51 protein-coding genes, 2 tRNA genes and 1 other annotated feature (1 of these 54 running past the window's edge) are annotated in these 57,671 nt (G+C 38.2%); of the genes, 48 read left to right on the top strand and 5 right to left on the bottom strand.

Annotation, left to right across the window (positions count from 1 at the left end; genetic code table 11):
• The 9 genes from polX to uvrC form a co-directional block, all read left to right on the top strand.
• Positions 1–1,007: the 3' portion of a DNA polymerase/3'-5' exonuclease PolX gene (gene polX, locus P9E47_RS08860; RefSeq protein ID WP_003331019.1), read on the top strand. Its footprint begins 715 nt before the window's first position; only the last 1,007 of its 1,722 coding nucleotides appear in the window; the start codon falls outside the window, past its left edge; its stop codon occupies positions 1,005–1,007.
• 25 nt (positions 1,008–1,032) lie between these two features.
• Positions 1,033–3,390: an endonuclease MutS2 gene (locus tag P9E47_RS08855; protein ID WP_326163185.1), complete on the top strand. Its 2,358-nt coding sequence runs from the start codon at positions 1,033–1,035 to the stop codon at positions 3,388–3,390.
• 52 nt (positions 3,391–3,442) lie between these two features.
• A complete protein-coding gene (locus P9E47_RS08850; RefSeq protein WP_003331017.1) occupies positions 3,443–3,853 on the top strand; it encodes a DUF350 domain-containing protein in 411 nt (136 codons plus the stop codon).
• Positions 3,854–4,081: 228 nt separating this feature from the next.
• A complete protein-coding gene (locus P9E47_RS08845) occupies positions 4,082–5,773 on the top strand; it encodes an AMP-binding protein (RefSeq protein ID WP_326163183.1) in 1,692 nt (563 codons plus the stop codon).
• A 142-nt stretch (positions 5,774–5,915) separates the two neighbouring features.
• Positions 5,916–6,689, top strand: coding sequence for an enoyl-CoA hydratase (locus tag P9E47_RS08840; RefSeq protein WP_326163180.1), 774 nt, complete (start codon positions 5,916–5,918; stop codon positions 6,687–6,689).
• A gap of 78 nt (positions 6,690–6,767) precedes the next feature.
• Positions 6,768–7,541: an electron transfer flavoprotein subunit beta/FixA family protein gene (locus P9E47_RS08835; protein WP_003331013.1), complete on the top strand. Its 774-nt coding sequence runs from the start codon at positions 6,768–6,770 to the stop codon at positions 7,539–7,541.
• Positions 7,542–7,557: 16 nt separating this feature from the next.
• Positions 7,558–8,535, top strand: a complete 978-nt coding sequence (locus P9E47_RS08830) for an electron transfer flavoprotein subunit alpha/FixB family protein (RefSeq protein WP_035194187.1) — start codon at positions 7,558–7,560, stop codon at positions 8,533–8,535.
• A 108-nt stretch (positions 8,536–8,643) separates the two neighbouring features.
• On the top strand, positions 8,644–8,958 hold the full coding sequence (gene trxA / locus P9E47_RS08825) for a thioredoxin (protein WP_003331011.1): 315 nt from the start codon (positions 8,644–8,646) through the stop codon (positions 8,956–8,958).
• A 64-nt stretch (positions 8,959–9,022) separates the two neighbouring features.
• On the top strand, positions 9,023–10,822 hold the full coding sequence (gene uvrC / locus P9E47_RS08820) for an excinuclease ABC subunit UvrC (RefSeq protein WP_326163179.1): 1,800 nt from the start codon (positions 9,023–9,025) through the stop codon (positions 10,820–10,822).
• Positions 10,823–10,860: 38 nt separating this feature from the next.
• Here the strand turns inward: uvrC and P9E47_RS08815 are convergent, their stop codons facing one another.
• Positions 10,861–11,298 carry a YslB family protein gene (locus P9E47_RS08815; protein ID WP_003331009.1) on the bottom strand — a complete coding sequence of 146 codons (438 nt, stop codon included), beginning with the start codon at positions 11,296–11,298 and terminating at the stop codon, positions 10,861–10,863.
• A gap of 355 nt (positions 11,299–11,653) precedes the next feature.
• Between P9E47_RS08815 and P9E47_RS08810 the strand changes: the two genes are divergently transcribed.
• From P9E47_RS08810 to sdhB, 3 genes are all read left to right on the top strand, one after another.
• Positions 11,654–12,283, top strand: coding sequence for a succinate dehydrogenase cytochrome b558 subunit (locus tag P9E47_RS08810; protein ID WP_003331008.1), 630 nt, complete (start codon positions 11,654–11,656; stop codon positions 12,281–12,283).
• A gap of 293 nt (positions 12,284–12,576) precedes the next feature.
• On the top strand, positions 12,577–14,319 hold the full coding sequence (gene sdhA / locus P9E47_RS08805; protein ID WP_051015793.1) for a succinate dehydrogenase flavoprotein subunit: 1,743 nt from the start codon (positions 12,577–12,579) through the stop codon (positions 14,317–14,319).
• Between the two features lie 2 nt (positions 14,320–14,321).
• Positions 14,322–15,077, top strand: coding sequence for a succinate dehydrogenase iron-sulfur subunit (gene sdhB, locus P9E47_RS08800; RefSeq protein ID WP_003331006.1), 756 nt, complete (start codon positions 14,322–14,324; stop codon positions 15,075–15,077).
• Between the two features lie 64 nt (positions 15,078–15,141).
• Here sdhB and P9E47_RS08795 read toward each other — a convergent pair whose 3' ends face one another.
• Positions 15,142–15,810 carry an acetate uptake transporter gene (locus P9E47_RS08795; protein ID WP_003331005.1) on the bottom strand — a complete coding sequence of 223 codons (669 nt, stop codon included), beginning with the start codon at positions 15,808–15,810 and terminating at the stop codon, positions 15,142–15,144.
• 241 nt (positions 15,811–16,051) lie between these two features.
• On the bottom strand, positions 16,052–17,251 hold the full coding sequence (locus P9E47_RS08790) for a helix-turn-helix domain-containing protein (protein ID WP_003331004.1): 1,200 nt from the start codon (positions 17,249–17,251) through the stop codon (positions 16,052–16,054).
• A gap of 360 nt (positions 17,252–17,611) precedes the next feature.
• Between P9E47_RS08790 and P9E47_RS08785 the strand changes: the two genes are divergently transcribed.
• From P9E47_RS08785 to P9E47_RS08750, 8 genes are all read left to right on the top strand, one after another.
• A complete protein-coding gene (locus tag P9E47_RS08785) occupies positions 17,612–17,836 on the top strand; it encodes a helix-turn-helix domain-containing protein (protein ID WP_003331003.1) in 225 nt (74 codons plus the stop codon).
• 450 nt (positions 17,837–18,286) lie between these two features.
• Positions 18,287–19,087: a glutamate racemase gene (gene racE, locus P9E47_RS08780; RefSeq protein ID WP_035194178.1), complete on the top strand. Its 801-nt coding sequence runs from the start codon at positions 18,287–18,289 to the stop codon at positions 19,085–19,087.
• Between the two features lie 106 nt (positions 19,088–19,193).
• The gene (locus P9E47_RS08775; protein WP_326163178.1) at positions 19,194–20,273 is read left to right on the top strand and encodes a GerMN domain-containing protein; all 1,080 of its coding nucleotides are present in this window, start codon (positions 19,194–19,196) and stop codon (positions 20,271–20,273) included.
• A gap of 141 nt (positions 20,274–20,414) precedes the next feature.
• Positions 20,415–21,170, top strand: coding sequence for a ribonuclease PH (rph, locus tag P9E47_RS08770; protein WP_003331000.1), 756 nt, complete (start codon positions 20,415–20,417; stop codon positions 21,168–21,170).
• Between the two features lie 13 nt (positions 21,171–21,183).
• Entirely contained in the window at positions 21,184–21,777 is a 594-nt protein-coding gene (locus tag P9E47_RS08765; protein WP_003330999.1) for an XTP/dITP diphosphatase, read from the top strand.
• A 16-nt stretch (positions 21,778–21,793) separates the two neighbouring features.
• Positions 21,794–22,315 carry a metallophosphoesterase family protein gene (locus P9E47_RS08760; protein WP_003330998.1) on the top strand — a complete coding sequence of 174 codons (522 nt, stop codon included), beginning with the start codon at positions 21,794–21,796 and terminating at the stop codon, positions 22,313–22,315.
• A 109-nt stretch (positions 22,316–22,424) separates the two neighbouring features.
• Positions 22,425–22,498: transfer RNA gene (locus P9E47_RS08755), tRNA-Gly, on the top strand.
• Positions 22,499–22,517: 19 nt separating this feature from the next.
• Positions 22,518–22,591, top strand: a tRNA-Arg gene (locus P9E47_RS08750).
• A gap of 255 nt (positions 22,592–22,846) precedes the next feature.
• Here P9E47_RS08750 and P9E47_RS08745 read toward each other — a convergent pair.
• Positions 22,847–23,158: a hypothetical protein gene (locus P9E47_RS08745; RefSeq protein ID WP_003329280.1), complete on the bottom strand. Its 312-nt coding sequence runs from the start codon at positions 23,156–23,158 to the stop codon at positions 22,847–22,849.
• A 374-nt stretch (positions 23,159–23,532) separates the two neighbouring features.
• Positions 23,533–23,812, top strand: a binding site (T-box leader).
• Between the two features lie 100 nt (positions 23,813–23,912).
• Here P9E47_RS08745 and ilvB point away from each other — a divergent pair.
• The 24 genes from ilvB (at position 23,913) to P9E47_RS08625 (ending at position 53,307) form a co-directional block, all read left to right on the top strand.
• Entirely contained in the window at positions 23,913–25,631 is a 1,719-nt protein-coding gene (gene ilvB, locus P9E47_RS08740; protein WP_003329281.1) for an acetolactate synthase large subunit, read from the top strand.
• Positions 25,628–26,152, top strand: coding sequence for an acetolactate synthase small subunit (gene ilvN, locus P9E47_RS08735; protein ID WP_003329282.1), 525 nt, complete (start codon positions 25,628–25,630; stop codon positions 26,150–26,152). Before ilvB ends, ilvN begins: the two co-directional genes overlap by 4 nt.
• A 65-nt stretch (positions 26,153–26,217) precedes the next feature.
• On the top strand, positions 26,218–27,243 hold the full coding sequence (gene ilvC / locus P9E47_RS08730; RefSeq protein ID WP_003329283.1) for a ketol-acid reductoisomerase: 1,026 nt from the start codon (positions 26,218–26,220) through the stop codon (positions 27,241–27,243).
• On the top strand, positions 27,230–28,774 hold the full coding sequence (locus P9E47_RS08725) for a 2-isopropylmalate synthase (protein WP_003329284.1): 1,545 nt from the start codon (positions 27,230–27,232) through the stop codon (positions 28,772–28,774). Before ilvC ends, P9E47_RS08725 begins: the two co-directional genes overlap by 14 nt.
• Before the next feature lie 77 nt (positions 28,775–28,851).
• Entirely contained in the window at positions 28,852–29,961 is a 1,110-nt protein-coding gene (gene leuB / locus P9E47_RS08720) for a 3-isopropylmalate dehydrogenase (RefSeq protein ID WP_003329286.1), read from the top strand.
• Positions 29,962–30,021: 60 nt separating this feature from the next.
• Entirely contained in the window at positions 30,022–31,440 is a 1,419-nt protein-coding gene (leuC, locus tag P9E47_RS08715; protein WP_035194160.1) for a 3-isopropylmalate dehydratase large subunit, read from the top strand.
• Between the two features lie 22 nt (positions 31,441–31,462).
• Positions 31,463–32,038, top strand: a complete 576-nt coding sequence (gene leuD, locus P9E47_RS08710; protein ID WP_326163176.1) for a 3-isopropylmalate dehydratase small subunit — start codon at positions 31,463–31,465, stop codon at positions 32,036–32,038.
• 10 nt (positions 32,039–32,048) lie between these two features.
• Positions 32,049–33,176: a tetratricopeptide repeat protein gene (locus tag P9E47_RS08705; RefSeq protein ID WP_326163175.1), complete on the top strand. Its 1,128-nt coding sequence runs from the start codon at positions 32,049–32,051 to the stop codon at positions 33,174–33,176.
• A 132-nt stretch (positions 33,177–33,308) separates the two neighbouring features.
• On the top strand, positions 33,309–34,595 hold the full coding sequence (tig, locus tag P9E47_RS08700; RefSeq protein ID WP_326163173.1) for a trigger factor: 1,287 nt from the start codon (positions 33,309–33,311) through the stop codon (positions 34,593–34,595).
• A gap of 360 nt (positions 34,596–34,955) precedes the next feature.
• Positions 34,956–36,236 carry an ATP-dependent protease ATP-binding subunit ClpX gene (gene clpX, locus P9E47_RS08695; protein WP_326163171.1) on the top strand — a complete coding sequence of 427 codons (1,281 nt, stop codon included), beginning with the start codon at positions 34,956–34,958 and terminating at the stop codon, positions 36,234–36,236.
• Positions 36,237–36,392: 156 nt separating this feature from the next.
• Positions 36,393–38,081 (top strand): ATP-dependent protease LonB, encoded by a 1,689-nt coding sequence (gene lonB / locus P9E47_RS08690; RefSeq protein ID WP_003329292.1) that lies wholly within the window; start codon positions 36,393–36,395, stop codon positions 38,079–38,081.
• Between the two features lie 426 nt (positions 38,082–38,507).
• On the top strand, positions 38,508–40,832 hold the full coding sequence (gene lon / locus P9E47_RS08685; protein WP_035194149.1) for an endopeptidase La: 2,325 nt from the start codon (positions 38,508–38,510) through the stop codon (positions 40,830–40,832).
• Positions 40,829–41,410 carry a ribosome biogenesis GTP-binding protein YihA/YsxC gene (gene yihA, locus P9E47_RS08680; protein ID WP_003329294.1) on the top strand — a complete coding sequence of 194 codons (582 nt, stop codon included), beginning with the start codon at positions 40,829–40,831 and terminating at the stop codon, positions 41,408–41,410. The genes lon and yihA overlap by 4 nt, the downstream gene beginning before the upstream one ends.
• A 317-nt stretch (positions 41,411–41,727) precedes the next feature.
• Complete coding sequence (gene hemA, locus P9E47_RS08675) at positions 41,728–43,089, top strand: glutamyl-tRNA reductase (protein WP_003329295.1); 1,362 nt, start codon at positions 41,728–41,730, stop codon at positions 43,087–43,089.
• A 15-nt stretch (positions 43,090–43,104) separates the two neighbouring features.
• Entirely contained in the window at positions 43,105–43,938 is an 834-nt protein-coding gene (locus P9E47_RS08670; protein ID WP_003329296.1) for a cytochrome c biogenesis protein, read from the top strand.
• A gap of 48 nt (positions 43,939–43,986) precedes the next feature.
• The gene (gene hemC / locus P9E47_RS08665) at positions 43,987–44,925 is read left to right on the top strand and encodes a hydroxymethylbilane synthase (RefSeq protein WP_326163170.1); all 939 of its coding nucleotides are present in this window, start codon (positions 43,987–43,989) and stop codon (positions 44,923–44,925) included.
• A complete protein-coding gene (locus P9E47_RS08660) occupies positions 44,925–45,722 on the top strand; it encodes a uroporphyrinogen-III synthase (RefSeq protein ID WP_003329299.1) in 798 nt (265 codons plus the stop codon). The genes hemC and P9E47_RS08660 overlap by 1 nt, the downstream gene beginning before the upstream one ends.
• A gap of 1 nt (position 45,723) precedes the next feature.
• The gene (gene hemB, locus P9E47_RS08655) at positions 45,724–46,707 is read left to right on the top strand and encodes a porphobilinogen synthase (RefSeq protein ID WP_003329300.1); all 984 of its coding nucleotides are present in this window, start codon (positions 45,724–45,726) and stop codon (positions 46,705–46,707) included.
• Between the two features lie 10 nt (positions 46,708–46,717).
• Complete coding sequence (gene hemL, locus P9E47_RS08650; protein ID WP_003329301.1) at positions 46,718–48,004, top strand: glutamate-1-semialdehyde 2,1-aminomutase; 1,287 nt, start codon at positions 46,718–46,720, stop codon at positions 48,002–48,004.
• A 154-nt stretch (positions 48,005–48,158) separates the two neighbouring features.
• Positions 48,159–48,920, top strand: coding sequence for an IclR family transcriptional regulator (locus P9E47_RS08645; RefSeq protein WP_326163168.1), 762 nt, complete (start codon positions 48,159–48,161; stop codon positions 48,918–48,920).
• Between the two features lie 93 nt (positions 48,921–49,013).
• Entirely contained in the window at positions 49,014–49,913 is a 900-nt protein-coding gene (locus tag P9E47_RS08640) for a fumarylacetoacetate hydrolase family protein (protein WP_003329304.1), read from the top strand.
• 36 nt (positions 49,914–49,949) lie between these two features.
• Positions 49,950–51,419 (top strand): alpha-ketoglutaric semialdehyde dehydrogenase GucD, encoded by a 1,470-nt coding sequence (gene gucD / locus P9E47_RS08635; RefSeq protein ID WP_326163166.1) that lies wholly within the window; start codon positions 49,950–49,952, stop codon positions 51,417–51,419.
• 143 nt (positions 51,420–51,562) lie between these two features.
• Positions 51,563–52,333 (top strand): SDR family NAD(P)-dependent oxidoreductase, encoded by a 771-nt coding sequence (locus P9E47_RS08630; protein ID WP_003329306.1) that lies wholly within the window; start codon positions 51,563–51,565, stop codon positions 52,331–52,333.
• Positions 52,334–52,404: 71 nt separating this feature from the next.
• Positions 52,405–53,307, top strand: a complete 903-nt coding sequence (locus P9E47_RS08625) for a fumarylacetoacetate hydrolase family protein (protein WP_003329307.1) — start codon at positions 52,405–52,407, stop codon at positions 53,305–53,307.
• Between the two features lie 49 nt (positions 53,308–53,356).
• Here P9E47_RS08625 and P9E47_RS08620 read toward each other — a convergent pair whose 3' ends face one another.
• Complete coding sequence (locus tag P9E47_RS08620; protein ID WP_003329308.1) at positions 53,357–54,055, bottom strand: FadR/GntR family transcriptional regulator; 699 nt, start codon at positions 54,053–54,055, stop codon at positions 53,357–53,359.
• A gap of 442 nt (positions 54,056–54,497) precedes the next feature.
• On the opposite strand from P9E47_RS08620, the gene P9E47_RS08615 reads away from it, so the two are divergent.
• The 4 genes from P9E47_RS08615 to P9E47_RS08600 all read left to right on the top strand — a co-directional run.
• On the top strand, positions 54,498–54,809 hold the full coding sequence (locus P9E47_RS08615) for a UxaA family hydrolase (RefSeq protein ID WP_326163163.1): 312 nt from the start codon (positions 54,498–54,500) through the stop codon (positions 54,807–54,809).
• The gene (locus P9E47_RS08610; RefSeq protein WP_003329310.1) at positions 54,796–55,971 is read left to right on the top strand and encodes a UxaA family hydrolase; all 1,176 of its coding nucleotides are present in this window, start codon (positions 54,796–54,798) and stop codon (positions 55,969–55,971) included. The genes P9E47_RS08615 and P9E47_RS08610 overlap by 14 nt, the downstream gene beginning before the upstream one ends.
• Before the next feature lie 78 nt (positions 55,972–56,049).
• Positions 56,050–57,096, top strand: coding sequence for a C4-dicarboxylate TRAP transporter substrate-binding protein (locus P9E47_RS08605; protein ID WP_003329311.1), 1,047 nt, complete (start codon positions 56,050–56,052; stop codon positions 57,094–57,096).
• Positions 57,097–57,207: 111 nt separating this feature from the next.
• Positions 57,208–57,671, top strand: a 464-nt coding sequence (locus P9E47_RS08600) for a TRAP transporter small permease (RefSeq protein WP_326163162.1), incomplete at its 3' end; no start/stop codon positions are given.

Raw genomic sequence — 57,671 nt, 5'->3', positions numbered from 1 at the left:
TATCGGTTGACTTTAGGATGGTGGAGCCTAAAAGCTTTGCAACAACACTACATCATTTCACCGGCTCCAAAGAGCATAATGTAAAAATGCGACAGCTCGCCAAAGAGCGCGGTGAGAAAATTAGCGAATATGGTGTTGAAGTGGTTGAAACAGGCGAGTTACAGACGTTTGATTCAGAGGAAGAATTTTTTCACCATTTTGGGCTACAATTTATTCCTCCGGAAATGAGAGAGGACCAGGGGGAAGTTGAAGCTGCTAGGGAAGGAAAGATTGCTCCGCTTACGGTTCGTGACATTAAAGGCGATCTCCATATGCATACAACGTGGAGTGACGGAGCCTATTCGATTCAAGAAATGGTGGAGGCAGCAAGAAAAAAAGGATATTCTTATATAGCAATAACCGATCACTCTCAATATTTAAAGGTAGCCAATGGCTTAACACCGGAGCGCTTGCGCGAACAACGAAAAGAAATTAACAGATTAAATGAATTATATGATGATATCACAATTCTTGCGGGTGTTGAAATGGATATATTACCGGATGCAACTCTTGATTATGATGATGAAGTATTAAAAGAAATGGATATCGTGATTGGGGCTATTCATTCGAGTTTTTCGCAGGACCGTGAAAAAATCATGAAGCGCCTCATTCAAGCGTTGGAAAGTCATCATGTTGATATCATCGCCCATCCAACCGGAAGATTAATTGGAAAAAGACAAGGCTATGACGTTGATTTAGAGATGTTAATTGAAATAGCGAAAAAGACGAATACCGCACTTGAATGCAACGCAAACCCATATCGGTTGGATTTATCAGCTGAATGGTTGAAAAAAGCACAAGATGCAGGAGTAAAGGTGGTAATCAATACAGATGCCCACCAAATCGACATGTTGGAGCATATGGAAATAGGAGTGGCTACGGCTAGACGTGGCTGGATCAAGAAAGAGAACATTCTAAATGCTTGGTCGATCGGGGAACTTAAGGAATTTTTAAACCGCAATCATTAAGTTGGTTGTACAGGAGGAAAGATTAGTGAATAAGCGTGTACTTCGCATATTAGAGTTTGAAAAAATTAGAGAAGCATTAATGAAACATGCCGCTTCATCATTGGGAAAAGAGAAGGCAGAAACTATATTGCCCTCCTTTGACTTTGAAGAAGTTGTTAAATGGCAAGAAGAAACCGACGAGGCAGCCAAAGTATTACGACTTAAAGGACAGGTCCCGCTAGGCGGCATTTTTGATGTTCGCCCCAGTTTAAAAAGAGCCCAAATTGGCGGTGATTTAAGTGCCAGTGAATTATTGGATATCGCGAGTACGATCTATGGCGGACGGCAAATCAAGAACTTTATAGAAGCAATGGTCGAAGATGGAGTCGAACTGCCAATTCTAAGCAGCTATATCGAGCAACTTATCACTTTAACGGATTTAGAGCGAAAAATAAAAAATTGTATTGATGACCATGGACATGTGATGGACGGTGCCAGTGATAAATTACGAAGCATCCGCCAAACATTGCGCTCAGCTGAATCAAGAATACGTGAAAAGTTAGAAAATATGACAAGATCGTCCAACGCACAAAAAATGCTGTCAGATGCGATTATTACCATTCGTAATGACCGATTTGTAATCCCGGTCAAGCAAGAATACCGCAGTGCATACGGAGGAATTGTCCATGATCAGTCTGCATCGGGTGCTACGCTTTTTATAGAACCGCAAGCTGTCGTTGAATTAAATAACACACTTCAGGAAGCACGGGCCAAAGAAAAACAAGAGGTAGAAAGAATCTTGCATGAACTTACACTATTTGTTGCTGAAGATGCAGAGTCCATGCTTCATAACGTTAAGATTCTAACAGAAATTGATTTTATGTTTGCAAAAGCATCCTATGGCCAAAAAATAAAAGCCTCTATGCCGAAGATGAATAGGGAAGGCAGGATCAGATTATTTAAAGCACGCCATCCATTGATAGACATTAAACAGGTTGTACCTAATGATATAATTCTCGGAGAAGATTATTCAGCCATCGTGATTACCGGTCCTAATACAGGTGGTAAAACTGTTACTTTAAAGACGCTAGGCTTATTAACTTTAATGGCTCAAGCAGGATTACAGATCCCTGCTCTAGATGGGTCTGAAATGACAGTCTTTTCTTCCGTATTTGCCGATATTGGTGATGAACAATCGATTGAACAAAGTTTAAGTACGTTCTCCTCCCATATGACAAATATTGTTGAAATACTAAAACAGGTTGATGCAAACAGCCTTGTTTTGTTTGACGAATTAGGGGCAGGAACAGACCCTCAGGAAGGGGCAGCGTTAGCTATCGCCATTTTAGATGATGTCTATAACCGCGGTGCCAAAGTCGTTGCAACCACACACTATCCGGAACTAAAAGCCTATGGCTATAACCGTTCTGGTGTGATCAATGCAAGTGTTGAATTTGACGTTGAGACATTAAGTCCTACTTACCGCTTGCTGTTAGGGGTTCCCGGCCGAAGCAATGCCTTTGAAATCTCTAAACGATTAGGACTTTCACAGCATGTTATTGAAAATGCAAAAGGATATGTAAGTCAGGAAACAAACAAGGTTGAAAACATGATTGCATCGCTTGAAGAATCGAAGAAACAAGCAGAAGAAGAATGGTCTGAAGCGGAAGATATTCGGAAAGATGCCGAGCATCTTCACCAAGAATTGCAAAAACAAATCATTGCCTTCTACGAAGAACGCGATAAGATTTTAGAAAAGGCTGAAGAAGACGCAAAAGAAGCGATCGAGAAAGCTAAGGGTGATGCTGAAGCAATCATTAGGGATTTACGAAAAATGAAGTTTAATGCAGCCCAAGCTGTGAAAGAACATGAGTTAATTGAAGCTCGTAAAAGATTAGAAGAAGCTGTGCCAACCCTGCAAAAAAATAAAAAAATCGTCCAAAAGCAAAAGGCGAAACAAAAGCTTTTGCCTGGCGATGAAGTTAAAGTTGTAAGCTTAGATCAAAGAGGACATATTGTTGAACAGGTTAGTGAAGGTGAGTTTCAAGTCCAAATCGGTATACTAAAAATGAAGGTGAAAGAAAAAGATCTTGAATATATTAGCCGACCGACACCTGTTGCAACCAAGCCGCTGGCAACGATTAGGGGCTCAGAACATCATGTCAAACCTGAATTGGATCTTCGTGGTGAACGTTATGAGGATGCCGTCCTAATGGTTGAAAAATATATTGATGATGCACTACTTGCTGGTTATCCGAGTGTATCGATTATCCATGGTAAAGGAACCGGTGCCCTTCGTAAAGGGGTACATGACTTCTTGAAAAATCATCGACACGTAAAAGCCTATCGCCTTGGTGGCATGGCGGAAGGCGGCAGCGGAATGACTTATGTAGAATTAAAATAAGCGGAACAATAACCTTAATCCATTGATAAGGTTTCTAAGGGAGAGGTTGTTCATGAATAGTTTTTGGGAAAATAATTATGTGCTGACGGCAGCTAATTATAGTGTGGTTGTTTTATCGATCATTGTCTTCCTTTCTATTTTTGAGCTTGTAACTAAATATAAAAATATGGACGAAATCAAAAATGGAAACCTTGCTGTTGCAATGGCAACGGGAGGGAAAATATTTGGCATTGCCAATATATTTCGCTTTTCCATTCTGCATAATGATTCCTTGGTTACGATGCTTTTATGGGGATTATATGGATTTATTTTATTGTTAGTTGGTTATTTTATTTTTGAATTTTTAACTCCGAAATTTAATATTGATGAGGAAATTGAAAAAGGAAACCACGCTGTTGGATTTATTGCCATGATCATATCGATCGGATTATCGTATGTAATTGGTGCTGGTATCATGGCCTGATCGAAAAGAGGAGATGAGAAGGGTTGTTGGAGAGACTTGCTAAAATACTAATGATAGTATGTGCGCTATTTTTCATAATCGGATTATTTTATTGGATTTTTAATGCTTAAAAGACAAGAGGGGTGCCAGTTTAGGGCTGCTCCTCTTTTTTTAAAATTCGATAAATAATACTGATGTAGGAACAATATATTTTATAATAGAATCTGTAGAAAAAAGGGGGTTATTTAAATGGACGTGTTGCTTGAAAAACCATGGCTCGCTAAATACCCTACAGAAATTCCGCACCATATTAATTATGAAGAAAAGCCATTATTCGCTTTTCTCGAAGAAGCAGCAATGAACGCACCTGAAAAAGTTGCCGTACATTTCCTAGGAAAAGAATTAACGTATAAAGAGCTTTATCTGTCATCCTTAAAACTTGCTAATTATATTAAAGGGTTAGGTGTCCGAAAAGGTGATCGTGTATCAATTATGCTGCCAAATTGCCCGCAAGCTGTAATTAGCTACTACGGAGCACTGCTTTCAGGTGCGATTGTAGTCCAAACGAACCCGATGTATACTGAGAGGGAATTGCAGTTTCAGCTCGTTGATTCCGGTTCAAAATGGATTATTTGTTTAGATCTCCTATATCCAAAAGTAGTAAAAGTGAAAGCATCTACAGAAATTGACCATATCATTGTGACGAGTATCAGTGATTATTTACCATTCCCCAAAAATTTAATCTACCCATTCATTCAGAAAAAGCAGCACGGGATCAAAGTACAAGTTACCCATGGTGCAAAAACGCATTTATTTCAACAGGCCTTAAAAAACAGCAGTACAGAAAAAATCCCACTCGAAATTAATCCAAAACAAGACCTTGCTCTTTTGCAATATACCGGTGGTACGACAGGCCAGGCGAAAGGTGTCATGCTTACCCATTATAATCTCGTCGCCAATACGACGATGTGTATCAATTGGATGTACAAAATGAAAAAAGGGGAAGAGCGAATATTAGGTATTCTCCCATTCTTTCATGTATTCGGGATGACAGTAGTTATGAATTTAGCCATCATGCATGAATCAAAGATGATATTACTACCACGATTTGATGTAGAAGATACTCTTAAAACGATAGAAAACCAAAAGCCCACTATATTTCCGGGGGCTCCAACGATTTTTATCGCCCTCTTGAATCACCCTGATATCGTAGATTACGACCTTTCTTCCATTGATTCCTGTATTAGTGGATCTGCCCCGTTGCCGATTGAGGTCCAAGAGAGCTTTGAAGAAATTACGGGAGGGAAACTGGTTGAGGGCTATGGTCTAACAGAAGCGTCCCCGGTTACACATGCGAACTTTTTATGGGACATCCGGCCTAGAGTCAAAGGAAGTATTGGTGTGCCGTGGCCGGATACTGAAGCATTTATTCTTTCTTTAGAAAAAAACGGACCGGCAGAACCAAATGAAATTGGGGAAATCGTCATTAGAGGACCGCAAGTCATGAAAGGCTATTGGAACCAAGACGATGAAACTGCAGCCAGTTTCTTTGAAGGGGAGTGGCTATTAACCGGTGACCTTGGCTATATGGATGAACAAGGCTATTTTTACATTGTTGACCGCAAAAAAGATATGATTATTGCTGGAGGCTTTAATATTTATCCACGTGAAATAGAAGAAGTCCTATATGAACATGAATCGATTAAAGAAACAGTAGTCGTTGGTATTCCTGATCCTTACCGTGGTGAAACTGTTAAAGCGTATGTTGTTTTAAAAGACAATGAGTCAGTAACGGAGGAGCAGTTAGAAAGACATTGCCGAGAATATCTTGCGGCCTATAAAGTACCAAAGATTTTTGAATTTCGAAAGGAGCTGCCTAAAACAGCTGTTGGAAAAATAGTAAGACGTGTATTAGTGGAAGAAGCTAAAAAACAAACCTGAACAACTAAGTTGTTCAGGTCCATTCCGAATTGTTGGAATATTGACAGTTTTACGACACTACATTAAAATTGAGTATGAGTGATGAGATTTAATCATTAAATGTAAATAGTAGAAACTCTAGGGATGGGGAGGAATTACATTAATGGGCTTTTTTACTGTACAAATTGAAGAGAAGGTTGCTACAATTACTTTAAACAGACCTCCTGCAAACGCTTTAGCAACACAGGTTTTGAAAGAGCTTTCAGTTGTATTGGATGAAATGGAAGCAAACGAAGATGTTAGAGTCCTCTTAATGAAAGGTGAGGGCAAATTCTTCTCAGCAGGTGCTGATATTAAGGAGTTTACAGAAATTGAAACAGCGCAGGACTTCCAAGAGTTGGCACAAAGGGGTCAACAAATTTTTGATCGCGTTGAGAACTTTTCCAAGCCTGTTATTGCAGTAATCCATGGTGCTGCTCTTGGCGGTGGATTAGAGCTTGCGATGTGCTGTCATATTCGCTTAGTAGGTGAAAATGCGAAGCTTGGTCTGCCAGAACTACAGTTGGGCTTAGTTCCAGGGTTTGCTGGGACACAACGATTGCCTCGTCTAGTTGGCATGCCGAAAGCAGCGGAGATGATGTTTACAAGTGAGCCAATTTCGGGAAGACAAGCTGCCGAACTCGGACTTGTAAATCATGCTTATCCTGAAGAAAGTTTATTTGATGAAGCAAATAAACTAGCGAAGAAGATTGCAGTTAAAAGTCCAATTTCTTTGAAAGCAGCGATTGAATTACTCCAGTATGCAAAAGGTAGTTTATTCGAAAAAGGTGTAGAAAAGGAAGCAACACTGTTTGGGGAAGTATTTGTTTCAGAAGACGCAAAAGAGGGAATTAATGCATTCCTTGAAAAACGTAAACCAGAGTTTAAAGGACGCTAGATTTGGGTTGCTATCGACAAAAAATGAGCGATCGCTCAGGCGATGTGACAGGATATACACTATAGGGAGGGAAATTTGATGAATATTTATGTATTAATGAAAAGAACATTCGACACAGAAGAAAAAATTACAATCAACAATGGCAAGATCAGTGAAGATGGTGCTGAATTTATTATTAACCCATATGATGAATATGCACTTGAAGAAGCTATTCAACTAAAGGATAAACATGGCGGAGAAGTTACCGTTATTACGATTGGAAATGAAGATTCTGAAAAAGAACTACGAACGGCACTAGCGATGGGAGCTGACAAAGCCGTATTAATCAATATTGAAGATGATGTGGAAAATGGGGATCAATATACAACAGCTGCAGTCCTCACTGAATTTTTCAAGGATAAGGAATATGACATCATCCTTGGAGGAAACGTTGCAATCGATGGTGGATCTGGACAAGTTGGTCCTCGTCTCGCTGATGCTTTAAATATTAACTACGTTACGACAATAACAAAACTTGATATTGATGGAAATAAAGCAACAATTGTACGTGATGTGGAAGGAGATAGCGAAGTAGTAGAAACTACTTTACCGCTTCTTGTAACGGCTCAGCAAGGATTAAATGAGCCGCGCTATCCATCATTACCGGGTATTATGAAAGCAAAGAAAAAGCCTTTAGAAGAGCTTGAATTAGATGACTTGGACATTGACGAAGATGATATAGAAGCTAAAACTAAAACTCTTGAAATTTATTTGCCACCAACTAAAGGAACAGGAAAAATCCTTGCAGGCGAATTAAGCGACCAAGCGAAAGAATTAGTAAAATTACTACAAACTGAAGCGAAAGTAATATAGGTGGGGGGAGAAAGTTATGGCTAGAAAAGTATTAGTTTTAGGGGAAGTTCGTGAAGGCAATTTACGCAATGTATCATATGAAGCGGTTGCTGCAGGAAAGCTAATTGCTGAAGGCGGAGAAGTCGTAGCAGTATTAATTGGTGAAACAGTTGCGAGCTTAGGTGCCGCAATGATCCAATATGGGGCGGATCGTGTTGTAACGGTTGAAAATGAACAGTTAAAAAATTATACACCTGATGGCTATGCTCAAGCATTACTTGCTGTAGTAAATGCAGAGAATCCGGAAGGAATTGTGTTGGGGCATACGGCTCTAGGAAAAGATTTATCACCAAAAATTGCTTCTAAATTAGGCTCCGGACTAGTATCTGACTGTGTTAATGTAGAGGTAACTGGGGGAAATATCGTATTTACACGCCCGATTTATTCAGGTAAGGCATTTGAAAAGAAAATCGTCACAGACGGTGTTATTTTTGCGACGATCCGTCCAAACAATATTCCACCGCTTGAAAAAGATGAATCACGTACGGGTGATGTTGCATCACTTGCAGTTGATATTAAAGACTTACGTTCTATTATTAAAGATGTAGTCACGAAAGCATCAGAAGGTGTTGACCTGTCTGAGGCGAAAGTAATCGTAGCAGGCGGCCGCGGTGTAAAAAGTGCAGAAGGATTTAATGCACTGAAGGAATTAGCGAATTTATTAGGCGGAGCTGTTGGAGCTTCACGTGGTGCATGCGATGCTGATTACTGCGATTATTCCTTGCAAATTGGTCAAACAGGAAAGGTTGTAACGCCTGACTTGTATATTGCATGCGGTATTTCCGGTGCAATCCAGCATCTTGCAGGGATGTCAAACTCCAAGGTCATTGTTGCCATCAATAAGGATCCTGAAGCAAACATCTTTAATGTGGCGGATTATGGTATTGTCGGTGATCTTTTTGATGTTGTTCCCCTGTTAATTGAGGAATTTAAGAAAGTAAAAGTGAATGCTTAAGAAAAATTAAGGGAATATTGAAGGAGAGCAAAAGATTCGCATCGAAATACTTATAGTGATATACTCTTTTTATTAAATGTATTAACCGCAGGTTAAGGAGGTATTATTATGGCAATTGTAAATGCAACAGATCAAAACTTTGAAACTGAAACTAGTCAAGGTACAGTATTAGTAGATTTTTGGGCACCTTGGTGTGGACCTTGTAAGATGATTGCTCCTGTATTAGAAGAGATTTCTGGCGAATTAGGCGATAAATTAAAAATCGTTAAATTAGATGTTGATGAAAATCCTGATACAGCAGCTAAGTTTGGAGTTATGAGTATTCCTACACTATTAGTATTTAAAGATGGAACAAAGGTAGATCAGTTCGTTGGTTTCCAACCAAAGGATGCACTTTTAGCTAAATTAGAAAGCCATATTTAAATAAAAAGTAAAAAAATAAGCCAGAAATTTGGCTTATTTTTTTACTGTTATGGAGGTGATTTTCATGAACAATCATCTTAAGGAAAAACTCGCTCTCTTACCTGATCAACCAGGCTGTTACTTAATGAAAGATCGACAAGAGACGATTATCTATGTCGGCAAGGCGAAAATATTAAAAAATCGTGTCCGCTCCTATTTTACAGGTTCGCATGACGGTAAGACGGCACGATTAGTGTCTGAAATAGAGGATTTCGAATTTATTGTAACCTCCTCAGAATTGGAAGCTTTAATATTAGAAATGAATTTGATTAAAAAGCATGACCCTAAGTATAACGTCATGCTAAAAGATGATAAAAGCTATCCCTATCTAAAAATAACAGCCGAGAGACATCCACGGCTACTTACTACAAGAAATGTAAAAAAGGATAAGGGAAAATACTTTGGCCCCTATGCCAATGTCCAAGCAGCCAACGAAACAAAAAAATTATTAGACCGACTTTATCCATTAAGAAAATGTTCAACAATACCAGATCGGGTCTGCTTGTATTATCATATGAATCAATGCTTGGCACCATGTGTGAAGGATATTTCGGAAGCGAAAAATAAGGAAATGGTCGATGAAATTATAAAATTTTTAAATGGCGGCCATCAGGATATTAAAAAGAGTTTAGAAGAAAAGATGTACAAAGCATCAGAAGAGCTTGATTTTGAAAGGGCAAAAGAATATCGCGACCAAATTGCCCATATTGAATCAGTCATGGAAAAACAAAAAATGAACTTGAATGAGCTTGTCGACCGCGATGTTTTTGGATATACGTATGATAAAGGCTGGATGTGTGTTCAAGTATTTTTTGTTCGACAAGGAAAATTAATTGAGCGGGATGTATCACTTTTTCCTTTTTATAACGAACCGGAAGAAGACTTGCTTACTTATTTAGGTCAATTTTATTTAAAAAGTAATCATCTAAAGCCAAAAGAAATCTTTTTGCCTGAAGAAATTAATGGTGAATATGCGGAAAAATTAGTTGATGTAAAAGTGATTCAACCAAAAAGAGGCAAGAAAAAGGATTTAGTCGACCTAGCGATCAAAAATGCCAAAATTGCGTTAAAAGAAAAGTTTGCCTTGATTGAAAGAGATGAGGAAAGGACTATTAAGGCTGTTGAGAATTTAGGGAAAAAGATGGGGATTCCTACTCCGCATCGTATTGAAGCTTTTGATAACTCAAACATTCAAGGGACAGACCCTGTATCGGCAATGATTATGTTTGTTGATGGGAAACCGGAGAAAAAAGAGTACCGCAAATATAAAATAAAAAGTGTAGAAGGTCCCGACGACTATGCTTCAATGAGAGAAGTTACGAGAAGAAGGTATACAAGATTATTAAAAGAAAATCTGCCGCTCCCTGACTTAATTATTATCGATGGTGGTAAAGGTCATATCCAAGCCGTAAAGGATGTCCTTGAAAATGAATTAGGATTAGAGCTGCCCATCTGTGGTTTGGCAAAGGATGAAAAACACCGAACATCAGAACTGCTCTTTGGCGACCCGCTTGAGTTGATTGATCTGGGCAGGAATAGTCAGGAATTTTATTTACTGCAAAGAATCCAAGATGAGGTGCACCGATTTGCAATCACATTTCATCGTCAGCTTAGAGGGAAAACCGCTTTTAAATCGATATTAGATGACATTCCAGGTGTAGGAGAGCAAAGAAAAAAGAAAATATTAAACCATTTTGGTTCAATCAAGAAATTGAAAGAAGCAACAATGGAAGAGTTGACAGCCATCAATATCCCCAAAAATGTGGCTGAAAATATTATTAACCATATTAAACAAGATACACAAGACAAGGTGTCAGAAGAATAATTTCCTCGGACACCTACTTTATTTTTATATAATGAATACTATTCCCATTGTACGGTAAAAATAATAGTATTTAGTCTCTTCTTTTGCTGCTCCATTGTTTCGGCTTCATTCCCCATTATGTTTTGCAACTGTTCGGCCAAAAACCCGGCCTCAAGCTGATAGGAGTATTCGGAGTCACGTGCGAAACGATTTGTGATCAGATCACTTGTGAGTTCAAATATCATTTCATTCTTATTTTCTTTAGTAACTTTTAATGTTCCAAGCCCTGCTGATTCAAAGAAATCGATAATTTCCTGGATCGTTTCAAGTGGATGTTTACGGGCAAGATTTTTTCCACCCCAATATAAAATGGATTTGTAATCCTTGCCTAGAATATCTTTTAATAGCGTTTCACGAACTAATTCATAGCCAAAGGCAGGAATTGTTAATTGTGTTAAATTTATATCATTGTTTTCTTTCAGTCGTTTATTAAACAATTGTTACCACCCTTTCTATGTTTATTATTATCTTTTTTGCATAGGTTAGCAATAGGGTGTTTTATTATAAAAAATGTATAAAAAACGCATATAAATGACGAAGATATAAGTCGAAAGCAGGAGAAATATGAAAGAAAATACAAGAAAATGAATTTTTTGAATCTTTATCTATGGGTGTTCTTGACGTGTTTTGTAGATGAGAGTAAAATGGACATGTCACAGATTATTCAAAGAAGGTTCACAAAATGGATGCTTCTTTGGAGCTTTTTTACATACGGGGAGGTAGGAAACTATCGTTCTGTCTAGTAGCACTAATTTAATTAAATCTGATGAAAAGTATTAAGGGGGGGCAAAAATGGCAAAGGATCGAGAATTTTTAAACCGGAGACTTCATTCATTATTGGGGATCATTCCGGTCGGTGTTTTTGTGACACAACATTTAGTTGTAAATCATTTTGCAACAAAAGGGGCGGAATCATTTAACAACGCTGCAAATTTTATGGCGAATTTACCATTCCGCTATCTTTTAGAGGTATTTATTATCTTTTTACCATTACTATATCATGCAGTTTATGGACTTTATATCGCCTATACTGCGAAAAACAATGCCAGTAGATATGGTTTTTTCAGAAACTGGATGTTCTTACTACAACGTGTAACTGGTGTTATTACACTAATATTTGTAGTATGGCATGTTTGGGAAACTCGTTTAGCTGCTCAATTTGGAGCGGAAGTAAACTTTGATATGATGGCAAATATTTTAAGTAGTCCAGTAATGCTAGTATTCTATATTGTGGGTGTACTTTCAGCTGTATTCCATTTAGCAAATGGATTATGGTCTTTCTTTGTAAGCTGGGGACTTACAATTACTCCTCGTTCGCAGCAAATATCCACTTATGTGACAATGGGTATTTTTGTATTACTTTCAATTGTGGCATTAAGAGCAATATTTGCATTCTTAGATCCACAATTAGCTACTATGTAATCTAGTTCGTTTAACTTTATTCAGCAGAAGTCTCCCACTTCTATTAAGTGATGAGATGAATGCAAATTAGTATATTAATTCAGTGATGGTGTAAACACTGGCTGAATAAAGTTAAAGCCTCCGGCGGATGCCACGGATTTTTAAAGGTAGTTTTTCGAGCAAGCTCGAAAAAAATCCGGGCACAAATACGCCAAGGCGCATTTGATATAAGTTTCGGATCAAACCAAATCGGGGAGTGAGTTATTTTGAGTAATGGAAATCTTGTTATTGTCGGTGGCGGCTTAGCCGGTTTAATGGCAACAGTTAAAGCTGCTGAGGCAGGGGTTCATGTTGACTTATTATCACTAGTACCTGTTAAACGTTCTCACTCTGTATGTGCACAGGGTGGTATTAACGGTGCAGTTAATACAAAAGGTGAAGGCGATTCACCTTGGATACATTTTGACGATACAATTTACGGTGGCGACTTCTTAGCAAACCAACCACCTGTTAAGGCTATGTGCGATGCTGCACCTGGTATTATTCATTTATTTGACCGTATGGGCGTTATGTTCAACCGTACTCCAGAAGGTTTATTAGACTTCCGCCGTTTCGGTGGAACACAGCATCACCGTACAGCATTTGCTGGTGCGACAACTGGCCAGCAGCTACTATATGCCTTAGATGAGCAAGTTCGTCGTCATGAAGTGGCAGGACTTGTTACGAAGTATGAAGGCTGGGACATGCTGTCATTAATCCTTGATGATAGCGAAGAATGCCGTGGTGTTGTTGCACAAGATATGCGATCACATGAGATTAAAGCATTTAAAGCTGACGCAGTTATTTTGGCTACTGGTGGTCCTGGGATTATTTTTGGTAGAACTACTAACTCAGTTATTAATACCGCTACAGCGGCTTCTGCTGCGTATCAGCAAGGGGTTTACTATGCTAACGGTGAATTCATTCAAATCCACCCAACAGCTATTCCAGGCGATGATAAAAACCGCCTAATGAGTGAATCAGCACGTGGTGAAGGTGGACGTGTATGGACATATAAAGATGGTAAGCCATGGTACTTCCTTGAAGAAAAATACCCAGCATACGGCAATCTAGTTCCACGTGATATTGCAACACGTGAAATTTTTGACGTGTGCGTAAATCAAAAGCTTGGAATCAATGGTGAAAATAGAGTTTATCTTGACCTTTCACATAAGGATCCACATGAGCTTGACGTCAAACTTGGCGGTATTATCGAAATTTATGAGAAGTTTACTGGTGATGATCCACGTAAAGTTCCAATGCAAATCTACCCTGCTGTTCACTATTCAATGGGCGGTATGTGGGTAGACTTTAATCAAATGACCAATATTCCAGGTCTTTTTGCAGCTGGTGAGTGTGATTATTCTCAGCATGGTGCAAACCGTCTAGGTGCGAACTCATTATTATCTGCTATTTATGGTGGTATGGTTGCAGGACCAAATGCGGTTGAGTATATGAGAAATCGCAAGAAAGCAACTGATTCACTTCCTGAGTCAGTATTCGAAAGTCAGCTTCGCTTGGAACAGGACAAGTTTAGTAAGTTAACTTCAATGACAACTGGTTCTGAAAATGCATACGTCATTCATAAAGAGCTTGGTGAATGGATGACAGACAATGTAACAGTTGTTCGTTACAATGATCGACTTCTTAAAACTGATGAAAAGATCCAAGAGTTACAAGAGCGTTGGGAACATATCAACATCAATGATTCAGCTAAATGGAATAACCAAGGTGTTATGTTCACACGTCAATTAAAGAATATGCTTCAACTAGCACGTGTAATTACGTTAGGTGCTTATAATCGTAATGAAAGCCGTGGTGCCCATTACAAACCAGAATTCCCGGAACGTAATGATGAAGACTGGTTAAAGACTACAAAAGCGAAGTTCACAGGTGAGAAAAGTGCACCTGAGTTCACTTATGAGGAAGTTGATATTTCACTTATCAAACCACGTAAGCGTGACTATTCAACAAAACATGAAGTAGAAGAGAAACATGAAGAGAAGGAGGCAAAATAATCATGAGTGGAAAAACAATAAAATTAATCATATCACGTCAAGATTCACCGGATTCTGCCCCTTACACTCAAGAATTTGAAATACCATATAGACCAAATATGAATGTTATTGGCTGTTTAATGGAGATTCAACGTAATCCTGTAACAGTTAAAGGGGAAAAAGTAGCACCACCAACTTGGGATATGAACTGTCTAGAAGAAGTTTGTGGTGCCTGTTCAATGGTTATCAATGGTAAACCGCGTCAATCATGCTCCGCGCTGGTTGACCAGCTTGAACAGCCAATTCGTTTAGAGCCTATGCGTACGTTCCCTGTAAACCGTGACTTACAGGTTGATCGTAGCCGTATGTTTGATTCATTAAAGAGAATCAAAGCTTGGATTCCAATCGACGGAACATATGACCTTGGACCTGGACCAAGAATGCCAGAGAAAAAGCGTCAATGGGCTTATGAATTATCTAAATGTATGACTTGTGGAGTTTGTATGGAGGCTTGTCCAAACGTTAATGATAAATCTAACTTTATCGGACCTCAGCCGCTTTCGCAGGTTCGTCTATTCAATGCACATCCAACTGGGGAGATGAATAAAGAAGAACGTTTAGAAGCTCTTATGGGCGATGGCGGTCTTGCTAACTGTGGTAACTCTCAAAACTGTGTGCAATCTTGTCCAAAGGGAATTCCGATCACGACATCAATTGCATCTTTGAACAGAGATACAACAATTCAAATGTTCAAGAATTTCTTTGGTAGTGACAAATAATAGATTTATAATCACATATAAAAAACTCCGTAACCAAAAGGTTACGGAGTTTTTTTAGACTTAATTAGATATTTTGTGCTGTTTTAACAACCTTTTTATTGTTAACGTTAATGGGACCTTTTGCAATTAATCCTAGTGGTTTTCCTAATGATAACACCGTTCTTCCAAAGAAATTATTTAAGAATGTTGCTCCACATAGATAGAAGCCTAATAATGAAATTGAAAACTCTGTATATGCTGCAATTTTTGCGAATAAGTCATGTTGGATACCAAGTGTAGATAATCCAAGTGATAAGAATAATACATTGATAAGCACTAAGATCGAAGCCATTACTGTATGAACCTCAAAGGCGGCTACCATAATGAATAGTGAGAAGAACATATAACCGAAAAATGCAAAACCTAATTGTCTTGGATCGGCATTAGCACTTAATTCCCCAAGCCAACCTAGGCTGATAGTCCAGTGTGCAGCAACTCCCATCCAGAACAAACCGTAAATGCCTAATGCAATTGCACCAAAATAATTATTGTTTTTGAAATCTATTAATGAAGCCCAAATTTGTGCAATTGCTCCCAAGAAGAAAGCCCACGGAAGGACGTATTCTACCCCTGATGTCCATCCCATTTTTTGTGATGCGGCAACAAATGTTACCATTGCTAATCCAAAGACCCCCAATGCTGTTGGATCAGCCATTTTTACTTTAACCTCAGTTACAGACCCCATGTTCCCCATTTTGCTACTCTCCCTTTCTAAGTATTATTATGATATATAACACCACCTCATTATATAAAACATAGTTATATAACACCTTACAAAATATTGCCTTTATTTATCAAAATAATGCTATTATTTTTTAAAAATTAGCCCAATTCAGACGCTTTGACAAGATATTTTAAAATAGTTATAAAATATTGTTAAATGGAAGAAAAAATAAAAAAGGCTGGTAAAAACCAACCTTTTTGAACAGGATATTCTATTCATTTACAGTAATAATATGAGCTTCTCTGTATTCACTTGGTGACATGCCAGTTTGCTTTTTAAAGATGGAACTAAAATAGTTTGGTGTATTAAAGCCAACCTGTGCTGCTATTGATTCAATCGTATCATTTGTATTCGCTAACAAGTATTTAGCACGTTTTACCCGAATGTTCGTTACATATTCAACAAAGGATACACCGAGCTCCTTTTTGAATAAACGGCTGAAATAGGTGTGGCTTAAATGAACTTTGTTGGCTACTTTCTTAATGGATAAGTCTTCATGGAAATAATTTGAAATATATTCAATACACTTTTGCAGGTTTGTATCTTTTGTCAATTCCTCATAGAAGCATAATAGACTTCCTTCACTGATGGATTGTCCTAACGCCTTGCGCGCTTCACGATATGGTTGATTTAAATTCAAAGGCTCATTGTAGACAGAGCCAACACCAGCATGAAGTGTAATGCCATATTCTTTTTGAATTTCCTCAATTAGTTTTAAGAGGTAGTAACGGATTTGATCCCATTCCCGGATTGATTTATAAACATATGGAATATGGAATAGAACGGCCAAGTATCTCGGAAAAGACACAAAATAAACGTCCTTTACCCATAGTGAAAGATGATTTTTTATGGCTGAACGAAGATGTGTCCGGATGACGCGTCTTCCTTCCTCATTTTCAATAAAATCCTGCGCTCCATCGGCCCCTTGTACAAGACAAACAATATTTGGGATGCTGTCCATCTTTGAAAACGTTTGGTATTGTTCTAACTCCTCATTTGTTTTTACTTCTCCATATAATAGGCGTCTTAAAAACATTTCGCGAACGATAGGTAAATCGCCTAAACCCTCAACAGAAGTTTTAATGGCATTTATAAATGTGTTTTTCCTAACAGGGTTCAACAATAAAGAGTGCGCATTTAAATTAACTGCGATTGGTGCAGTTTTTAGATTTTCCTCATTCATAATAATGATTAGTTTACTTTGTAAATGTTTCTTTCTGAGTCGATTAACCTTGATCCAATCGAACGATGCTTGAATCTGAGCGACAATGATATCAATCTGAACATTGCTTTCATCGCTTTCAGGAAACAGCATATAGCGGCCATTTAAAGCATCATTTACCCAGCTAGTGAAATTTTCACTCATTTCAGGACCAATTCCCACAAACTTTACGTTATACATGGTATACATGATTGTCCTCCCCTAATTTCCCCGATTGATTTATATAGTTATTTGTTAATTAAAGTAATTTACAATTTCTTAACACAATTACATTATACTAAATTTTTAAACATAATGAGACAAACTTTTACATAAATTATAAAAATGTTCACAAAATTTCACAAAACTGTAGAATTAGAGTGTCATAATATGCAGAAATGTGTCCAAATCATATATACTTTGTGTACTATTATATTAAAATAATAAAAAATTGAAAAGTAGTAAAATTAGTATGGTGTCACAGAGTATGCGCTTCTTACATATGATATCGAGACTAAATATATTCCCTTCAAAACACAACTCATGCCCTGGTAAGGAGGGAAAATTTGATTGAAGGATAACAACTACCAACCGAAGCCGCTACTTACAAAGAGAGAAAAAGAAGTTTTTGAACTCTTAGTACAAGACAAAACAACGAAAGAGATTGCAGAGGAACTTTTTATTAGCGAAAAAACTGTTCGTAATCACATCTCAAACGCCATGCAAAAGCTTGGAGTTAAGGGGCGCTCTCAAGCAGTCGTGGAACTCCTTAGGATGGGGGAACTAGAACTATAGTTCATGCCGGCTTTCATAATTGGAAGCCGGTATTTTTAAATTTTTATTTTCTGCGTTTTCAATCCTATTGACCACAGTTGTTTCTGAACAATTTCGGGTTATCTTATGTCACAATAAAAGGATAATGAGAACTAGATTCCCATTTGGACGTCTAAGATTAAGCAAATGAAAATCAAAAAGGGTGTATGATTTCCGAAATCTGTGGATGAACAGGAAAACAGGAATCATAGAAGACCATTTCTTTTATTCTCCTAAAAAATGCGGCCACGTCAAAGGAGGAACTCACACTCCCTGTCCGCAATGTCGAAAAGCCCGTGTTTCAGTCTTCATTTTACATAATGACAACTATTTTGAATATGCTATAATAAACTTTTGTAAAACAGGTTAATCGAAGAAAGATAGATGAATAGAATCTCATAATTATTATAACTAAATCGAGGCGAAAAACTTTTGAATAGACCAATTGGTGTAATTGATTCAGGTGTTGGAGGATTAACGGTAGCGAAAGAAATCATGAGACAACTGCCGAAGGAAGAAATTATATATTTAGGTGATACTGCCCGTTGTCCATACGGCTCCCGACCAACTGAAGAGGTTAAAAAATTTACATGGGAATTAACGAATCACTTATTAAACTATAACATTAAAATGTTGGTAATTGCATGTAATACTGCCACCGCATTAGTTTTGGACGATATTAGAGCAAATATTAACATACCGGTTGTAGGTGTAGTTTATCCGGGTGCGAGAACGGCCTTAAAGGTAACCAAAAATATGCACATTGGGGTTATAGGAACGGTAGGAACGATCGAGAGCGGTTCATATGAACAGGCACTAAAAAGCATCAATCATCATGTGAAGGTTGAAAGTCTTGCATGTCCCTTATTTGTTCCGATTGTGGAAAGCGGGAAGTATGAGAGTGAAGAAGCATTAACGGTTGTAGAAGAATCGCTGGAGCCATTAAAAGTTCACGATATTGATACGCTTATTTTAGGTTGTACCCATTATCCAATCCTCCGCTCAATCATTCAAGAGGTTATGGGGCGGAAAGTAAAACTAATTAGTTCCGGTGATGAAACAGCACGAGAGGTTAGTACCCTCTTACATCATTCAGGTATGCTTGTCACCGAAGAACGAACTCCACAACACCTATTCTTAACAACAGGGCCTAAAGAAATTTTTGAACAAATTGCTGCAAAAGTATTTGAACATCCGATTGAAAATGTAAATTCAATAACCTTACTAGTATAAACCTCCATTAATTTGGAGGTTTTTTTATTGCTGTTGAAAAAAATCGGTCTAAAACATGTCTATGCTCGTATATATAGTAGTACAAACTGCCATTGGAGGGAGAATTATGTTTAAAATAAAAAAGAGCGGTTTACTGGCATCTATTTTAGCATTTTCAACAGTGTTGACAGGCTGTGCCATGGGTGGCGAGCAAGCCGTACGCCAAATGGAGAAAACTACGCCTCAAGAGGTTACATATGTTGACGAGGAGGCAATAAATCAAGAAACATCTACTGAACAGGTCGATAAAGGGGCTCAAGGGGTAGTTGCCGAAGATACAGTCCAAAGAGAGCTATATCTGTTAGATAAAAACGGATTGGTTGTTCCGCAGACCGTTACATTACCAAAAAACGTAGAGGTTGCAAAGCAAGCTTTAGAATATCTTGTTGATGGTGGACCGATTACGGAGATGTTGCCTAACGGTTTTAGAGCAGTTTTACCGGCTGGAACGATGATCAATGGGATAAATCTAAAGGATGGTACGATTGTTGTTGACTTCTCTAAAGAATTCGAAAATTACAATGCTGAAGATGAATTGAAAATTTTACAGGCAATCACCTACACTTTAACTCAATTTGAAAACATCAATAAGGTCAAAATCCAAATTAACGGTTATGATCAGACGAATATGCCTGTTAATGGAACACCAATTAACGAAGGCACTAGCCGCGCTAACGGTATTAACTTTGATAATGGTGATGTTGTCGATGTTGTGAATAGTAAAGCTGTAACGCTTTACTTTCTTGGACAAAATGGGGACAACACATATTATGTACCTGTAACGAGAAGGATTAATAAAAATGAGAACAATAGCTATGCAGCTGCTGTAAAGGAATTAATTAAAGGGCCTAATGCAGCATCTGGTTTATATACAGAACTCCACGATGATATCGCCTTACTAGAAGAGCCAACCTACAAAAATGGTGTTGTAACTTTAAATTTTAACGAAGGTATTTTAAGTAGTTTACAAGGAACTGCATTATCACAAAATATTTTAAATGAACTTGTATTTTCTTTAACGGAACAGCAAGGTGTGGAAAGCGTAGCAATTAAGGTCAAAGGTGAAGAGAAAGTAATCAATGAATCTGGCAAAGAGATCTCTGCGCCAGTATCACGACCAAAATCTGTGAATACAGGTAGTTTTTAAAGTGTAAAATTTGGTATAATTAAATTTGCTAATAAAGGGCCGGCGAATAGTTGCCGCCTTTTTTGTTTCCACCTCAAGTTTAAACGATGGTAATAATGAACAGAGTATATGTGATATGAATTAATTATTGGAGGGGTTTTGATGAGAGTTGACGGGAGAAAGAATGATGAATTAAGACCAATACATATTGAAACGAACTATTTAAAGCATCCTGAAGGGTCTGTGTTAATTACAGTTGGCGATACAAAGGTTATATGCAACGCAAGCATTGAGGATCGTGTCCCGCCTTTTCTGCGTGGCCAAGGTAAAGGGTGGATTACAGCGGAATATGCGATGCTGCCAAGGGCGACAGAACAAAGAAATATTCGAGAATCTACGAAAGGGAAGGTTTCTGGCAGAACGATGGAAATTCAGCGCCTAATCGGACGAGCATTGCGTTCTGTTGTTAATCTTGAACTAGTCGGGGAAAGGACGATATGGATTGATTGCGATGTCATCCAGGCAGATGGAGGCACACGAACAGCTTCTATTTCTGGTTCATTCGTTGCTATGACGATAGCATTTGGAAAACTGTTTGAGAAAAAAGCCATAAAGGAATTTCCAATTCATGATTTTCTGGCGGCTACATCAGTTGGCATAGATTCAGAGTTAGGTGAAATTTTAGATTTGAACTATATTGAAGATTCAAAAGCGAATGTAGATATGAATATTGTGATGACCGGAAATGGAGAATTTGTTGAGCTTCAAGGAACGGGTGAGGAAGCAACATTTTCAGGGGGGCAGCTGCAGGAGCTTTTAAGTCTTGGAGAACAGGGCGTGAAGGAAATTATTGAAATGCAGAAGGCTGTGTTAGGTGCTTTAGCGGATAAGGTGCTTGAAGGTGTGAAAGTAAAATAGGGAGAGGTTTTCATTGAAAGAAATTTTAATCGCAACTAAAAATAAAGGGAAAATCAAAGAGTTTTCTGACCTTTTTGCAGAAAAAGGGATCAAAGTTTCTTCCCTGCTCGACTTTCCTGGTATTGAGGATGTTGAAGAAACCGGCAGCACTTTTATTGAAAATGCAAAAATTAAAGCAGAAACCATTTCTAAACAATTTAATAAAATAGTAGTTGCCGATGACTCCGGTTTATGTGTAGATGCGCTCCAAGGCAGACCAGGTGTTTTTTCAGCGAGATATGCAGGCGAAACAAAAAATGACGAAGCGAATTTAGAAAAGGTGCTAATGGAAATGGAAGGGGTTCCTTTTGAAAAGAGAACCGCAAGATTTCATTGCGTTTTAGCGGTGGCTATCCCAAATGAAGAAACGCGAATCTATGAGGGCACATGTGAGGGCCATATTACGGAAAAACCTGAGGGGGAAAATGGGTTTGGATATGATCCCATTTTTTATATCCTTGATCGAGAACAAACAATGGCGCAATTATCAAGCGAAGAAAAAAATAAAATCAGTCACAGGGCAAAGGCCATGAAAAAGCTCAGCGAAAATTGGAAAATACTTTTTTAACATAAGGGAGTGCAATATGAAGGTTCTTATTGTTAGTGATAGTCATGGTTTAACTAAAGATCTTATAGAGCTGAAGAAAAAATATCGGACGGAAGTTGAAACCATGATTCATTGTGGTGATTCCGAACTTGATGCACATTCAGAGGCAATGTCATCATATATTGCTGTTCGTGGAAATTGTGATTTTGATTCAAACTACGCAAATGAACAGCTTGTTTCTATTAAAAGTAATGGACTGGCGTTTTATGTGACACATGGGCATTTATATAATGTGAAAATGTCTCTCATGAATCTGCGCTATCGTGCAGAAGAAGTAGGTGCCAATGTGGTTTGTTTTGGGCATTCCCATATTGCAGGTGCGGAATTGATAGATAATATGCTGTTTATTAATCCTGGCAGTATCATTCTACCAAGGCTAAGAAAAGAAAAAACATATGCTATTTTGGAAGTTGACGAAGCTAAAAATTGTGTTGTAAGATTTTTTAGTATAGATGGTAAAGAAATTCCTCAATTAATGGTAGAATGTAAAATAGGTTAGAGAAAAACTCTAACCTATTTCTAAAAAGTATTGACACTATATTTAAGATAGTATATATTAATATTTGTCGCTGGTTGATACAACAATATTAAACTGTAATACCGTCAATGCGGGTGTAGTTTAATGGTAAAACTTCAGCCTTCCAAGCTGATGTCGTGGGTTCGATTCCCATCACCCGCTCCATTTAAACTTAATTAAATATGTCCCAGTAGCTCAGCCGGATAGAGCATACGCCTTCTAAGCGTACGGTCGGGAGTTCGAATCTCTCCTGGGACGCTATCGAAATACTTTATGTTTAGTTTAGTAATTTAGAAAAGCGCTTGTAAATGTTGTTAAATCAATGTTTACAAGCGTTTTTCTATATCATCAAACTATGTTAAGAATACGAGAGAAAACGATATAAAAATAAACTTTTTCACACGAATTTTACACATTAGATGTGCATTTCTCGAATCATCCTCCTTTCAAGCAAAAAGCACCTATTACACTTACAAGTGTTCTAGGTGCTTTTTGTCTTTGTCGATATGTCTCTCATTGATTTTTAATACGATTTAGTTCAAGTTCATTCTGTACTGTTTTTTGGAAAGTCAAAGTAATATCTGATTCAAGATGGGATAAACTATGTTTCACTTCTTTGAAACGTTGAGTCATTTCTTCACGGGTGCCTTGCTGTCCTGTGTGAATGATTTGTAGAGACGTTCTAGTTTCGGTACGGAATTCTTTAAGTTCTGATTCGATGTTGTTTACTTTCTTTGCTAAATTCTTTTGGCCAACTTCTAAACTTTTCTGTCCTTCCTCCAATGAGGTTAATTTCTGCAATATCAAATCTAATGTTTTCTCCACTAACTTCCCACCCTTTCTACTTATTCCGTTCATTCGCTCCATATATAACAATATAATAACAAAAGTGAACAAGTAAATTAATAATTTATTCTTCTTTCCTAAGATAACCATTCTTGGATTTTAAGGAATGTTATCCCGTAATTATTTTCCGGTTGACCAAAGCAAGATTATTGTGTATTTTTTTGTTTTTTATATTATTTTGAAATAGAATAAAAACACAAATAAAAAAATAAAATATTTTTTTATTTTCTAAAATCATTGTCAAATCAAAGTTGGAAACGCATTCAGAAAAGTATCTTTATCAAAATAATCTAATAATTATAAAAAAGAGGGTTGACTCGAGTGGAATTACGGAGTAAGATAATCCTCAAATAAAGAAAACGTTGACGAGGAAAAGTAATCTCAGTTAGGTATCTACAGAGAGCCGGTGGTGCTGCAAACCGGTGTTACCCCTGATGGTGAACTCACCTCTGAGTGTCAATCTGAACGATGATTTGCTATTAGGATTGACCGAGTGTTTTAAATCACTCGTTACAAAAAAAGGGCGGAGCAATGTGGAATTATGATCATTGTCGCTCATGAGGTGCTGCTCCGAAAGGAGTATCACGAATTTAGGGTGGTATCGTGGAGAGCTAAAACCTTTTCACCCCTTTGCTTTTGGGCTTATATGGGGTGGAAAGGTTTTTTGTATTTTAGGATTAGTATTTATGAAATTTATGCAAGGAGAAATTTAAGAAACAGGAGGCTTTTATATATGGGCACAAATGTAAAAGCGGAAGCAAAAACAATCCCTCAGAAAATGAATGGTGGAAAAATGTTAGTCGAGGCTTTAAAGGCTGAGGGAGTGGAAGTCATTTTTGGTTATCCAGGTGGAGCAGTATTGCCAATCTATGATGAAATTTACGATTCTGGTATCCACCACGTCTTAACTAGACATGAGCAAGGAGCAATCCATGCTGCTGAAGGATATGCTAGAGTTTCCGGCAAGCCGGGTGTTTGCATAGCAACATCAGGTCCGGGAGCAACGAATATTGTTACGGGATTAGCAGATGCCATGATGGATTCCTTGCCTTTAGTAGTTTTCACAGGTCAAGTAGCAACGGGAGTTATTGGCTCCGATGCTTTCCAAGAAGCCGATGTGATCGGAATAACAATGCCGATTACTAAATATAGCTACCAAGTCCGTACAACAGACGAATTACCAAAGGTTATTAAAGAAGCATTCCATATCGCCAATACAGGTCGTAAAGGACCGGTATTAATAGATATTCCAAAAGATGTAGCGATTGCGTCTGATCTGTTTAATTATGATGAAATCGAAGTTAATATTCCGAGCTACCAGCCAAACTACACTCCGAATCATCTGCAAATCAGAAAAGTGGTAGAAGCTGTAAGTTCAGCAAAGAAACCGGTAATTCTAGCAGGTGCAGGCGTCCTTCATGCCAATGCACATGAGGAATTAAGAACTTATGCTGAACAACAAAGTTTACCTGTAGTTAATACACTTTTAGGTTTAGGTGCGATGCCTGGAAGTCATGAATTGTTTTTAGGAATGGGCGGTATGCATGGTACTTATACAGCCAATATGGCATTGTACGAATGTGACCTTCTCATTAATATCGGTGCTCGCTTCGATGACCGTGTTACCGGAAATTTAGCACATTTTGCACCAAATGCTAAAGTCGTTCATATCGATATTGACCCTGCAGAGATTGGGAAAAATGTGCCAACACAAATCCCTGTAGTTGCTGATGCTAAGGAGGCATTACAAGCTTTAATCGCTGAAGATGGGGCTAAAGGAGATTTCTCAATCTGGATTAAAAAGCTTAGAAATTGGAAAGAGGAATATCCGCTTGTCTATAGAAAAGAAGTAAATGTCTTAAAGCCACAACGCTTAATCGAGCTTGTCCATGAATTAACGGACGGAAATGCGATTGTTACGACAGATGTTGGACAACATCAAATGTGGTCAGCTCAATATTACTCATTTGATAAACCTAATAAATGGGTAACATCTGGCGGTTTAGGGACAATGGGATTTGGTTTCCCAGCAGCGATTGGCGCTCAACTAGCCAGTCCTAATGAAACGGTTGTAAGTGTCGTTGGGGACGCTGGTTTTCAAATGACGCTGCAAGAATTGTCAGTTATTAAAGAAAAAAATCTACCAATCAAAATTGTAATTGTGAATAATAAGGCATTAGGCATGGTTCGTCAATGGCAAGAGCTTTTCTATGAAGAACGCTATTCACATTCTTTAGTTCCTGATCAACCTGACTTCGTAAAATTAGCAGAAGCCTATGGGGTTAAAGGTTTGAGAGCGGCTAATGAAGAGGAAGCAAAAGCTGTCTTAAAAGAAGCATTTGAACATAATGGACCAGTTCTAATAGATTTCCGAGTTGCACCAATGGAAAAGGTTTATCCAATGATTGCACCTGGAAAGGGAATTCATGAAATGGTAGGAGTGAAACAATGAAAAGAATAGTAACAGCAACAGTAAATAACCATCCAGGGGTTCTAAATCGCATTACAGGATTATTTACAAGAAGAGATTACAATATCGAAAGCATTACTGTTGGAGTAACTGAAAATCCATCAATTTCTAGAATGACATTTGTTGTAAATGTAGATGATGAAACAAAAACGGAGCAGCTTACAAAGCAGCTGAATAAGCAAATTGACGTCATTAAGGTTCAGGATATTACGGATCTACCTAAAATTGAAAGAGAACTTGCTTTAATTAAAGTCGTTAGCAATCCTCAAACTCGAAGTGAATTAGCGGGTATTATTGATCCGTTTAGGGCAAGCATCGTAGATGTGAGCCGTGATTCTTTAGTTGTTCAAGTCACAGGGGATAGTCAGAAAATTGAGGCTTTAATCGAGCTCATTCGACCTTATGGAATTAAGGAAATTGCTAGAACTGGCACAACGGCTTTCACTCGTGGTTCAAAAAAAGGCAGTGGTCAAGAGAAAAGCCAAGGAACATATGCAAACTAAGGTATTTTTTTAAAAAATTACAATAAATCTAAAACAATTTTTCGAAAACTAAGGAGAGATATTAAATGGCAAAGGTATATTATAACGGAGACGCAAACGAAGCAGTATTAAACGGGAAAAAGGTTGCAATCATTGGCTATGGCTCACAAGGTCATGCACATGCTCTTAACTTAAAAGAAAGCGGCGTTGATGTAGTAGTAGGTATTCGCCCAGGAAAATCAGCTGAACAAGCAAAAGCTGACGGACATACAGTATTAACAGTTAAAGATGCAGCTGAAGCAGCTGACATCATTATGATTCTTTTACCAGATGAGCATCAACCAAAAGTATATAATGAAGAAATTAAACCTGGCTTATCAGCGGGTAAATCATTAGTATTTGCACACGGTTTTAACATTCATTTTGGTCAAATCACACCACCACAAGACGTTAACGTATTCCTAGTTGCACCAAAAGGACCAGGACACCTAGTTCGTCGTACTTACACTGAAGGTGCAGGAGTACCAGCATTATTCGCAATCTATCAAGATGCTACTGGTGATGCAAGAGATCTTGCGTTAGCTTATGCAAAACAAATCGGTGCAGCACGCGCTGGTGTTCTAGAAACTACATTTAAAGAAGAAACTGAAACTGACTTATTCGGTGAGCAAGCAGTTCTTTGCGGTGGTACTACAGCATTAGTAAAAGCTGGTTTTGAAACATTGGTTGAAGCTGGCTACCAACCAGAGGTTGCTTACTTCGAGTGCTTACACGAATTAAAATTAATCGTTGACTTAATGTATGAAGGCGGTCTTGCTAACATGCGCTACTCAATTTCTGATACTGCTGAATGGGGAGACTTCGTGTCAGGTCCACGTGTAATTGATGCGAGCGTAAAAGACCGTATGAAAGATGTATTAACAGATATTCAAAAAGGTAGATTTGCAAAAGGCTGGATCCTAGAAAACCAATTAGGTCGTCCAGAGTATAATGCAATCAAGAGAGCTGAAAATGAGCATTTAATTGAAAAGGTTGGAGAAGAGCTTCGTGAAATGATGCCGTTCGTAAAACCAAGAAAACCAAGGGAAGTGGTCACTAGTGCGAAAAATTAATATTTTTGATACTACACTTCGTGATGGTGAGCAGTCAGCAGGGATTAACCTAAACCATTCCGAAAAAATGGAAGTTGCACGTCAGCTTGAACGTTTAGGAGTAGATATAATAGAAGCCGGGTTTCCGGCTTCTTCAAAAGGTGATTTTCGTGCGGTTAAGGAAATTGCTGATACAATAAGAAATTGTTCCGTGACTGGCTTATCCCGTTCTAATATGAAAGATATTGATATTTCATGGGAGGCACTAAAAGACGGAGCAGAGCCAAGGCTCCATCTATTTATTGCGACCTCACCTATCCATATGCAATATAAGTTAAAAATGACACCAGAACAAGTTCTGCAAACAGCTGTTGATTCTGTGAAATATGCAGCCCAAAAATTCCCGATTATCCAATTCTCAGCAGAGGATGCAACACGCAGTGATTTACCATTCTTAGCACAGGTTGTCAAAGCGGTAATTGATGCAGGTGCAACAGTCATTAATATTCCTGATACAGTAGGCTATACAACACCAAAAGAATACGGACAAATTTTCACATACCTAAAAGAAAATGTTCCTAATATCGGAAAAGCGATTCTTTCTACCCACTGCCATGACGATTTAGGTATGGCTGTAGCTAATTCACTATCTGCAGTTGAGCATGGTGCAGGCCAAGTAGAATGTACAATCAACGGGATCGGTGAAAGAGCAGGAAATGCAGCTTTAGAAGAAATCGGTGTTGCCCTTCATATCCGCAATGATTTCTATCAAGCTAAAACCGGTCTAAATTTACAACAAATCAAGAAGACTAGTACACTTGTAAGTAAATTGACAGGTGTGATCGTTCCTCCTAATAAAGCTGTAATTGGTAAGAATGCTTTTGCACACGAATCAGGCATTCACCAAGACGGCATTTTAAAAGAAAAGTCAACATATGAAATTATCTCACCAGAGCTTGTTGGTGTTGCTTCAAATGACATGGTTCTTGGAAAGCATTCCGGACGTCATGCCTTCCGTAACCGTATGGAGGAGCTAGGTTATACTTTAACAACAGAGGAAATTAATAATTTATTTGTTGCCTTTAAAGAATTAGCAGACAAAAAGAAAGAAATCACTGATGACGATTTACTTTCATTATTATTTGAAGAAAAACTAGGTAGCTCAGTGAAATTCTACAGCTTGAAATCGCTTCAAGTTCAATATGTAACACATCAAGTAACAACAGCCACAATCTCTATGACAACTCCGGAAAATGAAGAAGTACATGAAGCATGTACAGGTTCTGGTAGTGTTGAAGCGATCTACAATACTTTGGAAAGAATTATTGGTTCTAAGGTACATTTAGAAGATTATCGAATCCAAGCTAATACAGGTGGTAGGGATGCGCTTGCTGAAGTATTTGTTAAAATCAACTTCCAAGGTATGACTTCAAGCGGCAGGGGTTCTGCTCAGGATGTATTAGAGGCTTCTGCGAAGGCGTATATCAACGCAGTAAATCGTATTTTATTACAGCAGCAATATCGTGAAGAATTACAGAATCTTGTGAAATAATACTCTATTAAAATTTTAGAGGGGATTTAATCGAAAGATAAAATCCCCCCTCCCAAGTGTTGAAAGGAGGAGACCCTTTGGAAAAAAAGATAGCCGTATTACCTGGAGATGGGATCGGAAAAGAAATTGTAGCAGGTGCAATTGAAGTATTAAAAGTGGTTGCTGAGGAGTATAACCACCAATTCATATTTGAATATGGAAGACTTGGTGGTGAAGCAATCGATGTAGATGGGACTCCACTACCTCAAGCAACTGTTGACCTTTGTAAAGACAGTGATGCAATCCTTCTTGGTGCAGTTGGTGGACCTAAATGGGATCAAAATACACCAGCGCTTCGACCTGAGGCAGGACTTTTAGCCATTCGTAAGGAGCTCGGGCTTTTTGCGAACCTAAGACCAGTTCAAGCTATTTCAAGTCTTACAGATGCTTCAACCTTGAAAAAAGAAGTAATCGACGGTGTCGATTTAATGATAGTTAGGGAATTAACAGGTGGAATCTATTTCGGTTCTCCAAGGGAGCGTCGAGAAGAAAACGGTCAAAGAATGGTTGTAGATACGCTTTCCTATACAAATGAGGAAATTGAAAGAATTATTCGAAAAGCTTTCGAATTAGCGATGATCCGTAATAAAAAAGTAACTTCCGTTGATAAAGCCAATGTTCTTGAATCAAGCAGAGTTTGGCGTGAAATTGCAAATGAAGTTGCTAAAGATTTCCCGGAAGTAGAATTAGAGCATATGCTTGTTGATAACGCAGCGATGCAATTAATTAGAGCACCTAAGCAGTTCGATGTTATGGTTACTGAAAACATGTTTGGAGATATTTTGAGTGATGAGGCGTCGATGTTAACAGGCTCGCTTGGAATGTTATCTTCAGCAAGCCTTTCTGCAAATGGTCCTGGCCTATATGAACCGGCGCATGGTTCTGCTCCGGATATCGCCGGCCAAAATAAGGCTAATCCGTTAGCTACGATTCTATCAACGGCAATGATGTTAAAGTACTCTTTTAATCTAATAGAAGAAGGAAATGTCATCGAAGAAGCCGTTAATAGAGTGTTGGAAAAAGGCTATAGAACGGCAGATATTTCGGAAGAAAATACAAAGCTAACTTCAACTACCGAAATGGTTGAACAGGTTATTAATGAAATAAAAGAAATTAGTAAAGCAAAACCGATGCCAGCCAAAGCTTAAGGCTGGCATCGATTTTAACTTCATATAAACTGAAGTTAAAAATAAAGAGGAGGAAAAGAAATGGGGACGCCAAAAACGATCATTGAAAAAGTTTGGGAAAAACACGAAGTCGTATCTGAACAAGGAAAGCCCTCATTATTATATATTGATTTGCACCTAGTCCATGAGGTAACATCTCCACAGGCATTTGAAGGACTTCGTCTGAAAAACCGCAAGCTAAGACGCCCAGACCTAACTTTTGCAACAATGGACCATAATGTGCCAACAGAAAATAAATTCAACATTACTGATGAAATTGCAAAAAAACAAATTGATACACTAAGTGAAAACTGTGAAGCATTTGGTGTTGAAATAGCTGATTTAAACAGCCCTGATCAAGGAATTGTTCATGTAATTGGACCGGAGCTTGGCTTAACACAGCCAGGGAAAACAATCGTATGTGGTGATAGTCATACCGCTACACATGGTGCGTTTGGTGCTCTTGCATTTGGAATCGGTACTAGTGAAGTAGAACATGTCATGGCTACACAGTCACTTTGGCAAGTAAAACCGAAAACATTAAAAGTAGAAGTGACAGGTAAGCTTTTACCTGGGGTGACAGCTAAAGACGTCATCTTAGCGTTTATTGCTAAATACGGTGTGAATTTCGGTACAGGTCATATTATCGAATATACTGGTGAAGTCATTCGCAATATGACAATGGAAGAAAGAATGACAGTATGTAACATGTCAATTGAAGCTGGTGCGAAAGCTGGTTTAATTAGCCCTGATGAAACAACGATTAATTATTTAAAAGGCAGAAGATATGCTCCTCAAGGTGAAGAGTTTGAAAAGGCTGCACGGGAATGGTTAGCTCTAGCAACTGATGAAGGTGCAACTTATGACAACGAAGTCACTATGAAGGGGGAGGATATCGAACCGCAAGTAACATGGGGAACCAATCCTTCTATGGGCATTCCGGTAAATGCACCTGTTCCATCTCCGGAAGATTTCAAAAATGAGTCAGATCAAAAAGCGGTGCGCCAAGCACTAGAGTATATGGGGTTAGAGCCAGGAGTTCCAATGACAGAAGTTCCTATTCAACACGTCTTTATTGGTTCCTGTACGAATTCTCGTATTAGTGACTTACGTGCGGCAGCTAACGTAGTGAAAGGACAAAAAGTGGCAGAAGGTGTACGAGCATTAGTTGTACCTGGATCCCAAAAGGTAAAACTAGAAGCAGAAAAAGAAGGCTTGGATAAAATTTTCATTGAAGCCGGTTTCGATTGGCGCGAAGCGGGATGCAGTATGTGTTTAGGTATGAATCCTGATATTGTCCCTGAAAAGGAACGTTGTGCTTCCACTTCAAATCGAAATTTCGAAGGCCGTCAAGGTAAAGGTTCGAGAACACATCTTGTAAGTCCGGAAATGGCTGCAGCCGCTGCGATTGCAGGCCATTTTGTAGATGTTCGCACTTTCATGAAGGAAGCCGTTCAATAATACGGAGGGAGGATTTCTAAATATGGAACCAATTGTAATTCACACAGGAAAAGTTGCAGGTCTTGACCGTGTAAATGTAGATACAGACCAAATTATCCCGAAGCAGTTTTTAAAACGGATTGAAAGAACGGGATTTGGGAAATTTTTATTCAATGACTGGCGTTATAATAACGATGGGACAGAAAATGAAAGCTTTGAATTAAACCGTCCGGAAAATAAAGGGGCTTCCATCCTTGTTGCGGGTCATAATTTTGGCTGTGGTTCTTCTAGAGAGCATGCACCATGGGCATTGAATGATTACGGTTTTCAAGTTGTCATTGCACCTTCGTTTGCAGATATTTTTTACAATAACTGTTTAAAAAACGGAATGCTGCCTATTCGCTTAGAAGAGTCCATCGTGAAAGATTTATTAGCTAAGTCTATTGCTGCTGATTTTGAATTAACAGTAGACCTTAAAAATCAAGTTATAGTTGATGGGGATCACAAATACACATTTGAAATTGATCCTTATTGGAAGGAAATGCTTATTAATGGCTGGGATGAAATCGACGTAACCTTAAAATATGATGAAGCGATTGCTTCTTATGAGGCAAAATAAGTGAATATCAATGATTAATGTGAGACTGATCATAATGGTCAGTCTCTTGTATTTAGTCGAAGAACTTGCTAAACTAATGAACAATACAAATCCCAAGTATTGGGGCGAGATTATGGAAAAAAAGAAACAAAGAAACAACAGCAAGATTATCCCTTTTCCGAACTTAGAGGATCGTCTTCTAAATAACGGTATGGAAGCTTTGAAGGAAAAACGCTATAAAGATGCATTACAATTTTTTAACCAATTTACAGCCTACAATCAAAGCTACCCCGAGGTTCAGGTAGGGATCGTTGTTTGTCTAGTGGAGCTCGGGCTATACGAAGATGCCAAGGATAAGTGTGAGCGTCTATTACAAGAGGATATTGGCGATTATTTTAATGTTATGCAAATTTACATAACTATTTTAATCCAATTAAGTGAATACGATAAGGTGGTAACGATATTAGAGGCGCTGTTTGAGGAGGAAAAAGTCCCGCCGGAATACGCAGGAGAGCTTTTTCATTTACTAGAATTCTCAAGAAAAAGCAGCGACCGCCTATATGGATCAAGTAGTCAAATTGAATCCGCTGTAAATATCCAGGCTCTCGGACATATTCTTGAAAATGGAAATATTTCAGAACAGCTTCAAGCCATTCAAAATTTAAGGAAAGAAACTACCATCTCTGAAATAATGGAAGTTCTAAAAAATGTAGTAGGAGATAGACACACGCATCCTGTCATTCAGTCCATGGTTCTTCAGTTAATGATCGAAAAAGGAATCCATGAAAGTGTTGTTATTCAAAAATTTGATTGGACAATGAAACTGGATCTTGATGAAGTGATAGAAATTTTCGAGCATCCCTTTACGATCCAAGTCTTAAATAAATTGGAGGATATCTTAATTCACGAAAATCCTACGTTATTTGATGCAGTAAAAGAGCTCTGGGAAAGATTTTTATTTGTACTATTTCCGTTTCAGCCTAAACCGTTAGATCTGAATGTCTGGGCCGGAGCGCTCCATAAGTTTGGATATCAGTTGTTTGGAATAGATATCTCCGACGAAGAGATTGAGGATATTTATCATGTCGAAATCAATAGGATTGACCAGGCTTGTCAGCAAATTTTGGAGGTAGAAAAACTATCAATGATAGGTCATTGATAGAAGTTATCAAAAAAAGAATAGACACAATTATTGTAAGTTATCTTTTCTATGTGTATAATGTAATGGTTGTAATAGTGTCTTTTTTATACATAACTAAATGTGAATTATATATGTTGGAGGGAAATATAAATGTCTGCAAAATGGGAAAAGTTAGAAGGAAATCAAGGCGTCTTAACGATAGAAGTAGATGCTGAAACAGTAAGCCAAGCTCTAGACACAGCGTTTAAAAAGGTTGTAAATAAGGTCAATGTTCCAGGATTCCGTAAAGGGAAAGTACCTCGCAAAATGTTCGAACAACGTTTTGGTGTAGAATCTCTTTACCAAGATGCTTTAGATGTAATGCTTCCAGAAGCATACGGCAAAGCTGTAGAAGAAACTGGAATTGAGCCTGTAGATTATCCAGAAATTGATGTTCAACAAATGGAAAAAGGAAAATCAATGATTTTCACAGCAACAGTAATTGTTAAGCCTGAAGTACAATTAGGCGAATACAAAGGTCTTGAAGTTGAAGAACAAGACACAACTGTTACAGATGAAGATGTTGAAGCTGAATTAAAAAGTCTTCAAGAAAAAAATGCTGAATTAGTTGTGAAAGAAGAAGGCGAAGTTGTAAACGGCGATACAGTTGTGATCGACTTTGAAGGCTTTGTTGATGGTGAAGCATTTGATGGCGGTCAAGCAGATAACTATAGCTTAACTATAGGCTCTGGACAATTTATTCCAGGTTTTGAAGAGCAAATCGTTGGAATGAAAGCTGGCGAAGAGAAGGATGTAAATGTTACATTCCCTGAAGAATACCATGCACCTGAATTAGCAGGAAAGCCAGCCGTATTTAAAGTAAACTTACATGAAATTAAATATAAAGAGCTTCCTGAATTAGATGATGAGTTTGCAAAAGATGTTGACGATGAAGTTGAAACTTTAGATGAGCTAAAAGCAAAGCTTAAAGAAAAACTTCAAGGCGATAAAGAACATCAAGCAAAACATGCAAAAGAAGATGCAGTGATTGGTAAAGCAGTTGAAAATGCAACTGTTGACATTCCAGAAGCTATGATTAAGTCAGAAACTGACCGTATGATGAAAGAATTCGAACAACGTTTACAAATGCAAGGATTAAACCTTGAGTTATACTTCCAATTCTCAGGTCAAGATGAAAGTGCTCTTCGTGAGCAAATGAAAACTGATGCTGAAGGTCGCGTAAAAACGAACTTAGTTTTAGAAGCAATCGTTGCTGCAGAAAATATTGAAGTTACCGATGCAGATATCGAAGCTGAATATGAGAATATTGGAAAAATGTATAATATGCCAGCAGAAGAAGTTAAGAAAATGTTAGGCAGCAATAATTACGTTGCAGAAGATTTAAAAATGAAAAAAGCGATCGATTACCTTGTCGAGAATAGCAAAGTTAGTGCATAATATTTAACTAAAGTTAAGCCTCCGGGCGCAAATACACCAAGGCGTATTTGATTAATAAAAACAAGGCGCGAGATGTTCGTGCCTTGTTTTACACTATTCATACCAACCAGTTAAACGGGGTATAATAAGTTGAGAAAATAAAGGAGAGGAGGAAAGTAAGAGCGTTAGTAATTGGTCAATTTTTTAGAAAGATACATATACATAATAAAGACAATACATATTTCTCTGAGGTATTTTATTACCAGTTTTGTTTCAATATGTGATAAAATCTCAGTACATAATTAATTGGAAAAGACAAATAAAAAGTTGGCAGCTTAGAATTAGACTGATCGGTTATGAAATAAAGTAAGGGGTGAGTATATGTTTAAATTTAATGATGAAAAAGGGCAATTGAAATGCTCATTCTGTGGAAAAACGCAGGATCAAGTTCGAAAGCTCGTGGCTGGCCCGGGTGTATATATATGCGATGAGTGTATTGAATTATGTACAGAAATTGTTGAAGAAGAGCTTGGAACAGAAGAAGAAGTTGAATTTAAAGATGTGCCAAAGCCAAAGGAAATTCGTGAAATCCTTAATGACTATGTTATCGGTCAGGAAGCCGCTAAAAAGTCATTATCTGTAGCTGTATATAATCATTACAAGCGTATTAACTCAAATAGTAAAATTGATGATGTTGAACTTTCTAAAAGTAATATCGTTATGATTGGACCAACAGGTAGCGGTAAAACATTACTAGCTCAAACATTGGCGAGAATTTTAAATGTACCATTTGCCATTGCAGATGCAACGTCTTTAACAGAAGCTGGTTATGTTGGTGAAGATGTTGAAAATATTTTGCTGAAATTAATTCAAGCAGCTGATTATGATGTTGAGAAAGCAGAAAAAGGTATCATTTATATTGACGAAATTGATAAAGTAGCCCGCAAATCAGAGAATCCATCGATTACTCGTGATGTATCTGGTGAAGGGGTACAGCAAGCGCTATTAAAAATATTAGAAGGTACTGTTGCGAGCGTGCCGCCACAAGGTGGACGCAAACATCCGCATCAGGAATTTATTCAAATCGATACAACGAATATTTTATTTATTTGCGGCGGTGCGTTTGACGGGATCGAATCTATTATTAAAAGACGACTTGGCAAAAAGGTCATCGGCTTTGGAACAGATGCAAAACAGGAAGATATTCCGCAAAAGGAGCTTTTAACAAAAGTATTGCCTGAAGACTTGCTTCGTTTTGGACTAATTCCGGAATTTATCGGCCGTTTGCCTGTCATTGCGACATTAGAGCAGTTAGATGAGGACGCATTGGTTGAAATTCTGACAAGGCCAAAAAATGCATTAATTAAGCAATATCAAAAAATGCTTGAGTTGGATAATGTAGAACTTGAGTTTGATGATGAAGCATTAATTGAAATTGCGAAGCGTGCTATTGAACGAAAAACGGGAGCACGCGGATTGCGCTCCATTATCGAAGGAATCATGCTTGATGTGATGTATGATCTTCCATCAAGAGATGATATCGATAAGTGTACAATTACGGCTGCAACCGTTCGTGAAGAGGAAGGCGCTCGTCTCCATCTGAAAAATGGCAAGGTTGTTGAATTCGAAAATAAAAAAGAAACACCACGTGAAACTGCATAATGAATTATTAAGAATGCGAAGAGGTTGTCTAAATAAGACAGCCTCTTTTTTAGTGCGCTTTCAAGAAAAAGTTGTTTATTGAACCCATTGCACGGAAATACTAGCAATTAAGTATCTATACAAAATACATATTACATCAAGTGCAGGAGGTAAAATATGGATTGGACATCAATTGCATTGTTCGTTCAACTTTTCTTTGGGATCATAATCGGACTATACTTCTGGAACCTCTTACGTAATCAAAGGACTCAAAAAGTATCAATTGATAGAGAATCAAAAAAAGAAATGGAAGAGCTTCAGAAAATGCGCTCCATATCATTATCTGAACCGCTTGCAGAAAAAGTAAGACCGACATCATTCAAAGATGTAATTGGCCAAGAAGACGGAATCAGGGCATTACGGGCAGCGATCTGCGGTCCAAATCCGCAGCATGTCATTATTTATGGCCCCCCAGGGGTTGGGAAGACAGCAGCAGCGCGTTTAGTTTTAGAAGAAGCCAAAAAACAAAAACAAACACCATTTAAATCAGATGCCGTCTTTATTGAATTAGATGCCACTACTGCACGTTTTGATGAAAGAGGAATTGCCGATCCCCTTATCGGTTCTGTTCATGATCCGATCTATCAAGGGGCTGGTGCCATGGGGCAAGCAGGTATTCCGCAGCCGAAACAAGGAGCGGTTACGAATGCGCATGGCGGAATATTATTTATTGATGAAATCGGTGAGCTTCATCCTATCCAAATGAACAAGCTCTTAAAGGTACTTGAGGATCGCAAGGTCTTTTTAGAAAGCGCTTATTATAGTGCGGAAAATCCGCAAATACCAGCCCATATCCATGATATTTTTAAAAATGGGCTACCGGCAGACTTTAGAATGATTGGAGCAACGACTAGAACACCAGAAGAAATCCCGCCAGCCATTCGCTCAAGATGCATGGAAGTATTTTTCCGTGAACTGGACCCTGAAGAAATTGCAAAGGTTGCAAAAAATGCTGCCAATAAAATAAAAATGGAAGTATCAGAAAACGGTATTGAAATCGTTTCAAGATATACGAAAAATGGTCGAGAAGCCGTTAATTTAATGCAAATTGCAGCAGGGCTAGCCATATCTGAAAACAAACAGGATATTTCTGAAAGGGAAATCGAATGGGTCGTCCATTCAAGCCAGTTATCACCTCGTTACGAAAAGAAAATTCATGAGGAGCCAAAAGTGGGGCTCGTGAATGGTCTGGCTGTTTTCGGACCTAATATGGGAGCATTGCTAGAAATTGAAGTATCCGTCATTCCGGCCCTAGAAAAGGGATCTATCAATATAACAGGAATTGTCGAAGAAGAAAGCATCGGAAATCAAGGGAAATCCATTCGACGTAAGAGCATGGCGAAGGGATCAATTGAAAATGTTGTGACTGTATTGCGTTCTATGGGTGTGAAAGCGTCAGATTATGATATCCATGTAAATTTCCCTGGGGGCGTTCCTGTAGACGGACCTTCTGCAGGAGTTGCAATGGCAACCGCGATTTTTTCTGCTATACACAAGCTAACGGTTGATAATACTGTAGCGTTTACCGGCGAAATAAGTGTCCATGGAAATGTGAAGCCAGTTGGAGGAGTTGTGGCCAAGGTAAGGGCTGCTCAAAAAGCAGGGGCAAAAAAAGTATTTATCCCGAAAGAAAATTATCAAACCATTCTTGATGAAATTGATGGAATAGAAGTTATTCCTGTTGTCCATTTGAATGAAGTATTTTCAAATGTATTTCCACACTTCTACGAAGGTGAGGAAGAGCAGTACAACGAAGCTATTCCTGCTTCCAGTTCAGACCCAAATCTTCCACCAGCATCAGTATAACTTTATTCAGCTAAACTGAATAAAGTTATAGCCTTCGGCGGATGCCTCAGATTTTTAGAGGTAGTTTTTCGAGCATGTCAGCTCGAAAATATCCGCTGGGCGCAAATACGCCAAGGCGAATTTGATATGTGTAAAAAGGGGTTGCCAAAAGGTGTCGTTATTATTGACTCTTCTTTGGCGCCCCATGACATTTTTGTACTATATAAAATATAATTTTTTATGGATTATAGTATAAGAAAATACATCGATATTTGCCATTATGGGCAAATATCATGTTTTTCTAATTTACTTTTACCTATAATCACTAACATATCAATAGACAAGAGTTATTTAAATAAGATAGAATTGTTAAAAGGCATAACTTTATTTAGTAAAATGGGCGCAAATATGCCAAGGCGCATTTGATATATGGAGGTAACTTAGGATATGACGAATAATAAAGAGATGATCGTCCCCCTCCTTCCGTTGCGTGGTTTACTTGTATATCCAACGATGGTACTTCATTTGGATGTCGGACGAGAAAAGTCAGTACAGGCACTTGAAAAGGCTATGGTAGATGAACATTTAATTTGTCTTGCCACACAAAAAGAAGTAGGTGTTAATGACCCGTCGGAAGAAGATATTTTTGAAGTGGGAACCCTTTCAAAAGTAAAACAAATGCTTAAGCTTCCGAATGGAACGATTCGCGTACTTGTTGAAGGAATAAGCAGAGCAAGGATTTTACAGTATATTGATGATGAAGATACATTTTTAGTACAGATTGAACAAATCGTAGAGTCCGAGGAAGCAAATTCAGAAGAACGTGCGCTAATGAGGACTTTACTTAGCCAATTCGAACAATACATAAAACTTTCAAAAAAAATAACTGCTGAAACATACGCATCTGTTGCTGATATAGAAGGACCGGGGAGAATGGCAGATATTATTTCCTCTCATTTATCCTTAAAAATAAAGGAAAAACAAGACATTTTAGAGACATTAGATGTAAAAGAACGTCTCGAAAAAATGATTGTATTAATAAATAATGAAAAAGAAATTTTAAATTTAGAAAAGAAAATCGGGCAGCGTGTAAAACGTTCGATTGAACGTACACAAAAGGAATATTATCTCCGTGAACAGATGAAGGCGATTCAGAAGGAATTAGGGGATAAAGAAGGAAAAACAGGCGAGGTTGAAACGTTTAGGGATAAAATTGAGCAAGCACAAATGCCTGAGCGGGTAAAAGAAACAGCTTTGAAAGAAGTGGATCGGTTTGAAAAAGTACCGGCTAGTTCAGCAGAAAGTTCCGTTATCCGCAATTATATTGATTGGCTATTAGCACTTCCATGGCATAAGGAAACGACCGATAACCTCGATATTAAAAATGCCGAAAATGTATTGGATGCAGATCATTACGGTCTTGAGAAGGTTAAGGAACGTGTATTAGAATATTTAGCTGTTCAAAAGCTAACCAAATCATTAAAAGGTCCGATTCTATGTCTAGTAGGCCCTCCAGGGGTTGGTAAGACGTCGTTAGCGCGATCTATCTCTAAAGCGTTGGGAAGAAATTTCGTCAGGGTATCACTTGGTGGTGTTCGTGATGAAGCGGAAATTCGCGGTCATCGTCGGACCTATGTAGGTGCGATGCCAGGAAGAATTATTCAAGGGATGAAAAAAGCAGGAACGATCAATCCATTGTTCCTCCTTGATGAAATTGACAAAATGTCAAGTGACTTTCGCGGCGATCCGTCTTCAGCAATGCTGGAGGTGTTGGATCCAGAGCAAAACGCGAACTTTAGTGATCACTATATAGAAGAAACCTATGATCTTTCAAAAGTTATGTTCATTGCGACAGCAAATAACATTGGTACTATCCCAGGTCCATTATTAGACCGTATGGAAGTGATCTCAATTGCTGGCTACACTGAGGTTGAAAAACTTCATATTGCCAAAGATCATCTCCTACCTAAACAAGTCAAAGCGCATGGACTTGAGAAAGGTAAATTACAAATTCGTGATGAAGCTTTAATAAAGGTGATTCGTACATATACACGGGAGGCCGGTGTCAGAAGTCTAGAACGGCAAATTGCCAATTTGTGTAGAAAAGCAGCCAAAATTATCGTAACGGAAGACCGAAAAAGAATTATTATTACCGAAAAAAGCCTTGAAGAATTTCTTGGGAAACCACGTTTCCGCTTTGGGCAGGCAGAAATTCAAGACCAGGTTGGGGCTGCAACAGGCTTGGCCTATACAACTGCCGGCGGCGATACTTTAGCGATTGAAGTATCTGTCGTTCCTGGAAAGGGGAAATTGACCTTAACCGGAAAGTTGGGCGAAGTTATGAAGGAATCTGCCCAGGCTGCATTCAGTTATATTCGTTCAAGAGCGAAGGAATTAAATATTGATCCTGAATTCCATGAAAAGAACGATATTCATATTCACGTTCCCGAGGGGGCTATTCCTAAGGATGGACCGTCTGCGGGAATAACGATGGCAACGGCACTCGTTTCGGCATTAACAGGCCGAGCTGTTCGAAAAGAGGTCGGTATGACCGGTGAAATCACCCTTAGAGGTCGAGTACTTCCTATTGGTGGTTTAAAGGAAAAATCATTGGCTGCCCATCGTGCCGGGTTAAAAACGATTATAATCCCTAAAGAAAATGAAAAAGACCTCGAAGACATCCCTGAAAGTGTAAGAGATGATCTTATGTATATACCAGTTGAACATTTAGATGAAGTGTTAGAACATGCTTTAACAGGAGAGGGAAAATGAAAGTAACAAAAGCAGAGATTGTCATCAGTGCCGTCAAGCCTGAACAATACCCAAATGACCCATGGCCCCATTTTGCGTTGGCAGGTCGTTCGAATGTTGGCAAGTCATCATTCATTAATAAAATGCTGAACCGAAAAAATTTAGCTAGGACTTCTTCTAAGCCAGGAAAAACACAAACATTAAATTTCTATAATATTAATGATATTTTTTATTTTGTCGATGTTCCTGGATATGGTTTTGCGAAGGTTTCGAAAAAAGATCGGGAAGCTTGGGGGAAAATGATTGAAACATATCTAACAACAAGTGAAAATCTCCGAGCTGTCATTCAAATCGTGGATATCCGCCATAAACCTACGGAAGATGATAAACTAATGTATAATTTTTGCAAGCATTACGAAATGCCGGTTATTATTATTGCTACAAAGGCAGATAAAATACCGAAAGGCAAATGGGACAAGCATTTAAAAGTAATAAAAGAAACGTTGAATATTGATCCGAATGATCCGGTTGTCACTTTTTCGTCTGAAACGGGAAAAGGAAAAGATGAGGCATGGTCGATTATTCAGCGATATATGTAACTTTATTCAATAGAATAATGGGACGGGGAGCGAGGCTCCTTGTCCTATTTTTTTGCAGGGGTCAAAGTTGGGCCAGAGAACCCGCCCCCCGTGTCCCACTGGGTCGCCCAAAATAGTCCGATGGGCTTGATTATTCTTGATTATATTTGGTAAGATGTTTAGTAGGAGTAAAGTTATGTCGATTTTTGACTTTCATATACTGTTCATATTTTATCAAAAGTATAATCATATTTTTATGTTATTATTTATATATTGAAATTCTTTCGACAAGAAACTACATGAAGTAGTTTTGACAATAATAGCGGGGTGGAGTAGTAATGCATGTTCTTAAAGTCGGTTTAAATTATAAAACGGCCCCAGTGGAGATTAGAGAAAAGTTAACATTTGATCCTTCTACTGTTCGTGAGGCCCACATCAAACTTAGGGAGCAAAAAAGCGTACTTGAAGATGTGATCATTTCTACTTGTAACCGAACTGAGATTTATGCTGTGGTAGAGCAAATTCATACCGGCCGATATTATATTATGGCGTTTTTGGCAAGTTGGTTCAACTGTGAGATTGAAGAATTTGCACCATATTTATCTATATATGAAAATGATGAAGCGATTGAACATCTATTTCGGGTGACATGCGGATTAGACTCAATGGTATTAGGGGAAACTCAAATTCTAGGACAAGTCCGTGATAGCTTTTTACTTGCACAAGAGGAAAAGACAACAGGTACAATTTTTAATGAGTTATTTAAGCAAGCCATTACTCTTGCGAAAAAAGCTCATAATGAAACTGAGATCGGCGAAAATGCAGTTTCAGTCAGCTACGCAGCGGTAGAGCTTGCTAAGAAAATTTTCGGAAGTCTTGAAAACAAACACATTGTTATCGTTGGTGCCGGTAAAATGGGTGAACTGGCTGCGAAAAACCTTCACGGTAGCGGTGCAGTGCATATCACCGTTATTAATCGTACATTTGAAAAAGCAGTTGAGCTTGCAAACCGGTTTAGTGGTAAGGCTCGTTCAATTGATGAGTTAAGTCAAGCGCTTGTCGATGCTGATATTTTAATAAGCTCAACAGGTTCCAAGGATTTTGTAATTACAAAACAAATGATGGCAAAGGTTGAGAAACAGCGTAAAGGTCGTCCTTTATTTATGGTTGATATTGCTGTGCCACGTGACCTTGATCCATTACTTGATGAACTTGAAAGTGTTTTCTTATATGATATCGACGATCTCCAAGGTGTAGTCGATGCCAATTTAGCTGAACGTGAGAAAGCAGCTGAGTGCATTGGTAAAATGATAGAAATGCAAATCCTCGAGTTTCAGGCTTGGCTCGGTACTTTGGGGGTGGTTCCAATTATTTCAGCGCTAAGGAAACGAGCACTAGCCATCCAAGCTGAAACTATGGACAGCATTGAAAGAAAAATGCCTAACCTAACTGAGCGGGAAAAGAGATTGTTAAATAAACATACAAAGAGCATCATCAATCAATTAATTCGAGAACCGATTAACAGTGCAAAGGAACTTGCTGCGGAGCCTAATGCAGAAGAATCCTTAAAGCTATTTATGAAGATTTTTAATATTGAAGAAGATGTTCAAGAAGAAATAAATGCTCAACGAAAGCAGGAAAAAGTGGTTATACCCATCGAACGAGAAAGGCAATGGGCATATTCAGTAAAGAATGTCTAGAGAGGATTCAATGGTATGGCTACCTTTCAATTTGGCTGGATATACGACGTAACCATCATCTTATATGCCTGTAGTGTTTTAGGCTACTTTATAGATTTTTTGCAGAACAACCGGAAGGCAAATAAAATCGCCTTCTGGTTGCTTGCTATTGTATGGGTTTTGCAATCTATGTTTTTAGTTACCCGAATGATTGAAATGGGACGTTTTCCGATATTGACGATAACGGAAGGTCTTTATTTTTATGCCTGGGTACTAGTTACTTTTTCGCTTATCATAAACAAAGTATTTCGTATTGATTTTATTGTCTTTTTTACAAATGTATTAGGCTTTATCATCATGGCGCTGCACCTATTTGCTCCTGTAGATTATAAGTCCGATGTCTTAGCAATGCAGCTCATTTCTGAACTTTTAATCATCCACATTACGATTGCAATTATTTCATATGGCGCATTTTCACTGTCAGCTATATTTTCCATGATGTATATGCTTCAATATCATATGATTAAAAGAAAAAAATGGAGCCAGCGCTTGCGGCGTTTAGGTGATTTGACAAAGTTGGATCGACTTTCCTACACTCTAAATATGGGTGGGGTACCAATACTTTTAACATCATTAATTTTAGGGTTAGTCTGGGCTTATATCTCGATTGAAGATTTTAAATGGTACGATTTCAAAGTTGTTGGTTCATTCAGTGTTTTAATAGCATATAGTATTTACTTATATGTTCGCATTGCCAAAGGGATTCAAGGGAAAGCGATTGTTTTATGGAATCTTGCTGCTTTTCTCATCCTTTTAATCAACTTTTTTTTATTTGGGAGTCTGTCCCGTTTCCACTTTTGGTACGGTTAATACATATATAGAAGAAGATGCAGATATAGATGGAGGTTATTTTACATAATGAGAAAAATCATTGTAGGTTCCAGGACTAGCAAGTTGGCATTAACACAGACAAACTGGTTTATCGAACAATTGAAAGGTTTAGGGCTTCCGTTTGAATTTGAAGTAAAAAAAATCGTAACAAAAGGCGACAAAATATTAGACGTTACCCTCTCAAAGGTAGGCGGCAAAGGTCTTTTTGTTAAAGAAATTGAGCAGGCCATGCTAGATAAAGAAATTGATATGGCCGTTCATAGTATGAAGGATATGCCTGCTGTTTTACCTCCGGGCTTTACAATTGGTTGTATCCCTCTTCGTAAAGATCACCGCGATGCTTTTATTTCTAAGGGGCATATCAAATTAAAGGATTTACCCAAAGGTGCGGTAGTTGGAACGAGCAGTTTAAGAAGGGGTGCTCAGCTTCTTGCCTATCGTCCGGATTTAAATATTAAATGGATCCGTGGAAATATTGATACACGTTTAGCGAAGCTTGAGGATCCCGGGGAAGGTTTTGATGCGATCATCTTAGCTGCAGCTGGACTTATTCGAATGGGTTGGTCCGAAGACACAGTAACAGAGTTTATCGATGTTGATATTAGTGTTCCAGCAGTTGGACAAGGGGCACTAGCAATAGAATGCCGTGAAGATGATGCTGAATTGTTAGATCTTTTACATAAGCTTCAAGACGAAAATACAGCTAGGGCTGTTGAGGCTGAGCGGGTGTTCTTGAATAAAATGGAAGGCGGTTGTCAAGTACCGATCGCCGGCTTTGCTGAAGTGACGGCAGATAATCAGATTAAATTAATCGCACTTGTCGGCTCTCCAGATGGAAAAACGATTATAAAAGAAGAATTAGTAGGTACTGATGCAGTTACCCTTGGAGAAGAAGCAGCACGCCGTTTAATTGAAAAAGGCGCAAAGGCCATTATTGATCAAGTGAAAGAGGAGAATGAACTGTAATGCCGCAGGCAGGCAGCTACCTTCAGGGAAAGCGAATTTTAGTAACACGTGCGAAAGAACAAGCAGAATCCTTTTCTAAACAGATCGAGGAACAGGGGGGGATTGCGATTGAGATCCCCTTAATTAAAATACAATCTCCCAAAAATACCGATATCATTGAAAAAACGTTGCTGAAGATTCATACATACAGCTGGCTCGTATTAACGAGTATAAATGGTGTTCAATATTTTTTTGACTTTCTAGACACTTATAATATAACTTTTTCTGAAACTGACAGACCGAAAATAGCTGTTGTTGGCAAGAAAACGCTTCAGGCTTTGGAACAAAAAGGTTTTTTGGCAGACCTAGTGCCAGACGATTTTGTTGCTGAAGATTTATTTGAAAAGCTGATAGAAAGAGTGGATAAAAGCGATACTATTTTATTAGCTAGAGGAAATCTTGGAAGATCATTATTGCCTGAGAAGCTAGGCGAATTGGGGATTAAAGTTGATGATCTCATACTTTATGAAAATGTATTAAATATGGAGAAGCAGGCAGACCTAATTCATTTATTAGAAAGCCGTTCTGTGGATATCATTACATTTACGAGTTCAAGTACAGTAACAAACTTTGTAGAGCTTCTAAAAGAAACTACAGGCTGGCGGAAATGGCTCGAACATATCCAAATAGCTTGTATTGGACCAATTACAGAAAAAACTGCGATTGAGGCAGGTATTACTCCGCAAGTTGTGGCGACTGAATTTACTGTTGCGGGGTTATTAGATGCTATTATTGAAAGTATAGGCAGGAGGAATTAAGATGAATGAACTAAATTTCAAACGTCACCGCCGTTTACGGACCAATGAAAGAATACGTTCCATGGTTCGGGAAACTTATGTAAGAAAAGAAGATCTTATTTATCCTATTTTTGTTATTGAAGGATCGAATGTTAAAAACGAAGTTCCATCAATGCCCGGCGTTTTTCAGCTATCATTGGATCATCTTGATGAAGAAGTACAATCAGTTGTAGCTCTTGGCATCCCATCGGTTATTTTATTTGGCATTCCAGCTGAAAAAGATGATGTTGGAACAGGTGCCTACCACAATCATGGTATCGTGCAAGAAGCAACAAGACAAGTAAAAGAAAAGTTTCCAGAACTTATTGTGATTGCAGATACATGCCTATGTGAATTTACCGATCATGGTCATTGTGGTGTAATCGAAAATGGAGAAGTTCTTAATGACCCATCCTTGAAGCTTTTGGCAAAAACGGCCATAAGCCAGGCTAAAGCTGGAGCAGATATCATTGCACCATCCAATATGATGGACGGATTTGTAGCAGCTATTCGTAAGGGCTTAGATGAAGCAGGTTTTGATCATATTCCCATTATGTCATACGCAGTGAAATATGCTTCAGCATTTTATGGACCATTCCGTGATGCAGCTGGAAGCACACCACAATTTGGTGACCGTAAATCGTATCAAATGGACCCGGCCAATCGCTTGGAAGCATTACGTGAGGCACAGTCCGATATTGAAGAAGGGGCAGATTTCTTAATGGTTAAGCCGGCTCTGTCCTATTTAGATGTTATGCGTGAAGTGAAAGACCGTTTTAATGCACCGATGGTCGCTTATAATGTAAGTGGTGAATATGCCATGGTAAAAGCAGCAGCCTTGAATGGCTGGGTAGATGAGAAGAGAATTGTACTCGAATTGCTTACAAGTATGAAGCGTGCAGGAGCAGATCTTATTATTACATATTTTGCAAAAGATGTTGCAGCATGGTTAAACGAAGAGAAATAGGGGTGATCATATGAGAAGCTTTGAAAAATCAAAAGCAGCCTATAGTGAAGCTATACGCATAATGCCCGGCGGCGTTAACAGTCCTGTTCGAGCATTTAAATCGGTGAACATGGAACCAATTTTCATGGAACGTGGGAAAGGCTCCAAATTATATGATATTGATGGAAACGAATATATTGACTATGTCCTTTCATGGGGACCTTTAATTCTTGGCCATGCCCATGACGAGGTTATAGAGGCATTAAAAAAAGTGACTGAAAACGGTACTAGCTTTGGTGCTCCAACTGAGCTAGAGACAAAGGTAGCTCAGCTTGTCATTGAAAGAGTGCCTTCGATTGAAGTTATTCGTATGGTCAACTCCGGTACAGAGGCAACGATGAGTGCCCTTCGTTTAGCCCGTGGTTTTACAGGCCGAAATATCATTATGAAATTTGAAGGCTGCTACCATGGACACGGCGATTCTTTATTAATTAAAGCAGGATCAGGAGTGGCGACATTAGGACTTCCAGATAGCCCGGGAGTACCGGAATCGATTGCCAAAAATACAATTACTGTTCCTTATAATGACCTTGATAGTGTTCGTCATGCTTTTGAACAATATGGCAAAGATATCGCTGCTATCATTGTTGAACCAGTAGCTGGAAATATGGGCTTCGTTAAGCCGCTTCCAGGATTTTTAGAAGGATTAAGAGAGATCACGACTGAACATGGTGCGTTATTAATTTTTGATGAAGTAATGACTGGTTTCCGTGTTGGCTATCATTGTGCCCAAGGACATTTTGGTGTAACACCTGATTTAACAACTCTTGGTAAAGTGATCGGTGGCGGTCTGCCTGTCGGAGCATTCGGTGGCAAGGCTGAAATTATGAACAAAATCGCCCCGGCTGGCCCAATTTATCAAGCTGGTACATTATCAGGAAATCCGCTTGCAATGACAGCGGGTTATGAAACATTGTCCCGTTTAACTCCTGAAACCTATACGGAATTCGATAAAAAGGTTGACCGTTTATTAGAAGGATTAAAGCGTGCGGCTGAAAAATATGAGATACCACATCATTGTGACAGCGTTGGAGCTATGATGGGCTTCTTCTTCACAAATGAGAAGGTCGTTAATTTTGAAACAGCAAAAACTTCTAATTTGGATCTTTTTGCAAAATATTACCGTGAAATGATTGAACAAGGTGTCTTTTTACCACCATCTCAATTCGAAGCTTATTTCCTTTCTACAGCACATACGGATGAAGATATCGAAAAGACAATTGCAGCAGCAGAAGAGTCTTTTGCAAAGTTAAAATAAAGAGATGAACCTCCCCAATACAATAAAAGGGGAGGTTTTTTATCGAACAAAATTACAAACATTCGTTGACTTCTGAATTATATTTAAATATAATAAATTCAAAGTTGATATTAAGAAACCTAGTTTTATAATATAAAACAACGGAGGAGCACAAGTGCCAATCATCCAATCAGTGGACCGTGCATTAAAGATATTAGATTTATTTAATGAATATGAAACAGAATTAAAAATCACTGAGATTAGTGAAAAAATGAATCTCCACAAAAGCACAGTCCATTCTTTATTAAAAACATTACAAGCTCACAGGTACATAGAGCAAGATCAAGAAAGCGGGAAATATCGCTTAGGAATGAAGCTGTTCGAAAGAGGGAACTTGGTTGTACATACGATTGATATTGCAACCGTTGCCAAACCACATTTAAATACGATTTCAAAAGAAACACAGCAAACTGTTCATCTAGTAATTCTTGATGGAAAAGAAGGCGTTTACATTGATAAGGTCGAGGGAGTAACTACCAGTTCGCTTTATTCAAGAATTGGCCGAAGGATTCCTATCCATTGCAGCGCAGTTGGTAAAGCTTTAGTTGCCTATAAAGCATCAGGAGAACTTGATTCATTATTAGACGATTATGACTTCGAGAAAAGGACCGAATACACAATTACTGATAAAGAAGCCTATTTACGAGAGTTGGCAGAGGTTCGCGAGCAAGGATATGCACACGATAATCAAGAAAATGAACAAGGCGTCAATTGTGTAGCTATTCCTATTCAAAACTACGCTGGTGATGTTGTTGCCGCGATGAGTATTTCAAGTCCGGTAATGAGATATAATGACGAAGAAATGTCAAAGCATATTTCAATATTAAAAAGAGAAGCCGGAATAATATCAAAAAAGTTAGGGTATGGAATACATTAACCCTAAAATAATCATGATGCTAAAAGCCATTAGGCTTTTTCATATAGAATTATCAAAACTGGGTTTTATAATATAAAACAAATGGAGGTAAATATGAGAATTATACGATTTATACAGAAGGAAACACAAAAGCCATTACTTGCAGCAGTGACCGATCAAAATGAAATCTACACTCTTCCAGTCAGTAATGTTTTAGATATTGTTGAACATGCAAAACAAAATAAATCGAAGGTTATTGATTTAATTAATAATATTATTAAGGATTCATTGCCATACCCTGATAGTTTAGAAGAATTAGAACTTCTTACGCCGATTGAAGCACCTGAGGTTTGGGCATGCGGGGTAACCTATCAAAAAAGCAAAGAAGCCCGCAACTATGAAGCTACAAATGGTAAATTAGATGCGACAACTTTCTATGATAAGGTGTATGATGCCGAAAGACCAGAGTTGTTCCTGAAGTCTACGAAGGAACGGACGATTGCGCCAAATAAAGATCTTTATTTAAGAAGTGATTCTAACTGGCAAATCCCAGAACCAGAACTTGGGCTTGTCCTTACAGGTGATGGAGAGATTTTTGGTTACACTGTAGGTAATGATTTAAGCTGCCGTGATATTGAAGGAGAAAATCCACTATATTTACCACAAGCTAAAATATGGGCCCGTTCTTGTTCATTAGGTCCGGCAATTTTACTAACTGATGCTGTAGAGGACCCTTATAAATTTGAGATTATCTGTAGAATATATCGTGATGAGGAACTTTTATTTGAAGGAAGGGCAACTACGGGCCAATTACATCGCCGCTTGGATGAGCTTGTTAGCTTCTTAAAGCGAGACAATATTGTTTTCCCTGGAACAGTCCTATTAACAGGAACATGTATTGTACCGCCAAATGAATTTACATTAGCGGATGGAGATAAAATTGAAATTGAGATTTCAGGAATTGGCACATTAGTAAATGTCGTGAAAACACAGGTAGCAAAGGTTGCCCAATAAGTACATTTTAAAATAATAAACTAGGAGGATATAAAAATGGTATTAAAAACAGATGTTAAAATATTTTTAAATTATATAAATGGTGAATGGGTGGAATCAACAAATTCTGAAGTGGAAGCAAGTATTAGTCCTGCCAATCGTGATGAGATTGTTGGCTATATTCAAAAATCTTCGATTGAAGATCTTAATAAAGCGGTAGAGACAGCTAGTGTTGCCCAAAAATCATGGAGAAAGCTTTCAGGGGCAGAACGCGGAAGTTATCTTTATAAAGTGGCTGATATCCTAGAAGCTCGAATTGATGATATTGCAGAAACAATGACTCGTGAAATGGGTAAAACATTACCAGAGGCAAAAGGTGAGACTGCACGTGGGGTGGCAATTTTACGCTATTATGCCGGGGAAGGCATGAGAAAAGTTGGGGATGTGATTCCATCATCTGACGCAGGTGCATTGATGTTTACTTCACGTGTTCCTTTAGGGGTTGTAGGGGTAATTACACCGTGGAACTTCCCTGTAGCGATTCCAATTTGGAAAATAGCTCCTGCATTAGTTTATGGAAATGCTGTTGTACTAAAACCTGCTCAGGAAACAGCTGTTACGGCTGCAAAAGTTATCGAGTGCTTTGCAGACGCAAAATTTCCGAATGGGATCATTAACTTCGTAACCGGACGCGGCACTGTTATCGGTCAAGGACTTATTGACCATCCACAGGTTAATGGTATTACCTTTACCGGTTCTGATGAAGTAGGTAAGCAAGTAGGTTTAGGTGCATTATCTCGTGGTGCTAAATATCAGCTTGAAATGGGCGGTAAAAACCCGGTAATCGTGGCAGAAGATGCAGATTTAGATTTGGCTGTTGAAGCAACGATCAGCGGAGGACTTCGCTCAACTGGTCAAAAATGTACGGCAACAAGCCGTGTTATTGTTCATAAAGATGTCTATGAAACTTTTAAAGAAAAATTAGTGTCAAAAGTGAAAGAAATTAAAGTCGGAAACCCGTTAGAAGATGGAGTATGGATGGGTCCAAGTGCAAGTGAAAGTCAATTAAATACTGTTCTTTCTTATATTGAAAAAGGGAAGGAAGAAGGAGCAAAATTACTTGTTGGCGGCAATCGTATTGTAGACGGTGAATTAGCTAACGGATTTTATGTGGAGCCAACCGTATTTGATGAAGTCAAAAATGATATGACAATTGCTCAAGAAGAAATTTTCGGCCCAGTTCTTGCTTTAATTAAAGTGGATTCCATGGAGGAAGCTATCCAGGTTGCAAATGATGTGAAGTTCGGCTTAAGTGCATCATTGTTTACTACAAATATTCAAAAAATGCTAGACTTTATGAGCGATATGGATGCAGGTCTGGTCCGCATCAACGCTGAAAGTGCGGGGGTAGAATTACAAGCGCCATTTGGTGGTATGAAACAATCAAGCTCACATTCTAGAGAACAAGGGCAAGCTGCGATTGAATTCTTCACAGCAATCAAAACTATGTTTGTTAAAGGATCTTAATAATAACTTTATAGCGCTCTCCTATCTGGGGAGTTTTTTTAACAGAAAAATAAATTGAATTATCTGAAGAAACATGGTAGATTTGATGTACTGGTAGTACCAGAGTACCTATCTGGAAATAGTGTTTGTTATGGAGGAATACTATGAGATTATTAGACAAAGTAGCTCTTATAACTGGGGCTGGTTCAGGAATTGGAAAAGAAACAGCATTATTATTTGCGAAAGAAGGAGCAAAGGTAGTTGTTGCTGATATAAATGAAGTTGGCGGCAAAGAAACTGTTCATGAAATTGAGCAGCTAAATGGCAGCTCTATCTTTGTAAAAGTTGATGTAACAAATGAAGCTAGTGTTAATGAGATGGTAGAGACAATTCTTGAAAGCTATGGAACAATTGATGTTTTATTTAATAATGCAGGCATCAGCGGTGTTGGTCAACTGCACCTTATTAGCTTGGATACTTGGAAGAAGGTCCTTGATGTTAATGTAAATGGTGTATTTTTAGTTTCGAAAGCTGTCGTGCCGGTAATGATGAAGAATAAGAAAGGCTCTATCATTAATATGTCCTCTTGTATAGCGGAGATGGGCTTAGCGGACCGGGCATCCTATGCGGCAACTAAAGGGGCTATTTTATCATTAACGAAATCAATGCAGGTAGATTATGCTCCATATAATATTAGGGTAAATGCGTTAATGCCTGGTACAATTTACACTCCATTTGTCGAGGATTATCTATCAAGGGAAGCTGACCCAGAAGCGGCTATTTCCAATATCAAAAAGAGACAGTTAAGCGGTGACCTTGGGAAACCGATTGATGTGGCCTATGCAGCATTGTATTTAGCAAGTGATGAATCTAAGTTTATGATGGGAACTCCATTTATGATTGATGGTGGGGTAGTCAATGGAAAATCAAGTTAATAAATTAATATAATACTAAATAAACTATTAACTAGAAATATAAAATTTAAAAATGGAGGCTAGAGATTACTATGAAATTATTAACTTATAAAGAAGATGGCCAATTAAAATTAGGGATCAAGACGGACCTTGGTGTATTAAACGTTGAAAAGGCTGGCAATACATATAATCAGGAAGTTCCGAAGACGATTGAAGAGGTCATTAATAATAGTGAAAATGGGCTAAGTGTTTTGGATTCCCTAGTTAAAACTGCCTTGGAAGTGGAAAATAGCTCTTTGTTTTTGGAAGAGGAAAGCCTTACAATGGGTCCAGCAGTTCCAAATCCGGGAAAAATTATTTGCGTGGGGGTAAACTATAAGGAGCATGCAGAGGAATCAAATATGGCCTTACCTGAATACCCTTTACTGTTTAGTAAGTTTAACAATACTTTATCAGGACATAATCAGGTTGTTTATTTACCTAATGATTCGAACGAAAATGATTATGAAGCCGAACTTGTCCTTGTAATTGGGAAAGAGGCAAAAAATGTATCAAAAGAAAATGCTTTAGATTATGTGTTTGGCTATAGTAATGGCAATGACTTATCATCCCGTGACCTACAATTTCGTACTGTCCAATGGTTATTAGGTAAATCTCCTGATGGATTTTGTCCGGTTGGTCCATATGTAGTAACAAGTGATGAAGTTGGCGATCCACATAATTTACAAATTAAGTCGATTGTAAACGGTGAGGTGCGTCAAAATTCAAATACATCATTCATGATATTTAAATGTGATGAATTAGTTAGTTATATTTCAAACTATATGACATTAAACCCAGGGGATATTATTTTAACAGGTACTCCTGAAGGTGTTGCCCTTGGCTATCCAGAAGATGAAAGAGCGAATTACTACTTAAAAGATGGGGATGTAGTGACTGTTGAAATTGACAAGCTTGGGAAGCTGACAAACACATTAAAACAGGAAACTAAATAATGCAAAAAACAGGCTATGTTAAAATCGCATTTTAACATAGCCTGTTTTGTTAATTCAGTTGATCATATAGTTTTTTGGCATTAATAAAGTTGCTTTCAATGGCTTGTCTTACTTTATCAAGGTCATGCTCTTTCATCGCTTTAATTAGCTTTGTCCGCCATTCGATACTATTTTTTTTCGCACCCGGAATATTTAGGATTTTAACCATGGAATCATGGCGAAGATGGACGATCGTTTGCATGAGCTTCCGATAAATATTATTCGTGCTGCAAAAGCCTAGGTGCAAATCAAATTCATCCAGCAGTTGTTGAAACTCTATCTCGTATTTTCCTTTGCTAAGTTCCTTTAGAGTGCCTATAATTTGCTCTAGTTTAGTTAGATCTTCTTCAGTTATGTGCTGCGCGGCCTCTAAATAGACCTCAGATTCAATTAATTTCCTGGCAGCATAGATCTCATCAAGATTACTAATTTCATTGTGATACATCCACAAAATGGTCTCAGCCGGAATTGACGCTTCCCTTTCGCTTACAAAACTTCCCTCGCCAGGCTTTATTGTAATAAGGCCAATAAGAGCAAGTGCCCGCAATGATTCTCTTACCCTGCCTCTATTAACCCCAAACTGCTCAGCTAAAAGACGTTCATTTGGTAATTTATCACCCGGCTTCAATGCATTTGAAGTAATCCACGAAGCCATTTGCTCCATAACCTGTTCCGTTACCGTTACTCGCTTAATAGGATTTATTTTCAAAAAGAATCACCACCTTTACCATCAACCCTGTTTTAACTTTTAAATGAAATTGGTACTACCATAATACCACAGCTAAGGTGTAAAATATATATAATAAAATGAAATATTTGTTAACAAATCAATAAAACCAGTTTAGTTAAAAACCAAATTTATTTTATCAAAAAATATGATAAAAAAATATTATTAAAAAAATAAGAAAATTTGTTGAAAACAGAAAAATAACATGATATGATTTTTTTGTACTGGTACTACCAGAGAACCTGAATAGCAACAGAGGTATTGAAAGCGCTTCATGTCAAACAGAAGTTTTCTAGTAGAACAAAGGGGTTATTTAATAAATTTTTTTAAGTTTGCAATACTACCGTATTAATGGTACTACCACACTACTATAAAACCAATAATTCATAGTTTTATAGTTTATTACATAGGGAGGAGGAACAGTATGAGTCTAAATGAGTATCCAACAATCATTATGAAACCAACTGACAGTGTAGCAGTTGCTTTAAAGGAAATTCCGTCACGGGTAGAGGTAACGGTGAACATTTCCGACGAGATTTCAAAAACGATTACGATGAAAGAAACAATCTCCTTTGGTCATAAATTTGCAGTACATGCCATTAAAAAAGGAGAGGACATTTTAAAGTATGGGGAAGTAATTGGTAGGGCGGTACGAGATATTGAGGAAGGCGAACATGTACATGTTCATAATTTAGAAGGTACGAGAGGAAGAGGTGACAAGATTGCTAACGAATAGTGAAGGTAAATTTTTAGGATATCGACGTAAGGATGGAAAAGTTGGTGTAAGAAATCACGTTTTGATCTTGCCGACAATTACATGTGCTACGCAAACGGCACAAAGAATTACTGATTTAGTTCACGGAACTGTATCATTTGTTCACCAACATGGATGTGCGCAAGTCGGTGTAGATTACGAGCAAACTTTTAGAACTTATGTCGGTATGGGGAAAAATCCAAATGTGTATGGTGTTCTTGTAATTGGTTTAGGATGCGAAACACATCAGGCAAGAAGTGTAGCAGGAGAGATTGCTAAGTCAGGGAAGCGTGTGGAAGTGCTATCTATTCAAGAACACGGTGGCACATTAACTTCAATCGCGGAAGGAGCAAAGAAAGCAGCTCAGCTCGTTCAAGAAGCATCAGCCCAGATGAGAGAATGGTGTGACTTTAGTGAATTAATTATCGGAACTGAATGTGGCGGCTCAGATGCTTGTTCAGGACTATCTGCGAATCCAGCTGTTGGGGCTGTCAGTGATATGATCGTTGAAAGAGGCGGTACATCTATTTTAGCAGAAACGACTGAATTAATTGGGGCGGAACACTTACTTGCCAATCGTGCAGCAAATGACAAAGTAAGAAAACGTGTTTACGAGGTTATTCAGGCTATGGAAAATCGCTCCATTCTAATGGGCGTAGATATTCGAACTGGTAACCCAAGCCCAGGGAATATTGCGGGAGGGTTAAGTTCCTTGGAAGAAAAATCATTAGGTGCTGCCAATAAGGCAGGAAAAAGTGAATTAAAAGAGCTTATTGATTATGCTGAGGAACCAACAGAAAAAGGCTTAGTTTGGATGGACACACCAGGGCATGATATCGAGCAACTAACAGGTATGGTTGCCGGTGGTGCACAGATAGTTCTGTTTACAAGTGGAAGGGGCACACCAACTGGATCACCAATTGCACCTGTCATTAAGATTGCTACAAACACTATGATGTTTGATAGAATGCAAGAAAACATGGATTTAAACGCTGGAACAATCATCGAAGGCAAAGAAACTGTACAAGATGTAGGCCGAAGGATTTTCGATGAAATCGCTTTAGTAAGTTCAGGGAAGCTCACTAAAGCTGAAATTCTAAAACAACATGACTTTGGTATTTGGAGAATTGGCCCTACATTTTAATGTAGGGTATTCTCTAAAAAGTTGTTGAAAGCGTTATCCATTTTTTTATAAAAATTTTAAAAGAAAAGGGGTTATGCAATGAAAAAGTTTTCAAAGTGGTTGAATGTTTTTCTTGTTGTGATGTTAGTAGGTATGATGGCAGCATGTTCTTCCAATTCTAAAGAAACGTCTTCGGCTGAAAAAATAGGGGGTGCTGAGGGCACCAAGGATGAAAAGGTGGTTATCAATATCGCCTATGGAAATCAACCTGGCGAGCCAATTGACCAGCTTGCTAACAAATGGAAGGAACTAGCTGCAGAAAAAAGTGGGGGGAAAATTGAATTGAAGCTTTACCCAAGCTCACAGCTAGGCTCTGAAAAGGATGTTGTAGAGCAGGCAACAATGGGTAACAATGTAATCGTTATGGCTGGATATGACTTCTTAATGGACTATGTTCCAGATGCAGGCATTTTGACAGCCCCATATATAACTGACAGTGTTGATGATTTATTATACTTAACAACTACTGATTGGTTTAAAGAATTAAATACAAGCTTAAATGAAAAAGGCCTTGATATTGTTGTGACTAAAACAGTATATGGTGAGCGTCATCTATTAACGAATGATCCAGTATTAAAACCTGAGGATTTAAAAGGGATGAAAATTCGTGTTCCAAACAATCAAATGTCAATTGCAACATTTGAAGCATTAGGAGCAACACCAACACCTACTCCACTTGGTGACTTATATACATCCCTTCAACAAGGCTTAATTGATGGGGCAGAAAATCCACTACCGGTTCTTGCGGGAGTAAAGGCACAAGAGGTTTCAAAGCATCTTGCATTAACTGGCCATCAAAAGTTTATTACTTCTTGGGTTGGTGGTGCTAAATTCATTCAATCCTTACCTGAAGATGTAGTTCAAATTCTACGTGAAACTGGTAATGAGGCAGCGGATTTTGCTAGAGGTGTACTTGAAGAACAAAATGAACAAGTATTAGCTGATTTCCAATCTCAAGGCGTTGAAGTGCATGAAGTAGATATTGCTCCATTTAAAGATAAGGTTAAACCGGTTTATGAGGCGTTCCCAAATTGGACTCCTGGTTTATATGATAGAATTCAAGAATTGGTTGCAAGCCAAAAATAAAAAAAGGCTAGGAAACGCTGCGAAAAACGGGCTTTTAGCTCGTTTTTTGTATTCAGTGTTAGGTTCTTTGAATTCACATCACAGATTTGTTTTTCAATATGGAGGTGCACTATGTTAAAAAAATGGTTTTATCCACTTGATGATGTTTTTTCTGTTATAGCTCTCTCAGGGGTCCTCTTTTTTACCATTATAAATGTAATTTTTCGCTTTGTTTTACACAGCCCAATAGGCTGGGCAGAAGAGGTTACGCTTGGATTATTTATTTGGATGGTTTTCATTGGAATTAGCTCGGCAATGAAACGTGGCGGACACGTTGGGGTAGACTATTTCATGCTGATGATGCCAAAACCGATCCGCAATGTATTTAACGTTATAGGAGCTATTGCCATTTATTTTGTATTAATCTATGTTTTCATTTATTTAGGAATGGATTTAACTTCTCAGGCCGCAGTTAAGATTACGCCTGTTTTGGGATTGAGTTATCAATATATTGATATTGCTGTTCCTGTCGGTGGGTTTTTAACCGCTATCCATTATACAGTCAATTTGATTCACTCGTTCAAATCTGACAATGG

The organism is Schinkia azotoformans, assembly GCF_035811335.1.
Classification (GTDB): domain Bacteria; phylum Bacillota; class Bacilli; order Bacillales; family Bacillaceae_J; genus Schinkia; species Schinkia azotoformans.
Note: the sequence above shows the minus strand (reverse complement) of the source record. Positions and strands in the feature narration are given on the sequence as shown.

Excerpts from the sequence above, each read along its gene's own strand:
- hemB (WP_003329300.1), top strand. The coding sequence starts at position 45,724 with ATGAATGAACTAAATTTCAAACGTCACCGCCGTTTACGGACCAATGAA.
- P9E47_RS08830 (WP_035194187.1), top strand. The coding sequence starts at position 7,558 with ATGGCTAGAAAAGTATTAGTTTTAGGGGAAGTTCGTGAAGGCAATTTA.
- sdhA (WP_051015793.1), top strand. The coding sequence starts at position 12,577 with ATGGCAACAGTTAAAGCTGCTGAGGCAGGGGTTCATGTTGACTTATTA.
- P9E47_RS08705 (WP_326163175.1), top strand. The coding sequence starts at position 32,049 with ATGATTAATGTGAGACTGATCATAATGGTCAGTCTCTTGTATTTAGTC.
- P9E47_RS08840 (WP_326163180.1), top strand. The coding sequence starts at position 5,916 with ATGGGCTTTTTTACTGTACAAATTGAAGAGAAGGTTGCTACAATTACT.
- P9E47_RS08795 (WP_003331005.1), bottom strand. The coding sequence starts at position 15,810 with ATGGGGAACATGGGGTCTGTAACTGAGGTTAAAGTAAAAATGGCTGAT.
- tig (WP_326163173.1), top strand. The coding sequence starts at position 33,309 with ATGTCTGCAAAATGGGAAAAGTTAGAAGGAAATCAAGGCGTCTTAACG.
- clpX (WP_326163171.1), top strand. The coding sequence starts at position 34,956 with ATGTTTAAATTTAATGATGAAAAAGGGCAATTGAAATGCTCATTCTGT.
- leuC (WP_035194160.1), top strand. The coding sequence starts at position 30,022 with ATGGGGACGCCAAAAACGATCATTGAAAAAGTTTGGGAAAAACACGAA.
- P9E47_RS08605 (WP_003329311.1), top strand. The coding sequence starts at position 56,050 with ATGAAAAAGTTTTCAAAGTGGTTGAATGTTTTTCTTGTTGTGATGTTA.
- ilvB (WP_003329281.1), top strand. The coding sequence starts at position 23,913 with ATGGGCACAAATGTAAAAGCGGAAGCAAAAACAATCCCTCAGAAAATG.
- P9E47_RS08845 (WP_326163183.1), top strand. The coding sequence starts at position 4,082 with ATGGACGTGTTGCTTGAAAAACCATGGCTCGCTAAATACCCTACAGAA.
- P9E47_RS08775 (WP_326163178.1), top strand. The coding sequence starts at position 19,194 with ATGTTTAAAATAAAAAAGAGCGGTTTACTGGCATCTATTTTAGCATTT.
- P9E47_RS08630 (WP_003329306.1), top strand. The coding sequence starts at position 51,563 with ATGAGATTATTAGACAAAGTAGCTCTTATAACTGGGGCTGGTTCAGGA.
- hemC (WP_326163170.1), top strand. The coding sequence starts at position 43,987 with ATGAGAAAAATCATTGTAGGTTCCAGGACTAGCAAGTTGGCATTAACA.
- P9E47_RS08760 (WP_003330998.1), top strand. The coding sequence starts at position 21,794 with ATGAAGGTTCTTATTGTTAGTGATAGTCATGGTTTAACTAAAGATCTT.
- P9E47_RS08640 (WP_003329304.1), top strand. The coding sequence starts at position 49,014 with ATGAGAATTATACGATTTATACAGAAGGAAACACAAAAGCCATTACTT.
- P9E47_RS08810 (WP_003331008.1), top strand. The coding sequence starts at position 11,654 with ATGGCAAAGGATCGAGAATTTTTAAACCGGAGACTTCATTCATTATTG.
- P9E47_RS08835 (WP_003331013.1), top strand. The coding sequence starts at position 6,768 with ATGAATATTTATGTATTAATGAAAAGAACATTCGACACAGAAGAAAAA.
- ilvN (WP_003329282.1), top strand. The coding sequence starts at position 25,628 with ATGAAAAGAATAGTAACAGCAACAGTAAATAACCATCCAGGGGTTCTA.
- P9E47_RS08660 (WP_003329299.1), top strand. The coding sequence starts at position 44,925 with ATGCCGCAGGCAGGCAGCTACCTTCAGGGAAAGCGAATTTTAGTAACA.
- sdhB (WP_003331006.1), top strand. The coding sequence starts at position 14,322 with ATGAGTGGAAAAACAATAAAATTAATCATATCACGTCAAGATTCACCG.
- leuD (WP_326163176.1), top strand. The coding sequence starts at position 31,463 with ATGGAACCAATTGTAATTCACACAGGAAAAGTTGCAGGTCTTGACCGT.
- hemA (WP_003329295.1), top strand. The coding sequence starts at position 41,728 with ATGCATGTTCTTAAAGTCGGTTTAAATTATAAAACGGCCCCAGTGGAG.
- P9E47_RS08625 (WP_003329307.1), top strand. The coding sequence starts at position 52,405 with ATGAAATTATTAACTTATAAAGAAGATGGCCAATTAAAATTAGGGATC.
- rph (WP_003331000.1), top strand. The coding sequence starts at position 20,415 with ATGAGAGTTGACGGGAGAAAGAATGATGAATTAAGACCAATACATATT.
- hemL (WP_003329301.1), top strand. The coding sequence starts at position 46,718 with ATGAGAAGCTTTGAAAAATCAAAAGCAGCCTATAGTGAAGCTATACGC.
- lon (WP_035194149.1), top strand. The coding sequence starts at position 38,508 with ATGACGAATAATAAAGAGATGATCGTCCCCCTCCTTCCGTTGCGTGGT.
- lonB (WP_003329292.1), top strand. The coding sequence starts at position 36,393 with ATGGATTGGACATCAATTGCATTGTTCGTTCAACTTTTCTTTGGGATC.
- gucD (WP_326163166.1), top strand. The coding sequence starts at position 49,950 with ATGGTATTAAAAACAGATGTTAAAATATTTTTAAATTATATAAATGGT.
- P9E47_RS08670 (WP_003329296.1), top strand. The coding sequence starts at position 43,105 with ATGGCTACCTTTCAATTTGGCTGGATATACGACGTAACCATCATCTTA.
- ilvC (WP_003329283.1), top strand. The coding sequence starts at position 26,218 with ATGGCAAAGGTATATTATAACGGAGACGCAAACGAAGCAGTATTAAAC.
- uvrC (WP_326163179.1), top strand. The coding sequence starts at position 9,023 with ATGAACAATCATCTTAAGGAAAAACTCGCTCTCTTACCTGATCAACCA.
- trxA (WP_003331011.1), top strand. The coding sequence starts at position 8,644 with ATGGCAATTGTAAATGCAACAGATCAAAACTTTGAAACTGAAACTAGT.
- P9E47_RS08850 (WP_003331017.1), top strand. The coding sequence starts at position 3,443 with ATGAATAGTTTTTGGGAAAATAATTATGTGCTGACGGCAGCTAATTAT.
- P9E47_RS08615 (WP_326163163.1), top strand. The coding sequence starts at position 54,498 with ATGAGTCTAAATGAGTATCCAACAATCATTATGAAACCAACTGACAGT.
- P9E47_RS08790 (WP_003331004.1), bottom strand. The coding sequence starts at position 17,251 with ATGTATACCATGTATAACGTAAAGTTTGTGGGAATTGGTCCTGAAATG.
- yihA (WP_003329294.1), top strand. The coding sequence starts at position 40,829 with ATGAAAGTAACAAAAGCAGAGATTGTCATCAGTGCCGTCAAGCCTGAA.